Raw genomic sequence first — 44,376 nt, 5'->3', positions numbered from 1 at the left:
TCTCTTAATACTGTCAACAACTATTTTCTTCAAGCAACAGGTTTGAGAGGATTTAAAAGGCGCTGTTCTCGAGCGCTTTGTTATAATACCACTTCTTCCTTAACTATGTCAACACTTTTTTATTACTTTTTTCTTGAGGAAGTGAATTTTTCAAAACTGTTTTTTAAAAAACAGTGAAAACAATAGAATTCATAGTAATTATCCGGTTTTATCTTAAAAATCCTGACATAACTATGAATTCTGTAATTCAGCTATTTACTTGCGCTTAACTCAGTCAATTAAGACTATTCAACAATGACAAGGAAGATAAATCTATTCGACTTCTTGAATAATTGGCAGGATCATAGGTCTGCGACGGGTTTTTTCATAGAACTGCTTACTTAAGGCGTCCCTAATTTGACTTTTAAGAACAGCCCATTCCGTAATATGATTCTCACGGCAGCGTGCCATGGTTTGCTTAACCTTTAATTTGGCTTCATCCAGCATAGACTCTGATTCTCGAACATAAACGAAGCCACGAGTCACTACATCAGGTCCGGCAACAATCGCACCTGTTGAGCGACTAATCGTCATAACGACAATCAGAATACCATCCTGAGACAGTTGTTTGCGGTCTCTCAGAACAATATTGCCTACGTCGCCAATACCTAATCCATCTATCAAAACCTTGCCAGCTGTAACCTTGCCCCCTATAGCTGCTCCGTGACGTGTAAACTCAACAATTCCTCCATTTTCAGAAACGAAAATATCTTCGCGCGGAACACCCAGTTGTTCAGCTAATTGAGCATGCTTAATCAGCATCCGATATTCACCGTGAACTGGCATAAAGTATTTAGGGCGTACCATATTTAGCATCAATTTTTGTTCTTCCTGACTTGCATGACCAGAAACGTGCATTCCCTCCGCCGATTCATAGATAACGTTGGCACCGAGTTTAAATAACTGATCAACAGTTCTGGCGACAGATTTTTCATTGCCAGGTATCGGGCTTGCAGAGATTATGACGGTATCTCCAGGCTGGATAGCTACATGACGATGATCATGATTTGCCATCCTAGTCAGCGCGGACATGGGTTCTCCTTGGCTGCCTGTTGTTAGAATGCAAGCTTGATTACCAGGCAAGCCGATAATCTCATCGATATCAACCAACGTACCATCAGGTATATCTAAGTATCCTAATTCTGCAGAAATTCCAACAATATTAAGCATACTTCGACCTACAACAGCCACCTTACGATTGGTTTTGACCGCTGAAGTAATAGCCTGCTGTAAGCGGTAAACATTTGACGCAAAGCTTGCCAGAATAACCCGTTCCTTGGCATTACGAAATGCCTCGTCGATCATCTCGCCAACATTTCTTTCTGATGGGGTAAATCCTGGCCTTTCCACATTGGTACTATCGGAGAGAAGGCACAATACTCCTTTATCTCCCAACTCGGAAAATTTATGAATGTCTAATATTTCTCCTGATACAGGCGTATGGTCCAATTTAAAGTCGCCGGTATGAACAATAGTCCCCAAGGGAGTATGGATAGCCAATCCAACAGAATCCGGAATGCTGTGATTGACTCGAATAAACTCGATTCTAAATACTCCAAGCTTGATCGTATCCCGCGGTTGGACCACAGTAGCCTTGATATTATTTAAATTACTCTCTTTCATTTTAGATTGAATAATACCTAACGTGAGACGTGTCCCAAAAATAGGCACATCAATATCTCGCAAAAGATAAGGTAATGCGCCTATATGATCTTCATGTCCGTGAGTTATTAAGATACCAAGAAGCATCTCTTTGTTTTCAATTAAATACGAATAATCAGGTATAACAATATCAATTCCAAGCATTTCGTCTTCAGGAAATGCAAGGCCGGCATCAACAAGTACCATCTGGTTATCATAACGTATGACGGTCATGTTTTTGCCGATTTCCCCAAGTCCGCCCAAGGGGATAATTTGTAGTTTATGCTCTTTGGGCAATAAAATCTACCTCCAGTAAATTATTTTATCTCTTGATTGTGCCTTAAAAGCTAAGGAGATCCCCGTGGTTTCTTTTGACGCCAAAATTAGGGCAACAAAAAAAGCGAAATACTCTAAGCGAACACAATGACGTCCAGTGTTCGTCAGTATTTCGAAAGCATCTATGAAACTAGCCGCACAACAAATATAATTCATTATAGCGCGCAAATCCCTTGCTGGCAAGTTTCTTCAATGCTTTCGGGGTAATAGTAAAAAATCTTACAATTTATTTAGAAGATTTAATCCAGTTTTTTCTAAAGTCAAGCAATCCAATGTATGGTGCCAAATCTATATGTGAATGCCCTAATATGGAATAAAGTCATTTATTCTGGAGACTATAGTTTTAGATTCTGTTTGAGAAAGGTGGTTAAATTATCATGCCTAATACAAATGTAGTATGCTCTGCTACAGACTGCAGCCACAATGAAGAAGGGCATTGCCAACTGGAGACACTCAGCGTAACATCGAGTGTTGCAGATCGTGAAGCTGAATGTGCTTTCTATGAACCAAGCGAAACATAAATGTTGCTATTAATCAGAGGAATCATCCAGCTTAGTAGTATATTAGTCATTACTCCTTAGGGGTAATGACTATATTTTTTTCAAACAGAATACGAATTTAGAAATAGAATACTTCTCGGAAAACCAAAATATTCTTTTAAATTTTAATAGAGTTACTAAAATTTTTTCAATCAATCCTTCAATAACCAAAGACATGTATTTTGCGAAATCGCAGGCAAAAAAACAAACTCCGTACCATCATTCCGAAATGGGTACGGAGTAAGTCAACTTAAGTTAGGTAATTAATTCTATTAGATTTCTTTGCTCTTCATAGGGGACCACAAGAAGCAGATAAGCTGATATCAAATAAGCCTATTCTCAGACCATTTGGTCCATGGCTCTTCCGGAGGCTGCTTTAAGTTCCAATCTTTGCAAAAGCTCTATCCGTTTAACGTTATTCATAAGATCCTGCAAAAATTTAAGTTCCTCTGCTGTCGCCTTAACTAAGGGCAGACGTACCCCTCCAACCTTGTGACCATACATGTTCAGGAGAGCTTTGACAGGAACAGGGTTAGCGGTGATAAAAATTCCTTTGAAAACTGGAAACAGTTCAAGATGCCAATCAGTAGCTTTGGCTGTATCTCCGGCAAACCAAGCATCAACCATAGCTTTCATTTCGTCTCCGATCACATGGGCTGCCACGCTGATAATCCCGCTGCAGCCTAACGCTAACATTGGCAATGTCATAGAGTCATCTCCGCTATAAACAGCAAAGCTGGCTGGCAACATTCTTTTCAGTTCACTTACCTGATCAAGAGATCCCGCCGCTTCTTTTAAAGCAACAATGTTCGGTATTTCTGACAATCGTTTTACGGTTAAAGGCATGAGATTAGCTGACGTTCTTCCCGGAACATTGTATAACATCAAAGGTAAAGGCGTTGCTTCGGCAATTGCCTTAAAATGCTGAAACATCCCTTCTTGAGAAGGCTTATTATAATATGGCACAACTGCCATTAAACCGTCTACGCCCGTGGCTGCGGCTTTACGGGCCAGAGATATGCTTGCTTCTGTGGAATTTGTACCGATTCCTGCAATGACCGTACCCTTAGATCCCACGGCCTCTTTAACGACTTTAAAAAGTTCAATTTTTTCCGTCTCGGTCACGGTCGGAGATTCGCCTGTTGTTCCACAAACGACAATCCCATCAGAACCATGGGCAACCAAATACTCCGCCAAGTGTTTTGCTTCTTGATAGTCTACCTCCATCGTTTCGTTCATAGGAGTCACCATGGCCGTGAGTATTCTTCCAAAAGACATTTTACTCATCCTTTCTCAATAACATCCAGTTCTCTCCTCTTCCTAACAAACACCTAACCGAAACTTTTGATGTAAAGCCTGTACCGCAGTTGCCATGTCTTCCTTATGAACTAAAACCCAAATAGTAGTATGTGAATCTGCTGATTGCAAGATTGTTACACCAGCATCTGAAAGTGCTTCGACCATATCAGCCATCACACCGGGTACACCAGCAATTCCGGCTCCAACAATGGATACTTTTGCACAACTCGGAATAACACCCGGCTCAAAGCCCATATTTTGCAATATTTTAATGGCCTTCGAGGCTACTTCATCAGAAACAGTAAACTCTACAGCTTCCGTCTGAACACTAATAAAATCTACGCTTATATCGGCGAGCGCCAATGCTTTAAAAATCCGTTTGTCTGTAAGATGAAGATCCGGAGTATTCTCAGTTAACACTTTCAATTGAGTGACATTGGGAGTATGAGCAATCCCCGTAATAATACGATCATTAGTTATATCTGTACCTACCCCTCGATCCGGAAGCATATTTGTAACCAAGGTCCCTGGTGCATCGGAAAACGTGGATTTTATCCTCAGTGGGATGTTTCGCTGCATCGCAATTTCCACGGCTCTGGGGTGAATCACTTTAGCTCCTTGATAAGCTAATTGACATATTTCATTATAGGTTACTGTATCAATAATCCGTGCGTCTTCGACAATTCTTGGATCAGCTGTCATGATGCCATCAACATCGGTGTAGATATCTATCGTTTCAGCTTCCAGAGCAACTCCTAAGGCTGATGCAGTTGTGTCGCTTCCTCCCCGCCCAAGAGTCGTAATCTGACCATCTTCTGTTATGCCCTGAAAGCCTGTTACAACAACCACTTTCCCTTTCTCCAATTGTTCTAAAATAGCTCCCGGCTCTACTCGAACAATCCGTGCATCGCCAAAATCATCGTTTGTAATAATTCCGGCATGCGCTCCAGTGAAAAGCACGGCTTCAAAACCAATGCTATTAAGAGTGCTTACTAAGACTGTTCCGGAAATAACTTCCCCGCAGCTCATCAACAAATCTAATTCCCGTTTAGGCAAATCTGAATAAATTCCTTTTGCCAGATTGAGAAAAGTGTCCGTGGCATAAGGGTCCCCGGATCTGCCTATCGCCGAAACAACAACCACCGGAGAATATCCGCTATGCACAGCTTCCGAAACTTTAGATGCCACATGAGCCCTGCGTTCTGGTGTCGCTACAGAAGTTCCTCCAAACTTCTGAACCAATATCCGCAAAACAACCCCCTCTTTCGAGGTCCGATTCTCGAACCTTACCCTTTACATTAATCCTTTTTATAATTAAGATCTAAGTTCATAGCAACAAAAGTCATTGTATGTTAAGTAGTTGCAGATTAATTACAGTAAAAGTTCTGCGATCTGCACAGCATTTGTAGCTGCACCTTTACGAATTTGATCTCCTACCACCCACATATTGATTCCTTGAGCAATTGAAAAATCCTTCCGCAATCGTCCGACATAAACTTCATCGGTATCTGCACTAAACCATGGCATAGGATAACGATCACTGCTGGGATCATCATCAACGATAACACCGTTAGCCTTACTTAAAGATTCACGTATTTCGGCAATACTAACGGGTTTTTCAGTTTCGACATTGATCGATTCAGAATGACTGCGGAAAACCGGCACTCGAACAGTCGTTGCGGTAATTGCCATATTCGGTGCATGGAAAATTTTCTGCGTCTCTTTAACCATTTTCCACTCTTCTTTGGTATAGTCACCTTCTTGAAATACATCAATGCGCGGAATAAGGTTAAAGGCAATTTGATATGGAAAAACAGCTGGCGTTATTTTATCCCCTTTTGACCAGGCTTTAACCTCACCTTCCAATTCTTCGATCCCTTCACGCCCTGCTCCGGACACAGCTTGATAAGTCGATACCACAATACGCCGGATACCTGCCAAATCAAAAATCGGTTTTATAGCCACAGCCATAATAATGGTCGAACAATTAGGGTTGGCAATAATCCCTTTATGGTTTTTTACATCCTCGGGGTTAACCTCTGGGACAACCAGTGGAACTTCCGGATCGAGACGAAAAGCACTGCTGTTATCGATTACAACTGCACCGCTTTTTACGGCCGAAGGAGCAAATTCCGTACTTGCAGAACCACCGGCAAAAAGCGCTATGTCGATACCTTTGAAACTCTCGTGAGTTGTTTCTTGAACCTCAAGTTCTTGACCTTGCCATACTACTCTTTTCCCTGCAGATCGTTTCGTGGCCAATAGCCTTAACTCTTCAACAGGAAAGTGACGTTCGGCTAGGATCTTTAAAAATTCCTGCCCGACTGCACCCGTGGCGCCAACAATTGCTACATTTGACATTCCTATATTCCTCCTTAAGTTGGGTTGATCAGGTGGGTGCCTTGTTTTGAACAAGGCACCTTCTCACAATTTAATTAAACCAATCGATTTATCGATAATCCCAAAGAACAGGCTGAACCTGTTTCCCTTCAAGCGCCATGAGGATTGTTTCCGGAACTTTATCCATATGAGCGACCAATGAATTCGCTTTTGTTGCAGGATTATCTTGCCCAAATGGTACCAAATAGATATTCTTTGTTATAAGCAGCGTTCCAATATTACGAGCATTTAATCCTAATCCATCATTCGTTGATACAGCTAAGACCACAGGTCTTTGATTACGAAGATGGGATTTGGCGGCCATAAGAGCCGGAGTATCGGTTATCCCATTCGCTAACTTAGCGAGGGAATTTCCAGTACATGGAGCAATCACAACACAATCAAACATTTGTTTAGGACCTATCGGTTCCGCGCCAGGTATTGTGTGAATAATTTCCTGCTGAGTTATTTCCTTAAATTGACGTTTCCAATCATCAGCATTTCCGAATCGAGTGTCCATAGTATCTACAGAATACGAGATAATTGGTGTTACAGTCGCACCTTCATCTACCAAACGTTTCATTACTTTGACCACTTCATGTAACATACAGTGTGACCCAGTAAGAGCAAACCCGATTTTTAACCCGTCAAACTGCATCCCTTCGCACCTCCACATTTAAGACTGAACATTGGCAATCATGGTGGTCAAGTGACGAAGAATAAGTTGCGGATAAATTTGAGCAAGAATTCTGCCGGCAGATTTGGGAGCTACAATACCTGGGAGACCCGGAGCAAGGATAGCTTTGATGCCCAGCAATTGAGCAAACTCAAAATCCGTTCCTCCCGGGATAGAAGCCAAATCAACGATAACAGCATCCTTTGCCACCTTTTCCAACATTACGCGGTCTAAAATAAGATGAGGGACTGTGTTAAATATAATTTCCGCACGCTCAATCTCTTCTTCCAAATCCGCAAAATGTACCCCTTTGATTCCCATTTCAACTGCACGGGCTAAATCTGTTGGCTTACGGGCTACCCCTGTGACGTGGGCTCCAATTCCTTTCAGCATTCTCGCTAAGGACCAGCCGGTACGTCCCAAACCTAGGACGAAACTTTCACTCCCGTGAATAGTAATGTTCGTAGCTTCCATAGCCATTTGGATAGCTCCTTCAGCAGAAGGAATGGAATTTAAGATGGCAAGTTCATCAAGATAAATCGTTTCTACTAACTGGATTCCCATTTTTTCTGCTGCGGACTTCAAAGCCGGACGCGCAAATCCGATAATCAGCGGAACGCGTGTTGGAATAGCCTGAAGTACGTCTTTGTTAAGCATAAGTGGAGAAGCCGAGTACTTGGCTTTAACTGACCCACGTTCATCGGTACCGAACATCGGAAAAAGCAACACATCCACCTGATCAACCGCTTCGAGAAGGGATGATACAAATGCCACCCCCGGAATGGGCGAAGCTTTTTCAAATCCGACCCCGACTATGTAGGCCCCCAGTTTTTGAAGTTCGGGAATTAAATATAGTTCCCTTTCATCCCCCCCAATTACCGCTACACGAATTCCTTTCAGATCCGCACTCATCTTTATGCCCCCTTTGAGACAGTGTCCCATTGACTACTATCCATTATATGAGGGAGGAAGAGCAGCGGTTACGCATGACAATTACCTAATCGAGGAAATTCTCCAGGCCAACCACAAGATCGGTTAAGTCAGCAGCTTTACGTATGGCTAGCATTACCCCCGGCATATAAGTCTCTCTTGTATAGGCGTCATGCCGAATTGTTAAAGCTTGTCCTAATCCACCAAATAAAACTTCTTGATGAGCTATTAGTCCCGGCAGCCGAACTGAATGAATGTGAATCCCGCCTATATCTGCGCCGCGGGCTCCTGGAATTTTCTCATATTCATTCGGATGTCCTTGTACCATCGGGGGACGAACTTCAGAAATGAGTTCAGCAGTTTTTAAAGCAGTTCCAGAAGGAGCATCAAGTTTTTGGTCATGGTGCAACTCAAGAATATCTACATGAGGGAAATATTTGGCCGCTTCTCGCGCAAATCTCATCATTAATATTGCTCCAATAGAAAAATTTGGTGCAATAAATGCCCCTACCCCTTCCTTTACTGCCAGAGTTCGAATCTCTTCGAGTTCAGCGTCATCTAAACCCGTCGTACCAACTACCGGAACAACTCCGGCAATAATTGCGGTTTTAGCATTCTTTAAGACCGATTGAGGATTTGTAAAATCCACTAAAACATCGACATTGGAAGTACGCAAACATTCTACATCTAAAGGACCAGAAATATCTAAACCCATTCGCGGAAGGCCCACAACAAATCCAACATCCATTCCTTGATGACGTGTATCTGAAGCTCCTGCCAGAATTAGGTCATCCTCTTTAACGAGAGATCGTATCACTTCCTGTCCCATTTTCCCACTTGCCCCAGCTACAAAAACTCGGATTTTCTTCAAAGGAAACCCCTCCTGCGATAATAAGGCAAAACCCCGTTGCCAAACGCAATGCGGGGTTAAAGCTTTTCCCTTCATTTTATTGGGTATCCCGTTCTCTGTCAAATTGAATATTTTAGCGATTATTGTCAAACTTGTCGTGCAAATCAATAATAATTACCTCTGAACCCACTTTTTTTATGGTTTGCCAGGGAATTACCAGCTGGTCGCGGTCTCGATCCCCTCTTGAACTCCAAAACCCGGAAAATCCTCCTCGAGAGGCAAGAATGATCGCTTCAACAGTTCCATTTAATGAGATATCAAGATCTGCATCTCCGACAAGCCCCAGTTTCGCACCGTCATGTAAATTTATTATTTCCTTCCCGGCCAGATCACTTAATAACATTCGCTCTTTACCTCCCTATCTTCTTCAGCCTCAGCCAGACCTTAAAGCCAAAAGGTTGTAAGATAGCTAATATTAATGAAAAGACAGCCAGGGGTTCAACAAAAAAGCTTGAGTTATTCCACCAATCCTCGGGAATTTTTAAAAAAGAGAATAAAAGTTCAAGGGAAAGATATATGCCTCCGGCTGTACCTACTAACTGACTTAAGGCAATAGCTAACTGGTTATTTGATGAGGGCTTAGAGCGCCACATGATCATAAATTTTCGCTCACGTACTGAAATTATCACCCCGATAATTAATAACGTAACCCCAAGGGCCTGCATGTTCATTCCCCCTCATGGGGATTGTATGATTTAGCTTATCACCCTAGAACAAGAAAAAGAAGGATATAATAGTCCTTCTTTTCCTCTTCTTTGTATTTTTATGTTCAGCATTAGCTGAACGAGTTCACTAATTTCAAATCCCTGTGGAGCCAAAACCACCTGATCCCCGATTCGATTCTCCCAGCTCTGATACTTCTTGCCATTGAACCTGAAATATAGGCATAAATACCATTTGAGCGATACGATCTCCCGGATTTATAGTAACCGTCGTCGAGCCGAGATTCTGCAGCAATACTTGAATTTCTCCGCGATAATCGGAATCGATGACTCCAACTCCATTGGTTAAGCCAATCCCAGATCGATTTGCCAATCCGCTCCGAGCAAAAACTAAAGCAACAGCATCTTGACACGGGAGCTCAATTGCTATACCCGTCGGGATCTTTACATTGTCACCTGGATTAAGAAGGAGTTTTTCTTCAAGGCAAGCACATAAATCCACACCCGCTGAGGCTGAAGTTGCATAAGACGGAAGGGACACAGAAGGTAACAGTTTTTTGATCTTAACGTTAAGCGAATTTGTCATCTTAAACTCCCACCTTAATCATCCCAGCCTATCTTCTTCAACAAATCTGCTAATACAACTTCATGACCAGCCGGGCCTAAGGTCATAATACTGATTCTATCCTTCTGCCAAAGACGCCTAATTACCCGTATGACGTCCTCTTGGGTCACATTTTCAAGCTTTTCTACCACTTCTTCCGGAGAGAGTACCCGATTATAGGTTAATTCTGTTTTCCCTAAACGGCTCATACGACTGCTCACGGATTCCAGTCCTAGATACAAACCACCCTTAATCTGGGCTTTTGTCCGTTCTAGTTCCTCTGTAGTAATTCCCTTATTCCGAATGGTCTTAATTTCTTCAAGAATACACTCAATAACTTCCTGTGTATTGTTGGGACTAGTGCCCGCATAAACAGCAAACAAACCTGTGTCTACATAGGTTGAATGATAAGAGTAAACAGAGTAAGCAAGTCCGCGTTGTTCCCTAACCTCCTGGAACAAGCGAGAACTTAATCCTCCTCCTAAAACATTATTAACGATATGCATGGCATGAATATCCTCATCATCTTGACCCAAGCCAGGAACACCGATGAGAATATGCATCTGTTCCGTATCTTTTGTTTGGTAGCGTTCTACCTGCTGTCCGACCGGTGTTTCCTCAAGAATTCGGCGTCCCCCTCGTTTAAAGGTCCCAAAGTGAGCAGAAAGTTTAGCTACAATATCATCATGTTTAATCTTTCCTGCTACAGATATCACGACATTGTCCGGAGCGTAATGTTCGGAAAGATAAGTCAAGATTTTTTCCCGATTTAAAGCACGAATGCTCTCTTCTGTTCCTAAAATGGGTTTACCTAAAGGATGATCATTCCAGACCTGTTCAGAAAAAATATCATGAATCAACTCATCCGGAGAATCTTCATACATTTTGATTTCTTCGATGACTACGTTCTTTTCTTTTTCGATTTCTTTTTCTTCAAAGAGCGAGCCAAAGAACATATCACTCAAAACATCAATGGCCAAATCGAGATCTTCATCAAGTATCTTGGCATAGTAGCACGTGTATTCTTTCGTTGTAAAAGCATTCAGCTGGCCTCCAACGGCTTCAAGAGACTCAGCGAGAGCACGGGCATTTCTATGTTCAGTGCCTTTAAAAAACATGTGCTCAATAAAGTGTGAGATTCCCTCATATCCGGTCTTTTCATCTCTCGAGCCTGCTCCAACCCAGATTCCTATGGCAGCCGATCTCACATGCTCGATTTCTTCAGTTATAATTCTAACTCCATTCGGTAATACCATTTTTTGATACAATTAACTCACTCCCCTATTTCCCAAAGGAATAGAAACTTAACAACGAGTGATTCTTAGCAACGTCACGCTCACTTAATAACGGAACAGTGCCTAGTTTTTGTTTTCCTAGCCAAATTTCCCAGCGTCCTAGTCTCTCTCCGGCCTCTAGCGGCAGATCTCCATTCTTTTCCCATACAATATGAGTTTGAAGTTTCAAACGTTCTGTTTTAGGAATACTTACATCTACAGGAGCTTCTGTGAAAACTCGAACCGGATCCTTAGACTTAGTAAACTCTGTAATCGTCTGTCCGGCATTTGCCAAGTGTACAATCTCAGTATTGTTAAAACCCCACTCCAATAATTTCTTAGCATCTCCAAAACGATCGGGTGCATGAAGTACCACGACTAATAGTTGACGTCCGTCTTTAGTCGCCGAAGCAACAAGACATTTTCCCGCTGCTGTGGTCGTTCCGGTTTTAACCCCGTCTGCATAGGGATAGTTCCAAAGCAGTTTATTCGTATTGCGCAAATCCATCATCACATCGGGTTCCAGAAAATGAATCTCCGTTTCTTTTTGGCGAGTAATTGAGGCGAATTGAGGTATAGATAATCCATGCCGGGCCATAAGGGCAAGATCATAGGCTGTGGAATAATGATCCTTGAGAGGTAATCCGTTAGTATTTCCGAAATGCGTGTTTTGAGCGCCTAAAGCCAAAGCTTTCATATTCATTAACTGAACAAATCGCTCCTCGCTTCCGGCGATGTGCTCTGCAATCGCCACACAAGCATCGTTTCCAGATTTAACCAAGGCCCCGGTAATTAGTTCATAAAGATTAATTTTCTCTCCCGGGTCAAGATGTAAGGTTGCTTCACCAACATTGGCAGCCTTTTGACTAACAGTAACAACTTCATCCGAATTTCCAAGTTCAAAGCCTAAAATTGCCGTCATGATTTTAGTAGTACTGGCAGGAGGACGGCGTTTGTTTTCTTGTTTTCCAAAGAGAATGTCCCCTGTTTTAACGTCCATAAGCACTGCCGCATCTGCGCTAATTCTGCCTGGTCCCTGCTGGTCGGCAACTGATTTTTCAGGTGCAGCAGACTTCGTCGGGGTCGTGCTCTTTGCGGGTTGTTTTGGCCGAGCAGCTTTTGACGATTTTATTGATTTAACGGCTTGACTAGAAGAGGCATAGGCGGGTTCTACCCCACAGAAAGCGAGACATGTGATACAAAGAAAGACGCAGCAACAAGCACGCGTCCACGTTCGACTGATCATCAAACCACCTCAACTTTTAAGTTCATCGTGAGGTAGTATTTCCGATCTGATCAAATGTTATTAGTGCATCGAGAGTTTGGAAGGTAAATCCTTCGCGAGTCAACTGGCCTAAAATAATCGGTAAAGCCTTTACTGTATTTAATTTCGGATGCATTAAAACGATGGCACCATTTTTTTCAGGCTTGATGCCAAACCGTACAGCTGGATTAATAACTCTTTGAGCAATGATTCCTGGTGTGCTTCCCTCGCGCCAATCCACAGTATCTAAGGTCCACAAAATTGTCTGATACCCTAACAGATCCGCCGCCCGTAATCCTGGCGCTCCCTTTTCTCCATAGGGCGGCGCATAGAAATGAGTTCTTCTGCCGATAATCCCCTGGATAATACTCTCTGTTTTTTTTATCTCTTCCTGATTTGCTCCAACTGATAAATTATCAGGATGGGGATGGGAATAGCCATGATTTTCAATCTCATGACCGCGATTTGCTATCTCTTTTAACAATTCCGGGTTTTTTTTAGCCCAGCGGCCCGTTACAAAAAACGTAGCCTTCGCATGGTCATTATCTAAAGCTTCCAACATTGCCGGAATAAACTCTTCTCCCCAATCAACATTGATAGTAAGGGCCATGACTTTCTGATCCGTATTGATTTGTTCCACAGGCTTAGAAACATGGGAAGTGGAAAGCACCATCTTATGCTCAACGATAATTCCAAGCAACAAGAGAAAGAAAATCCCGCCTAACGAGAGAATTCGTCGCGAGATTTTTAAGTTAATAAACATTCGCGTCCCCCCTTCCATAAATTTATGCTCAGAGGGGAATTAACAGACTGATCATTAAAAAATATTAGCTACTTTGATGAACTAACAGCAGGGTCCTTTCGAGCACTTGCCATCGCTTCTTTACGAGAAAGATTCAATCGACCCTGTTTATCAATGGCCGTAGCCTTCACCGTAATTTCATCGCCAACTTTTACGACATCTTCAACCTTTTCGACTCGTTCCTGAGACAGTTGTGAAATATGCACTAATCCTTCTTTTCCGCTCAGTCCAAGGACTCCGGGAATAACCTCTACAAAAGCTCCAAAATCCATGACTCGGGTAACTTTTCCTTTATAGATTTTACCAACCTCGACGTCTTGAGTTAAAGCCTGAATAATTTTTAAAGCTTGCTCCCCGCCTTCTCCGGCAACAGAAGAGATAAAGACGCGGCCATCATCCTCAATATCAATTTTAACGCCCGTTTCTTCAATAATTTTCTTGATGGTTTTTCCACCTGGTCCAATAACATCGCGTATTTTATCTGGATGTATTGAGGCGGTAATAATGCGCGGCGCATAGATTGAAAGTTCTGGTCGAGGTTTATCAAGAACGGCCAGCATCTTATCGAGAATAAAGAGGCGACCGGCTTTAGCCTGAGTGAGTCCTTGGGCAAGAACTTCGCGGGAAACTCCTTTAATTTTTATATCCATTTGCAGAGCCGTTACCCCTTTGCTCGTGCCCGCGACTTTGAAATCCATATCTCCAAAGTGATCCTCTAGTCCCTGGATATCTGTAAGAATTGCGAAATTATCGCCTTCCTTAATTAGACCCATGGCCACGCCGGCAACTGGTGCCGTAATCGGAACACCGGCATCCATCAAGGAAAGAGTGCTTCCGCAAACGGAGGCCATAGAACTGGAGCCATTGGATTCCAATACTTCCGATACCAGACGTATCGTATAGGGAAATTCATTTTCATCCGGTAAAACTGGAACAAGCGCTCTTTCCGCCAAGGCACCATGTCCAATCTCCCTACGGCCCGGTCCACGCATGGGTCGTGTTTCTCCGACACTGTAGGGCGGAAAGTTATAATGATGTATGTAACGTTTTGAACGTTCTAATCCTAAACCATCTAGAATTTGTTCATCTCCAGCAGCCCCTAACGTAGCGACGGTTAATACTTGAGTTTGCCCCCTGGTAAAGAGACCTGAACCATGAGTTCGAGGTAAAATTCCTACCTCAATACTAATAGGACGCACTTCATCAACAGCCCGGCCATCAGGGCGAATATGTTCATCTGTAATTAATTTACGGACAATTAAATGGACCATGTCCTCTAAAACAGTTTCTACCGCCTTCATATCATCGGGGAACTCAGCCGCAAAGAATTTCAGAGCATCGACTTTTACTTCATCAATAGCACTTTCCCTGGCCTTTTTCTCCTCGACGCGAACAGCAGCATCTAACCTGGTATAGGCATAGGCTTTAACTGCCTCAACAATGGTTTCAGGAATTTTATCGAATTGGACTTCCATTTTTTCCTTTGCCAAGCCCAGCTGTAAAGCTTCTTCACGATACTCTGCAATGAACTTAGCAAGTTTTTTGATTTCAGAATGTCCAAACATAATAGCTTCGAGCATTAACTGTTCTTCGACTTCTTGAGCACCGGCTTCAACCATCATAACGGCTTCTTCTGTTCCAGCTACTGTTAGATGCATCTTACTCTTACCGCTTTGTTCAATCGTAGGATTAATTATAAATTCCCCATCCACAAGTCCAACTGTGACCGCCGCAACAGGTCCCTCGAAAGGAACATTTGAGACAGCAAGAGCGGCTGATGCGGCATTAATTGCCGTGATATCGGTCGCACAGTCCTGATCAACCGACATGACAGTCGCTACTACTTGGACATCGTTACGAAACCCTTCAGGAAATAACGGACGAATGGGACGATCTATTAAACGGGCAGATAAGGTCGCCTTTTCACTGGCTTTTCCTTCACGTTTAATGAATCCGCCTGGAATCTTACCAGCGGCATACATACGTTCTTCGAATTCAACTGTGAGAGGAAAGAAATCAATACCTTCCCTCGGTGCTGGACTACATGTTGCAAAAGCAGATACTACTGTATCCCCATAACGAAGAAAAATTGCGCCACCAGCCTGCTTGCCAATTTTTCCGGTTTGGAAAGTCATCGTTCGTCCGCCGACGGAGATTGACTTTTCAAATACTTCCTGTTTCACAATGGAACCTCCTTAAAACTTTCAATCCTTCTTTTTAACTTGTTTCCTCTTCGACATATTATTATTATTTCCTGCAATTTGTAAAAAAAACTCTTTACCTAAGAATATCTCTGAATTATACGTAAATATAAGGAAAAACTTTTAAAAACGTTAAAAGAAGTGGATCAAATGACCCACTTCTATAGTACTATCTTTATTATTTTCTCAAACCAAGGGCGGTAATAATATTACGATAACGTTCAAAATCAACTTTTTTCAGATAGTTTAATAACGAACGTCTGGAACCAACCATTTTTAAAAGCCCACGCCGCGAATGATGGTCTTTTTTGTGAGTTTTAAAATGTTCCGTTAAATAGGTAATACGTTCCGTAAGGAGAGCAATCTGGACTTCCGGGGAACCAGTATCTCCTTCGTGTTGAGCATATTTAACTATAATCTCTTGTTTCTTTTCAGGTGTCAGCATGTTAATTTCCTCCAATAATTAATATTCCCTACTACCCAGCACACCGTCGGAGCTTCGATAAGCCGAGTCAGCGGGTCCCATAGGTTCTATGATAGTATACATGGTTCTTTGGCTTTTGTAAAGTTCCGGGCCTTCTTTAAAACAATCCCTTGAGAAGACTCTGAGCTTTTATTTTATCGGTTTTCAATTGAAGGAGAAGTTCGTTAATGCCATCGAATTTCCTCTCGTCACGCAACCGTTCCTCAATATGAATTGTTAATTCCTGACCGTATAAGTCTCCGTTAAAATCGAAGAAATTCACTTCAACACTCGTCCCATACATATCATGAAACGTAGGCTTCATACCGATATTCATCATACCTGATACAAAGGCACCATTAATAGTTGACCAAACAGCATAGACACCTCGTTTGGGAATTAGTATGTCCTCATTTGGGCGAAGGTTTGCGGTTGGATAACCCAATAATCGTCCGCGTTCTTCCCCATGAATCACTGTTCCGCTTAAGCTGGGAGATCGGCCCAGGAGGGCACTCGCCAAAGCAATATCTCCTTGCAGTAAAGCTTTACGGATACTGCTCGAAGAAATAACCCTTCCTTCAAGCATCTGTGCTTGAAGAACGCTTACTCCAAATCCATATTGCTTACCTAATAGCTGGATTAGTTCTGGATTTCCCTTGCCATGAGCACCAAACGAATAGTTAAAACCCACAACAACGCGAACTACCCCTAAGGGCATAAGAATCCTGATGACAAAGTCTTCCGGTGAAGTATTGGCCATCTCACGAGTAAAAGGAATGAGAAATACTGTGTTTACCCCGATCTCCTCAAAATATTTCAAACGTTCTTGATTCGTCGTAAGTAACTGAATTCCTCGTTCAGGCTGGAGAACTTTCAAGGGATGGGGCTCAAAGAGCAAAACACTAAGACCTACTCCCAAACGTTCAGCTTGTCTCAATCCATGCTCAAGCAAACGACGATGTCCAAGGTGCACTCCATCAAAATTTCCTAATGCCAATACACAAGGCTCTTTATTAGTTGGCATATTTGTTTGAACTTGCACGGATTTTGACCTCCTAAATCATCCAATAACCTTATAGGGAAAGAGAGAATTTTCACGCCACACTCCAATTCCAATTAACAGTTCTCCCTCAAGAACTTGAACCTGAGAATTTGAAATAGGGTCTGAGGTCCTGACTAGTTCTCTCTTAGTTGATAACCCATTGCGAAAAGCATTAGCCCGGGCAGCTGATAAGTAGACCTTGGGAAGATCAATGCCGGCTGTTAAAGGCAAAAGGAAGGGAACCGGTGATGTTTGAACTGTCTCGTCGATCTCTTCGAGAGTCCAGCTGTCTTGAATTTCAAAGGGGCCGGACCGAACCCGAAGCAAGTAAGACATATAAGCCCCGCAGCCTAAGTCCTCACCTAAGTCATGACACAATGTTCGAATATAGGTCCCTTTGGAACACTCGATATATAAAATTGCCCTCGGAAATTCATCTTCATACCACTTCTTAAGCTCGATCTTATAAAGAGTTACCTCACGCGGCTCTCGTTCTATAGAAATTCCTTGCCGAGCAAATTCATATAAGCGCTTGCCGTCTTTGTGTACCGCTGAGAACATGGGAGGAATTTGAGAAATTTTGCCTGCAAATTTCCTTAACACTCTCTCAACTTCAGTTCGTTGAAGAAAAGGCTGTTTCTCGTAGACCGTTTTCCCAAAAGAGTCTTGGGTTTCGGTTTTAATTCCAAAGGTGACCTCGGCAAGATATGCCTTTCCCTGCTCAGTAATATATTCAGCAAGACGAGTTCCTTTTCCTATACAGATGGGCAAAACTCCAACAACTCCAGGATCCAAAGTGCCGGTGTGACCAATTTTCTTTGTCTTCAGTGTTCTGCGCATCCAAGCAACAACATCCGCAGAGGTCATTCCCGGCGGTTTGAGTACGTTAACGATGCCGTCCAAGGATCAACCCCTCCTCAATGGCACTAATGACCTGTTGCTTAGCCTCAGTTAGTGAAACCTTGAATGTACAGCCGGCAGCACGCTGATGTCCCCCGCCGCCAAATTGCGCTGCAGTCATATTGACATCAAACCATAAGTTGGAGCGAAAACCACTCTTAATCTCTTGTGCTCCCACTTCCTTGAGCAAGACGGCTACCTCAACCCCTTTAATGCTCCTAGCATGATTAACCAATCCCTCACTGAGTTCCTGGTCAGCTGCGCTTTGCCGGAAATCCTCAAGAGTTAAGGTCATGACTGCCAGCTGACCTTCAGCATAAAGCTCCAGACTATTTAAGGCTGCTTGCAAGAGCTTTATCTGCGCAAGCGGTTTCTGGTCAAATAAATGATAATGGATGGCTGCTAAATCCAATCCCGTCTCAATAAGTTCTGCGGTCAGGCGATGAGTGTGCGCTGTTGTATTGCTATATTGAAAACATCCTGAATCTGTCACAATGCCTGTATAGAGATTTGCCGCTATTTCTCGATTAATAGCTATTCCCAATTGTTTAAGCAACGTTAGACAAATTTCAGCACAAGCGCTCGCCTGATCATTAATCCAGTTTAAATGTCCGAACTTTTGATTTGAAATATGATGATCAATATTAATAACAATGCTATCATCTAAATAATCCGGAGTTAATGATACACGTTTTAGATCCGTACAATCCACAAAGACTAAAACTTGAGGCCTCGGGTCCGGCAAAGTTTGCCGAATACGATCAGAACCCGGCAAAAAAGCTAAAGCCATCGGTACGCGGTCCGGATTAAAGAACGTTACCTTTTTGCCCATTGTTTCGAGGGCAAGTCCAAGAGCCAACATAGACCCTAAGCAATCGCCATCCGGCGAGACATGGGAGAAAAGCGCCACCGATGGCGCTTTTCTCAGGACTTCCAGTATTTCTTCTGTTAATAGACGTTCACTCATGCGATTCATCCTTGTCTGCAGTATCCGCTGCACCAACATCGCGCAGCAACTTAGCAATATGGGCACCATGTTGGATTGATGGATCGTTGACGAAAACTATGGCTGGTGCATGTCGCAAACGAATTCGTTTCCCGATTTCACTTCTCATAAAACCAGCCGCTCTATTAAGGGTATCTAAAGATGTTTTAGTATCCTCTTCATTGCCCATAACACTAACATAGACTTTAGCATGAGCTAAATCATTAGCCACATCCACACTTGTTACTGTGACAAAGCCTATTCGAGGATCTTTGAGTTCAACTAAAATCATTTGAGATATTTCTTCTTTAAGGGTTTCAGCCAAACGGTTAGGTCGATGTTTTGACATAGGTATCCCTCCTGGGATTACTATAATGTTCGTTTTTCCTCTTCTAGAGCAAATGCTTCAAGGATATCTCCTTCTTTAATGTCATTATATTTTTCGATTCCAATTCCACATTCAAAGCTCTCTAAGACCTCTTTGACATCATCTTTGAAGCGTCGCAGAGATTCCATTTCTCCTTCATGAACCACAATGCCATCCCTGATAACGCGTACCTTTGCCGAACGAAGAATTTTTCCTTCTGTTACCATACAACCGGCAACAGTTCCTGCTTTGGGAACTTTGAAAACTTGGCGAACTTCAGCTTTACCAAGAACAACTTCTTTAAAAGTTGGATCCAAGAGACCAGTCATAGCTGCCTTAACATCTTCAATGGCATCATAGATGACTCTGTAAAATCGTAAATCAACGCCTTCAAGATCTGCTGTAGCTTTCATATTGGAATCTGCCCGAACATTAAAGCCAATGATAATCGCGTTGGAGGCAGAGGCTAACATTATGTCATTTTCATTAATTGCACCAACACCGCCATGAATAGGATTTACGCGGACTTCATCCGTTGAAAGCCTCAATAGGGATTGTCTAAGGGCTTCTACTGAACCTTGAACATCGGCCTTAATGATGATATTGAGCTCTTTAATTTCTCCTTCTTTGATCTTATCAAAGAGGTCCTCCAAACTGACTTTTACGACAGTACGCTTTGACTCTTCAACCTTTCTTACTGCAGTCCGTGCCGAGGTAATTTGACGCGCTAATTTTTCATCAGCTACCACAGCAAAAGGCTCTCCGGCTTCAGGCACTTCTGACAGACCCTGTATTTCAACGGGCATGGACGGGCCAGCCTTTTTAACACGTCGGCCCTTGTCATCGACCATAGCTCGAATTCGGCCAAAGGCACAGCCTGCAACAGCAACATCCCCAACATTGAGTGTTCCCTTAGAGACAAGTACCGTGGCTATAGGTCCCTTTCCTTTATCCAGCTCAGCTTCGATGACGGTCCCTGCTGCCAGTCGGTTAGGATTGGCCTTAAGGTCACGAACTTCTGCAACGAGGAGTATCATTTCCAAAAGCTGCTCGATATTAACCTTTGATTTTGCCGATACGGGAACAGCAATCGTGTCTCCGCCCCATTCTTCGACCACTAATCCGTATTCGGTTAATTCTTGCTTAACTCTTTCGGGGGTAGCATTTTCCTTATCGATTTTATTAATAGCCACAATAATCGGGACTTCTGCGGCCTTGGCATGATTAATAGCTTCGACTGTTTGAGGCATAACTCCGTCATCAGCTGCAACCACAAGTACCGCTATATCTGTTACTTGAGCACCGCGTGCCCGCATTGCCGTAAAGGCTTCGTGACCGGGCGTATCTAAAAAGGTTATCTTCTGGCCATTAATCTCGACCTGGTAGGCACCGATATGCTGGGTAATCCCTCCAGCTTCGGAAGAAGTAACATTCGTAGTACGAATTGCATCCAACAGAGAGGTTTTTCCATGGTCAACATGCCCCATTACTGTAACCACCGGCGGGCGGAAAGCAAGGTCCTTCGGATCATCTTCTATATCTTCGATAACGGCTAAGGACTTTTCGGCTTTTACTTCAACGGTAACACCCATTTCATTGGCAAGAATAGTTGCTGTTTCCGAATCCAGTTCTTGATTGATTGTTGCCATAACTCCTAAATTCATAAGATGTTTTATGAGTTCTCCGGCTTTGCGGCTCATTTTAATGGCTAAATCTTGAACAGAGATTGATTCCTGAATGACAATGTGTTTTGGAGTAGTATCTTTAACTTCTTTCTTCGGCTGTTTTTGAGCGCGTCTATGGGGTGTGCGGAGCACACTTTCGCGTTCTTTTTCCATTTCGCGTTTTCGTTCATAGGCTTTATCCTGCGCCTTTTTGCTGGCTGGTGTTTGTCGTTTCACTTGTTCCGTTATTACCGGAGCTGCTGGGATACCTGCCCCAGCTCGGGCAGATGAAGAACGCGGGCCTTGAGATTGTCCCTGGTAGCCTGGACGAGGCCCTTGGGATTGTCCTTGGTAACCTTGTCTCGGTCCTTGGGATTGTCCCTGATAGCCCGGTCTCGGTCCTTGGGATTGTCCCTGATAGCCTTGTCTCGGTCCTTGGGATTGTCCCTGATAGCCCGGTCTCGGCCCTTGGGATTGTCCCTGATAGCCCGGTCTCGGCCCTTGGGATTGTCCCTGATAGCCCGGTCTCGGCCCTTGGGATTGTCCCTGGTAGCCTGGACGAGGCCCTTGGGATTGTCCCTGGTAACCTTGTCTCGGCCCTTGAGATTGTCCCTGGTAACCTTGTCTTGGCCCTTGAGATTGTCCCTGGTAACCTTGTCTTGGCCCTTGAGATTGTCCCTGATAACCTTGTCTCGGCCCTTGAGATTGTCCCTGGTAACCTTGTCTCGGCCCTTGAGATTGTCCCTGGTAACCTTGTCTTGGCCCTTGGGGTTGTCCTTGGTAACTGGGGCGTGGTCCTGGTGGTTGCCCTTGATAGCCTTGTCTCGGGCCTTGGGATTGCCCTTGGCCATGATATCCTGGGCGTGGGCTTTGAGTACCCGTGCGGGGTCCTTGAGAAGGTCCTTGGGCATTAGGCCGCGGACCTTGGTTATGGACTTGATTTGAACGAGAACCTTGCGGTTGTCCTTGATAAGCGGGACGTGACATTGAAGGCCGCCCTTCCGCTGTCCGTTCTTCTTGACCGATTTCAGATGTTTTAGTTTTTATTTCCTCAGAATTTTTGCGTTCAGAATGATCCAAATTTATCTCCTTTCCCTTCAGTTGATCCCTTAAACGATCTGCATCTTTTTGATCGACAGTACTTAAATGATTTTTAACATCTGTTCCTAAAGCTAAGAGTCTTGTAATCACTTCTTTACTGCTAAAGTTTAATTCCTTTGCTAATTCATGAACACGAATACTCATTTAACCACCCCCACATATTCGGCTCCCCCATTACGCTCCAAGCATCAGCTCCTTGCTAGTAAAATAGCTTTTGCAAACCCCTGATCTAATATAAGAACTGCTGAACGCGGCGAAAGTCCTATTGAATGCCCTAACTCGTGCTTAGTTCCAGTGACAACCACTGGCAGTTTTAAATCTTTTGCCCACTGATCAAATTTTTTATAAGCCCCTGGTGCATCTTCGGCCAAGATAAGGCAATATCCCTTCTTTTTTTTTAATAAAGCCTCAACTTGTGCTTCCCCGGAGGCTATTTTGCCTGCTCGGCGTGCGAGTCCCATTAAGGCCTGGATTCGTGAATTCACGGAGAAATCTTCCCTTCCAAATCTGCAAAAACCTTAGGATCAATATCCACTTCAAAGGCTTTTCTGAACCGATGCTCACGAACTGCCGTTCTAAAGCAAGTCAAGTCAGAGCAAATGTATGCTCCACGTCCATTCCTTTTCCCCGTGGAATCGAGTTCAACAGTTCCTTCTGGAGTTCTAACGATTCTCAGAAGCCCTTTTTTAGGTTTCATTTGTTGACAACCCAAACACATCCGCATGGGAACTTTCCGTGTTTTCATACCTTCACCCTCCCAATTTCATTATTTCTTCTCAGAAGTAATGGTTTCGTTCAAATCGTCCTCAGACACCCAATCCAAGATATCATCCATGTCTTGATCGGATAGTTGTTTAATCGATTCCTCGTTATATTCGTCAGAGTTTTGAAATTCGTTAGTATCATCATTATCTAAAGCCGACTCATCTTCAACGTATTCCTGTTCGTCATCCTGACTTTGATCTATATCTGCAAATTCATCATATTCCATATACTCTTCATATTCGCCGTAGTCCTCAAAATTTTCGCCCCCATCCTCTGGGTTTTCCGAAACAAGGTTTAAAGCAACTGCTTGAGATTCGCTTTTAATATCGATCTTCCATCCTGTTAATTTAGCGGCTAAACGGGCATTTTGCCCTTCCTTGCCAATAGCAAGAGATAACTGATAGTCGGGAACAACAACGACAGCTACTTTCTCATTAGTTTTCGGATAAACTCCCACAACCTTAGCCGGTGAAAGGGCATTAGCGACAAATTCATGAGGGTCGGTGGAAAAATTAACGATGTCAATTTTTTCCCCTTTTAACTCCGTGACGATGGTCTGAACTCTCGTTCCTTTCGGCCCAACACAAGCTCCAACCGGATCGACATTAGAATCCCGCGAATAGACTGCAATTTTGGAGCGGGCGCCCGCCTCTCGGGAAACGCCTTTTATTTCAACAACCCCATCGTGAATCTCCGGTACTTCCAATTCAAATAAGCGCTTTATCAGACCCGGATGAGTCCGTGACAGCATAATTTGGGGACCTTTCGTGGTTTTTTTAACTTCCACAACATAGGTTTTTATTCTCTCAAAGGATTGGTAAACCTCACCGGGAATTTGTTCTTGTGCCGGTAATACCGCCTCGACTTTACCTAAGTCAACGATAACATTCTTCTGTTCATATCGCTGTACAACGCCAGTAACAATATCGCCTTCCCGATTAACATACTCATCATAAATCATACCTCGTTCAGCTTCTCTGATACGCTGAACGACAACCTGTTTGGCTGTTTGAGCTGCAATTCGTCCAAAATCACGCGGCGTTACTTCATACTCAACGATATCTTCAAGCTGATAGCTAGGATTAATTTTTTGAGCATCGTCCAAACTGACTTGAGTTCGCGAATCTTCAACATTTTCCACGATCGTTTTGCGAGCGAATACTTTAAACTCTCCCGTCATGCGGTCGATAAGAACTCGTACGTTTTGTAAAGACCCGAAATTCTTCTTGTAAGCGGAAATTAGTGCGGCTTCAATAGCCTCAAATAAAATCTCAGCAGAAATTCCCCGCCCTTTTTCCAATTCATGAAGAGCCTCGATGAAGTCCATATTCATTTTTCCTTGTTCCTCCTTATTCTATTGTCCCTAACTAATCTAAAAATCTAATGCTAGGTGAGTATTCTTCGCCAAGGCACGCGGAATCGAAATCCGATTATTTTCATGCTCTAAGACAATTTCGCCGTCTATAAGGCCTACCAGATTACCGGTGAATTCATTGTATCCTTGAACCAGCGACGTCGTATGTACTGTAACTAACCTTCCCTGGAAACGGATAAAATCTCCGTCTTTTTTAAGAGGCCGTTCCAGGCCGGGAGAAGAAACTTCTAACATATACGCCTGAGGAATTGGGTTTTTCTCGTCAAGCATATCACTCACGGCGTGACTCATCTCAGCACAATCGTCCATATCCACGCCCCCCTCTTTATCAATAAAGAGACGCAAATACCAATGTGCACCTTCTTTTATGTACTCAACATCGACTAATTCAAGCCCTTTTTCTTTAGCATATGGCTCAACTAGCAACGCGATTTGTTGTTCCAAGGAATCATTCATATTAAGCGCCCCTTTATCAATTTAGCTAAGGAGAAAAGAAGGTTCTCAGTATATTTTAACGAAAATGTTCTCGAGTTATTCTCAGTTAATACTTTCCGATAGGGAACAAACGAAGGAGCGGGCTACTACCCACTCCTTTCCAACAATCACTACAAATTCCTTATATTAATATAGCATATCCATCCAACATGTGCAACCTTAGAACCATGTCATTTTGCTCCCCCTAAAGAGACGATCAAAATGACATGCCTTTTTCAATAATAGCTTTGACCTGCCCAGCAGCATCATTTAGAGAAACTAAGCGTATATCGCCGCCTTTTCGTTCTTTAAGCTCAACTTGTCCATTGGCTAGTGCCTTACTTCCAATGGTGATACGTAAGGGATAGCCAACTAAATCTGCATCTTTGAACTTAACACCCGCTCGTTCATCCCGATCATCTAAAATAACTTCAACTCCCAAGCTTTGAAGTTCTTGATAGAGTTTTTCAGTAGCTTCAGCCACTTGAGTATCTTTCGTGCTTACCGGTACAAGAATACAATGATAAGGTGCGATCGGTATTGGCCAAATGATCCCCGATTCATCATAATTCTGCTCAATCGCAGACGCCATTGTACGACTCACACCAACGCCATAGCATCCCATGACGCAAGGCTTTTCCACACCGTTTTCATCTAAGAATGTTGCCCCCAAAGCTTTACTGTACTTGGTTCCAAGTTTAAAGACTTGACCAACTTCAATGCCCCGAGCCTCTTTGAGAGAAGCCCCGCAATTCGGGCATGCTTCTCCTGGAACAATAGTCCTTAAATCATGAATCTGATCAATCCGCAGTTCTGTTTTCGGATTGATACCGACAAGATGATAATCGTCCTTATTGGCGCCACAAACAGCATATTCCATTAATGGGACCTCTTGATCAGCAATAACCAATAAACTTGGCGGTACTTCAACAGGACCGACGGAACCTGGGGCACATCCCAATAGTTTCTTTACAGTCTCTGGCGAAGCGAGTTGGAGAGAAATAAACCCACCTAAGGCATTATTTATCTTGATCTCATTGAGCTCCCGATCTCCGCGAACGAGTACGAGGAAAAGTTTGTCATCTCCTTGATAAAGCAGGGACTTAATCAAGCTGGTTGCCGGGATTTTTAAGAAATCTGAGGCTTCGTCAATCGTTTTTACACCAGGCGTGTGCACCAATTGACGTTTTCCCTCTTCTGCTTTAGCTTGTACAGGCTGAGGCCGACACTCTGCTTTTTCAACATTTGCTGCATAGTTACAATCCGGACAATAAACAACAGAGTTCTCGCCCGAATCAGCCAACACCATAAATTCATGGGTACCGCCTGTACCGCCAATCGCTCCCGCATCGGCTTCAACGGGACGGTAGGCTAAACCACAGCGAGAAAAAATCCGGCAATAGGCATCGTACATTTTCTGATAACTAACATCAAGACCTGCTTCATCGCGGTCAAAGGAATATAAGTCTTTCATAATGAATTCCCGTCCGCGCATCAAACCAAAGCGAGGGCGACGTTCATCCCGATATTTATTTTGAATCTGGTAGAGAAGAATTGGCAGTTGTTTATAAGAGCGAATTTCTCCCCGAATTAGATCAGTAATAATTTCTTCATGAGTCGGTCCCAGGCAGAACTCTCTCTGATGACGGTCCTTTAAGCGAAACATTTCTTCGCCGTAAACGTCCCAGCGTCCGCTTTCTCGCCATAATTCCGCAGGCTGCATAATTGGCATCAATACTTCTTGCCCGCCTTTACTATCCATTTCTTGACGAACTATAGCTTCAATCTTTTTTAAGACTCGTAAACCAAGGGGCAAATAGGTATATACTCCCGCAGCAGATTTGCGTATTAAGCCCGCTCGAAGCATCAATTGATGACTAATAATTTCCGCTTCAGCAGGTACCTCACGCAGAGTTGGATTTAATAATTGACTAACGCGCATTTATAGCCATTCCTTTCCATTATGTAACAATAATAGGTATCTATCCCCAGCTAATGCCCCCACTTCTATGAAGTAAGGGGGATTCCGAGATCACTGCTTTTTGTGGGCTGACACGTAGCTTTCAATTTCTTTAAGTAAGGCCGGCAAGAGCTCCTCTTCACTAAGACTAGCGACAATTTCTCCCTTTCGGAATAAAAGTCCTTTTCCCTTGCCTCCGGCGATTCCTAAATCAGCATCGCGAGCTTCACCGGGGCCATTAACTGCACAGCCCATAACGGCAACTTTCAAAGGTTTATCTAAAGGAGGAAGCTGCGAAAGCCGTTCCTCCACTTTTTCGGCCAAGGCCGCCAGATCAACTTGAGTTCGTCCACAAGTAGGACAACTGATTAAATCAATGCTCCGTTGTCTTAACCCAAGAACATGCAATATTTCAAGCGCGACGGGAATCTCGTGCACAGGATCACCAGTTAAGGATACTCGAATGGTATCTCCGATTCCTTCAGCAAGTAACGTACCAATGCCAACCGCTGATCTTACCACACCAGAGCGAACTGTTCCCGCCTCAGTGACACCTAAATGTAAGGGGTAATCAACACATTCTGATATTTGGCGATAAGCTTGCAGCATTATGGGAACGGAAGAGGCTTTCAAGGAAACTTTTATCTTATCATAACCTTCGTCTTCCAGGAGCCGTATATGTCTAAGAGCACTTTCCACCATTCCGGCAGCCGTTGGTTCCCCATATTTTTCTAAAATCTCTTTTTCCAATGATCCCCCATTGACTCCAATACGAATAGGAACTTGCCGTTCTTTTGCCGCTTTCACAACTTCTTGAACCTTCCAGCGAGCACCAATATTTCCCGGATTGAGGCGCAAACCGTGGATTCCCTGCTCAAGTGCTCGAATGGCCAGGCGATAGTCAAAATGAATGTCGGCAATGGTCGGGAGAGGACTTGCAAGGACAATAGCATTCAAAGCCTCTGCTGCATCCATGTCCAAAACGGCAAGCCGCACAACTTCACACCCGGCTTGAGCCAAGTTATTAATCTGCAGCAGTGTCTTCTCCACGTCACGTGTATCCGTATTAGTCATAGATTGTACAACGACAGGAGCTCCACCGCCAATAACTACAGAGCCTATCTGCACCGGTTTCGTTTTCTTTCTTTGCAACATATTGCCTCCAGATTCTCTCTTCGTCTACCCGGCCTTAACAAAAAGGCGCACCACATCTTTGTAAGTAACAGCAATCATTAAGGCCATGAGCAAAACAAACCCCACCAGATGAATCATATTTTCTTTTTCTGGGTTTAAGGGTTTCCCTCGTAAACCTTCAAACAGCAAGAAAACAAGTCTGCTTCCATCCAACGCCGGAATCGGAAACAAGTTAATAAGACCTAATTGAATGCTTAAGACCCCAGTTAAACCAAGTAAATTGGACAGCCCTTCGTGAGCGCCTTCTCCGATTGCTTGGGCAATCATTACAGGGCCACCCACGTCAGCGGGAATTTTACCCGTAACCATTTGGGTTAATGTCACCACAATGAACTTTGTAAAGTCTAAGGTGCGCTGCAGTCCGAATCCCGTTGATTGAAGAATTGACGCGTGCATATAAACGACTTGCGGCGCAATTCCAATCATCCCATACCCTGTTTGGGCATCTTTCTCCGTCTTGATCGAAACAACATGAGTCTTATTTCCCTTGGCACCTTCGATGGTAAGGGCGAGTTGTTGATTCGGTTTGCCGTGAATAACTTCAGTCAGACGATTCCAATCGGGTGTAGGTTCTTGGTTTACTGCCAGAATTTTATCGCCAGGCTGTATCCCAGCGGATGCTGCAGGTTTTCCGCTGACAAGAGAACCAATAGCGTTGCTGTTGCTCTGAGTCGGCACTCCCAGATAGGCAAAAACACCGACAAACAAGACAATCGCTAAAACAAAATTCATGAGCGGGCCCGCAGCTATTACCGCCATGCGCTGCCAGACCGGCTTGTTCATAAAGCTTTGTTCATCATCAACAGGGGCTATGATTGTTCTCCCTTGTTCATCGATTTCCGCGTCCATACCGTGAAGTTTTACAAATCCCCCCAGAGGTATAAGCCTCCAGGCATAGAGAGTGTCCTTCCCTTGATACCCAATAATTTTAGGGCCAAAGCCAAAACTGAACTCTATAACTCTCACACCGATTAATTTAGCAACCATATAATGACCAAACTCATGAATCATGACCATACTTCCAAAAACGAAAATAATGGCGAGCGCTGTAGTCACATTTAACCCTCCTTTATCTCGACATCCAAAAACCTTCGGCCATCTATGATAAAACCCATAGATAGAAGTTTTTTGAGTTCACAGTCATGAAACGTTACAATGTTTTTGAAATACTCATTAACTAGGCCGAATAAAAACCAATACCAACCCTAAAGGAGTTCTAAGGTACGGCCTCGTGCCCATGTGTCTGCATCGAGTATACTTCCCAATTCCGGATGATCTAAAACATGATGCTCAGAACAGACCTTTTCCACAATCTTGTAAATTTTAAGATAGCTTAGTTTATTTTGCAGAAAAGCCGATACGGCAACCTCATTTGCTGCATTCATAACTGCAGGAAGCGTTCCGCCTCTTCGTCCTGCCTTATAGGCTAAAGTTAAAGCCGGAAAGCCTTCCAAATCGGGCTCGAAAAACGTAAGAGTTTTCCCCCTTAGATCGAGTCGCTCAAAGGGATTTTTCCAGCGCGTCGGATAACTCAAAGCATATTGTATTGGTAAGCGCATATCCGCTTTTCCTAATTGGGCTAGAACAGAGCCATCACGATATTGCACCATAGAATGAACAACACTTTGTGGATGGATAAGAACTTCAATGTGGTCATAATCGACAGCAAATAAATGATGAGCCTCTATGACTTCGAGTCCTTTATTCATCATAGTAGCAGAATCGATGGTGATCTTTGCTCCCATAGACCAGTTTGGATGACGTAATGCCTTTTCAAGGGTGACATTCGCCAACTCCTGCTTGGACCAGCCAAAAAAAGGGCCTCCTGAGGCGGTCAAAATTATAGTTTCGATGGTTTCAGGATTCTCTTCAAGGCACTGGAAAACAGCCGAGTGTTCGCTGTCGACAGGAATAATCGGGCAATTCATGGCTTTTGCTTTCGCCATAACCAACTCTCCGCCGGCTACCAAGGTTTCCTTATTAGCCAAAGCGATTGCCTTTCCGGCTTCAAGAGCCGAAAGAGTCGGTTCCAGCCCAATACGCCCGGAAAGCGCAGTAACGACGGTATCCACTTCTTGGGCAACTACCGAGTTTATCATACCGTCCATGCCCTGCATGACTCTTATCGATGTATCCGACAATCGTTCCCGAAGTTCGCGAGCCGCACCTTCATCCATCATAACTACAACAGCCGGATGAACAGAACGGGCCTGCTCTTCTATTAGTTTTACATTTTTATCAGCTGCCAAAGCATGAACCTTTAGCTGCCCCTCCGAATGGTGAACAACGTCCAAGGTTTGACGTCCGATTGAGCCTGTTGAGCCTAAGATGGTTAGCGTTTTCAACTCAAACATCATCTTCTTCCTGTTAATAACTGGTTTAAGTGACCCTCCTGAGCCTTTAATCCCTACGCCCAAAAATTCCGACTTTACGTAACGCCTCATAACTAATGACGATACCCGGACCGACCAAAATGCCAACGAATCCTAAAAGCTCAAGTCCGACATACATAGATATCAATGTAGGCAGAGGGTGCAGTCCAATTCCCTGAGACATGATTTTAGGCTCCAGAAACTGCCGAACCACAACCGTAACAACCCACATAATCAGGACCTTAAGAGCTGCACCGAAAGAGCCCAGAATTAACAAGCCGATAATCCAGGGGCCGAATAAGAGACCCGTTCCTACAATGGGAACGGCGTCTAATAATCCTGCTAAGACACCTAAGGTAACCGCATACCTGTTCCCAATAATCAGAAGGCCGATAATCGTTGAAAATGCCGTAACCGACATCAGAATTGCCAAAGCCCGAATATAGCCGACAACCGCAGCCCCTAAGTCCTGACTAACTGCCTGAGCGCTGACATGCCAGCGGCGCGGAAAAAGATTTGAGATAAACTGCCGGACATTAGGATAGCTGGAACTCATCATTAACGTTCCCACGAGTGAGACAACCATAACAATAAAGACACGAGGCAAAGCAGTAAGAAAGCCAAGCAAAAATAAGCTCCCGGATTTTGCCCATTCTTGAAGCATTCTTGCGAGGCTCTCAGTGGATGTGGTCAAAGTACTTTGGATCTGAGGATTAACAGTCACATACTTTTCGATGGTATCAATTTGATGAGTCACCAAACTTACTAAATAACCATAATTAGGAAGAGTAACCGCTAATTCAGATAGCTCGGTGTAGAGCCTGGCAACAATTAAGAAGACAAAAAGACTAAGAACAGCAATGGCTAGAATTAACGTAAGAATCGCAGCAAAGGGCCGTCGTATATGAATGACGTGCATAATTCTGACGACCAAGGGTTCGAGCAAAAAAGCAAGAATAAGCGCTATTATAAAAGGTAAAAACGCACCAAAGGCCTCCCCCAAAACCTCGCCAAAGACAGGCAAAAACACTTGAAAAAAATAGGTAAAAATCTTCAATAGGATTAGAATACTCGTTACCAGAGCAAGTCTATTAAGATTAGTCCACAAAGGATGCTTTTGGTCTATGCTCATAACTCTCACCTCACGACAGCAAAATCACACCATAATATACCAATGGAAGAGCAAAAATCAGGCTGTCAAACCGATCTAAGATCCCTCCGTGTCCCGGTATTATGCTTCCAGAATCTTTAACCCCCGCAGTTCGCTTTAAAGCTGATTCGAAAAGATCACCAATTTGAGCACTAATGCCAATCGTAATTCCTAAAACAAAATACGTAAGAAATGCTGCGTCATTCGCTAAGCGCCAAAACAAAAGAGCGACGAGAACACTTGACAACAATCCGCCAATGGAACCTTCGACAGTTTTCTTAGGGCTAACCTGAGGAGCTAACATATGTCTGCCAAATCCTCTTCCAATAAGGTATGCACCAGTATCCGTCGCCCATACCAAAAAAAATGTCAGAAGGGTCCACTCTAAACCATGAGGAAGTTGGCGCAGTAAGTATAAATGGGATAGCAAAACTGTTGAATACATGACAGCTAAAAAATTAAAACTAGCTTCAGTGAGGGGTGTCTCCGGGTAAGTCAGAGCAAGACGGCCAAAGGTAATAAGCAGCCAGAATATAATAGCTGTTGACATCCACTCAGAGCCGTACCTGAAAACAATGACGAGCCAGCCAACTGTCGCCAGGGCAGTCAGTATATTCCAAACCTTCATGCCCATATGTTTGCCTATGCGCAAGAACTCGCGCAAACCTAATAAGGCCAGCACTGCCACAAGAAAAGCTGTATAAGGGCCGCCCAAATACGTCAGTCCTAAAAGAAGCGGAGCACCAATCAAGGCACTAATGGTTCGTTTAAACATCACAATTTCCTCAATTTGTATGTATTCCGCCAAAACGGCGATCTCTTTTCTGGTATACTTTTATCGCCTCTATTAAGGAGTTTTCTCCAAAGTCTGGCCAGAACTCCTCAACAACCATAATCTCAGTATAAGCCAGCTGCCATAAGAGAAAATTACTTAATCTCATTTCACCCGAAGTTCTTATTAATAAATCAGGGTCAGGAAGTCCGCCCGTAAAAAGCTTATCGCTAAAGATTTTCTCATCAATATCGTCAATCTTTTGTTTTCCTTCTAAAACATCTTGGCTCATTTTCTTGACCGCATCAATAATCTCGGAGCGTCCACCGTAATTTAAGGCCAGATTAAGGACTAACCCTGAATTGTTTTTAGTGCGCTCTACGGCACGTTCTAATTCATGTTGTGCTTCCAGAGGAAGATCCTTAAGTATCCCAATGGCTCGAATGACAACATTATTTTGATGCAGTTCTTCGAGTTCCTTTCTGAGATATTCGGTTAACAACTTCATTAATATGCCAACTTCATCCTTAGGTCTGCTCCAGTTTTCCGTCGAAAATGCATAGACTGTCAGGACTTCAATTCCTAATTTAGAACAAGTCTTAACTATTTTGCGCAAGGCTTCAACACCTGCTCGATGTCCCATCGAACGAGGCAAGGCACGTTTCCGGGCCCAGCGCCCATTCCCATCCATGATAATAGCAATATGACGAGGGAGGCAGTCCATAGCGACCTGGTCTGGTAAACTATCTTTCGTTTGGTTCCAAGATTTGAACCACATTATTCCACCTCATAATATGATATTCGATTCCCAAACAGATCGGTCAGAATCACATAGAGAGGTCAAAGACCCCCTTAACAATTAGGGGGTCGATGCTCACAGCGTAAGTACTTCTCATGGGCCAAAATAACATCTACTCGATCTTCAGATTCCCGCAGGCGAACAACTCGTAAGCTGCCCCCCGTTTCCATTTTACCACGCGGATAAGTGATTTGGAAAGCATACGGTTTATCCAAAGCTTCAAGATCTCTTCTTACTTCATCCCAACTTAATCCATACCACGAAAATGTCATACTTCGGTGATTTCGCTTTCCTTAGTTTCCATGACATGTTCAATTTCTTTAATAATTCGGTCAGTAATTTTTTGAACCTCATCCTGTGCACGTTTAACTTCATCTTCTGAGGCTTCATGATCTTTTTCTAATTTTTTTAATTTATCATTAACATCCCGGCGGACATTTCTTACAGCAACTCGTGCATCCTCAGCTTCTTTTTTAACTTTCTTTACAATTTCTGCTCTGCGTTCAGCGGTTAGTTGTGGAATCAGCAGACGAATTACGCTGCCGTCACTTGAGGGATTAAGTCCAAGATCAGATTTCAAAATGGCCTTTTCGATGACAGGCAAAACTGATCTGTCCCAAGGTTGAATTACGAGCAGCCTTGGTTCCGGAGCAGAGACATTAGCTAGTTGATTAATTGGTGTAGGGGCACCATAATATTCAACCATAACCTTATCCAAGACGTTCGGATTAGCTCGACCGGCACGTATCGATCCATATTCTTTGCGCAGAGCGTCAACTCCTTTACGCATTCGCTCTTCCGCATCCTTAATTACCTCAGAGATCATTGACTATCCCTCCCAACATATGTTCCGATTGATTCACCGAGAACGACTCGCTTAATATTGCCTTCTTTTGTTAAATCAAAGACGATGACAGGAATATTATTATCCATACAGAGTGACGTCGCCGTAGAATCCATAACCCCTAAACCCCTGCTTAGAACTTCAAGATAACTGAGACGATCGAATTTCTTAGCCTGGGGATTCTTTACAGGATCAGAATCGTAAACGCCATCAACCTTCTTAGCCATCAGTATGACTTCTGCTTCAATCTCAGCTGCACGCAGTGCCGCTGTTGTATCAGTGGAAAAATAAGGATTCCCTGTTCCGGCGGCAAAAATTACAATACGACCTTTTTCCATATGGCGAATCGCTCGTCGGCGGATATAGGGTTCTGCCACTTGACGCATTTCAATGGCTGATAACACTCGGGTATCAGAGCCTGCTTTTTCTAAAGCATCTTGAAGGGCCAGAGCATTCATCACTGTCGCCAGCATTCCCATGTAATCAGCAGTAGCCCGATCCATTCCCTGAGCACTTCCGGCGATTCCACGCCAGAGATTACCGCCGCCGACAACCACGCAAACTTCTACTCCCATAGCTCTGATCTCCGCCACTTGCCTGGCGACGGTGACTAACATATTATGTTCAAGACCAAACCCTTGATTTCCTGCTAACGCTTCTCCACTTATTTTCAGGATGACTCGACCATATTGCGGTTTTTCCATGGATAACCTCCAAATAATCCTTTTTCAAGTAAGTACTGAGTCACTTTATATTCGAAAAAGAGAACACCAGGGTGTTCTCTAGATGAATTTTCTAACAATTATCGATTAATTTCTTTCATGACTTCTGAAGCAAAATCCTCTTGCCGTTTTTCAATACCTGCACCTAATTCATAGCGAGTAAAGCGACGAATAACAATTCGTTCCCCGATTTTAGCAGTTTTATCAAGTACTAAATCGCTAATGGTCTTATCAGGATCTTTGACAAAAGCTTGTTCCATTAAACATACTTCTTTATAATATTTCTCGATACGTCCTTCAACCATCTTTTCGATGATTTTTTCCGGCTTCCCTTCATTAAGAGCTTGAGCCTTCAAAATATCTCGCTCATGCTGCAGGACATCTGCAGGAACCTCTTCTTTGTTGAGATATTGAGGATTTGCAGCAGCGATATGCATAGCAACATCCTTAACCAGTAATTTAAATTCCTCTCCGCGAGCCACAAAGTCTGTTTCACAATTCACTTCCAGGAGTACTCCGATGCGTCCGCCTCCATGGATATAGGACTCAACAGTTCCTTCTGCGGCAACTCGTCCTGCTTTTTTCGCTGCAGCCGCTAATCCTTTTTCACGTAAAAAGTCACTAGCCTTATCCATATCACCATTACACTCAGTTAAAGCCTTTTTGCAATCCATCATTCCTGCGCCGGTACGTTCACGTAACTCTTTAACCAGCGCTGCCGTAATTTCAGCCATAATCAACCCTCCGAATTCAATACACAATGCTCAGGGCACGTGCCGATATTTGATTATTTGCAATAGTTTTTAGCGCAAAATTCGAGGCGCGAACTTCGAAATTTCGCGCCTCGAACTTCGAATTTCGAGTTTTATCCTTCAGCTGCTTCTCCGGTTTCCGCTGCTTCTTCAGCTTCATCCACACTGCCTTGTTGTCCTTCAATAATTGCATCAGCCATTTTAGCAGTCAGCAATTTAACGGCACGAATGGCATCATCGTTAGCCGGAATTACAACATCAATCTCATCAGGGTCACAGTTCGTATCAACAATGGCAACTATCGGAATATTTAAACGGCGTGCCTCTGCCACTGCAATGCGTTCTTTACGAGGATCAACGATGAATAACGCATCCGGAAGTTTCTTCATATTCTTAATACCGCCTAAGAAACGCTCCAATTTCTCCATCTCATGGCGAAGTGCAGACACTTCTTTCTTAGTGAGTACTTCGAAAACTCCCTCAGTTTCCATTCTTTCCAGTTCGCGCAAACGGTCAACCCTTTTTTGAATTGTTTGGAAGTTCGTCAGCATTCCTCCGAGCCAACGTTCATTAACGAAAAACATGCCACAACGTTCAGCTTCTTCTTTAACAGACTCCTGAGCCTGTTTTTTAGTGCCGACAAAGAGCATAGTTCCTCCATCGGTGGCCAGGTTACGGACGAAATTATAAGCTTCGTCAACCTTTTTTACAGTTTTTTGCAAATCGATGATATAGATTCCATTACGTTCTGTAAAAATATAACGGGCCATCTTAGGATTCCAGCGACGTGTTTGGTGTCCAAAATGAACACCGGCTTCCAGCAATTGCTTCATAGAGATAACTGCCATTTTTTCATACCTACTTTCTTTTGTTTTTTCCTCCGCAGGTTCATCCCCGAACGCCCTTTGTCCTTACAAAGAACAGCGCTCCAATCCCACTGCGTGTGTCAATAAACCACACTGAGAATAGATTAGCATAATACTAACCTTAATGCAATGAAAAACAAACCTAATTCATAAGATCCGACAGTGCAAAAACCTAACGTAAAGGCAACATTAGCAACCGATGATAAAGATCATTCATTTAATCCTAGATAGTTCTGTAAATTCGATCGCAGTTTATGCTCCCGAATAAAATTCTCCAAGTCGCTCATGAGTTCCGGGAAAGGAAAGTAAAATTCACTTAAGTAGAAAAAGACATCTCCTGTGCGAATTTGCGCAACTTCTTGTCCCTTTCCGTCAAAATAAAAAGCAACTCGACGGATGTCTTTCGGTTCAAGAACGTGTTTTCCTAATAAGGAGCTGAAGATAATCTGCTCTTCTTTGATGAGAACACGTTTACTCTTACCGATAACCCATAAGGAGAGAATGCCAAGAACACTAAGACAATATATCCCTATGAGTACGTTTAGTTCCATACTCGGAAACTTGTGAAATAAAAAGATACACCCCAAAAGTATAGGGTAAAGGACGAGAAAGAAGAGGCCAGGGATGACAAGCGGTCTCAATTGGTAAATATATTCATGCTCATCCACGAAAACCACCTCCGGCACATCAGTTTACTTTGCATGTTTGATGTGTTTATCCAATTCGTCGAGAAGATAATCATTCAAAACTCGAATATAAGTTCCCTTCATTCCCAAGGACTTAGACTCAATAACTCCGGCCGATTCAAACTTACGGAGAGCATTAACAATAACCGAACGAGTAATCCCAACTCGATCAGCAATCTTGCTGGCTACCAATAGTCCCTCTCCTCCGCCTAATTCAGCAAAGATATGTTCAACAGCTTCAAGTTCGGAGTAAGATAAAGTACCAACAGCAATTTGTACTGCCGCTTTTTTGCGGGCTTCCTCTTCAGCGCGTTCAGCTTTAACCCTTAAAATTTCCATTCCCACGACTGTTGCACCATATTCGGCAAGAACAAGATCTTCTTCCTTAAATTCTTCATCATATTTAGCCAAAACAAGAGTCCCAACTCTTTCGCCTCCGCCTAAAATTGGAACGACGGTTGTTACTTTATTGTTGAAATGGCATGGCGTATTGCAGTCAAAGATGCACCCGTTAGCAACTTGAGTGGTGTTCGTCTTTGTCTCGCTGATTTTCATAAGTCCGTCATTGTAGCTTTCAGGGAAGCGCTCGGAATGCATAACGATTTCATCCATCGTCCCACAAACGAAGTGGTTCATAAAGCTATAGCCTAAGATTTTCCCCCGACGTCCGACAATATAACAATTAGCAATAATGGCTTGGCGAAGCACCTTAGCCATTTCTTCAAAATCAACGGGATTTCCAGCAGCACGCTGAATTAATTTATTGATAGCTCTTGTTTTTTCTAATAATTGTTCCATAAGTTTTTTGTCCTCCTTAACTTGCTTCGGATTTTAGATTATAAAATATAACGCGCCAAATCTTGGTTTTGAATTACATTACCCAAACGATGCTGAACGTATTCTCGATTGATCGTTACGGTGTAATCTTCAGGAAGTTCAGACGCTTCAAAGGACAGCTCCTCCAAAACTTTTTCAATAATTGTATGGAGGCGTCGCGCGCCAATATTTTCAGTGGTAGAATTTACTTTATAGGCAACTTCAGCTAATTCATCAATAGCATTCTCTGTAAATTCCACTCTTATCCCTTCTGTCCCTAACAAAGCACTATATTGCTTAATTAACGACGATTGAGGTTCAGTTAGGATACGTTTGAAATCTGCAACACTTAAAGATTCTAATTCAACCCTGATGGGGAATCTTCCTTGCAGTTCCGGAATAAGATCTGAAGGTTTGCTGAGATGAAATGCCCCGGCAGCGATGAAAAGAATATGATCAGTTTTGACTGGACCATATTTGGTAACTACAGTTGAACCTTCGACGATGGGAAGAATATCTCGCTGTACTCCGCCCCTCGATACATCGGGACCTCCGGAACCTTCGCGCCCGGCAATCTTATCAATTTCATCCAAGAAGACAATACCCTCATGTTCAGTCCTGTGAATGGCTTCGTTAACAGCCTCATCTTGATCAATTAAATTTTGAGTTTCTTCGTTGATTAAAATTTTGCGTGCTTCTTTGACACTTACTTTTCTCTTTTTATGCCGTTTAGGCAGTATCCCGGACACCATATCCTGAATATTCAGGCCCATCTCCATCATATTATTCCCTAACATATCCGATAGGGGTGTCGTCTCTTCAACGGAAATCTCAATAATTTTCTCTTCCAGTTCTCCACTTCGCAGACGTTCCGCTGCCAGCGCCCGCTCTTTATCAAGCTCTGGAGTGATATTATCGTCCTTCTCCGTCTCCGAAGATTGTCCAAACAGCATCTGGAAGGGATTCGCTGAGGATTTTTCAGAATGTTTTCCGGGAACCAGGAGTTCAAGTAAACGTTTCTCAGCGTTGATTGCGGCCTGTGTCTGAACCATTTCTGCACGTTCAGACTTGACCATCCGTAAGGCAATTTCTACTAAGTCCCGGATAATAGCCTCTACATCACGGCCCACATATCCCACTTCGGTAAATTTTGTTGCCTCGATTTTAATAAAAGGAGCTCGAACAAGTTTCGCTAAGCGTCTGGCAATCTCTGTTTTGCCGACACCAGTAGGACCGATCATTAAGATGTTTTTGGGAATGATATCATCCTGCAACTTTTCAGGCAGCAAAGAACGCCGATAGCGATTGCGCAAAGCAACTGCAACAGCCCGTTTACCGGCATCTTGTCCAACAATATAGGAGTCCAATTCACGGACAATTTCTCGAGGAGTTAAGCTTTCCATGGTATCAATATCACCCCCTATAACTCTTCAACCATAATTTGTTCATTGGTATAAACACAAATCCCGGCAGCTACAAGCATTGATTCTCTAACAATTTCCGCCGGTGTAAGGTTTGTATGCTTAACTAAGGCGCGAGCAGCAGCTAAAGCATAGTTTCCTCCCGAACCAATAGCGGCAATACCATCATCGGGTTCAATGACTTCCCCAGATCCGGAAACAATTAAGAGATTTTGGCTATCTGCGACTAAGAGCAAGGCCTCAAGATTCCTAAGCATTTTATCCATACGCCATTCCTTAGCCAGCTCAACAGCTGCTCGTTGCAGGTTCCCATGATATTCTTCGAGTTTTTGCTCGAATTTATCAAAAAGTGTAAAAGCATCCGCTACTGAGCCTGCAAATCCGGTAATTACCTTACCGTGAAATAAGCGGCGCACTTTCCGGGCTTTATGTTTCATCACAGTGGCCTGCCCGAAGGTTACTTGCCCATCTCCCGCGATGGCAACATGCTCCCCTCTTTTCACTGCGACAATCGTCGTTGCATGAAACATGATAACTCCTCCTTTATGCAGTTTACTAGGGCATTTTCCGCGTGTCAAGTCAATTGTAGACAATTTGCAACTTTTTGTGAAAATTTATTTTTCTAATGGGTCAATAGTTGTTTTTGCTCGAGGATGTGCCTTTCCGTAAACCTCTTTTAAACGTTCACGGGTCAGGTGAGTATAAATCTGAGTTGATGTTAGTTTTTGATGTCCAAGCAATTCTTGAACACTCCTCAAATCTGCTCCGCCGTCTAAGAGATGAGTAGCAAAAGAGTGCCTGAGCATATGCGGATTCACATGCTGTTCTAAAGACACTCTCGTTACTAGCTTATCCAAAATCCGGCGCACAGAACGATCTGTCAAACGTGTCCCTTGATAATTTAAGAGGAGAGCTTCATGGTTGTCACCGCGCATATTCAGATAGTGATTAACCGCTTCGCGCGCATAATTTGTAATGGGCACAACCCTTTCCTTATTTCCCTTGCCCAAAACCCTAATCAATCCGCCGTCTAAATCCAGACTCTCACGATTTAAACTAACAAGTTCGCTAACTCTAAGCCCTGAGCCGTATAGAAGTTCCATAATCACTTGATCTCGTGCACCGAGAAGCTGTGTACAATCAGACGCATGAAGCAAACCCTCAACTTGATCAAGATAGAGAAAATGCGGGAGTTTTCTTCCCACCTTGGGACTTGCGATTCGCTGTATCGGATTCATCTGCAGTATCCCTTCACGACATAAAAACTTAAACAACGATCTTAAAGCAGCAAGTTTACGAGCCATACTTTTGCGTGACAGTCCTTGGTCTGTTAGTATCCCCAAAAAACTACGAGCAATATAAACGTCGATCTGATCAACCCTTAGGTTTTCAGGTTCTTGCCCCAACTCCAAAGCCGCAAAACGAAAAAATTGCCCCAGATCGTTTTGGTATGCTATAACCGTATGTTCGGACCGGTTTTGAGAATGCTGATAGCCCGCAAACAAACTTAGGGCCTCATCGGCTAACACCTGCCAGCCTCCTCTAAGTTTTCTCGAGAACAGAACTCACGCAAAGAGTCCAGAGCTCGCTGAGAAATTCTGCTATTTTTTTCTCGCTTATTTCGTATCCGTTCACTCAAAGGTGGCAACAAACCAAAATTAATATTCATTGGCTGAAAGCTCTGACTGGGTGAACCCTCAAGATGCCTTGCCAATCCCCCCAACGTTGTTTCCGGCGGAAACACTAAGGTTTCCATCTGCTGTAAACGCCTCCAGGCATTAAGACCTGCCAAAAGACCGCTGGACGCGGATTCCACATACCCTTCCACACCGGTAATTTGCCCTGCAAAGAAAAGTGATGGTTTGCCCTTGAGGCTAAAGTCTGCTCTGAGGACTTTGGGAGCATTTAAAAAAGTATTGCGGTGCATCACGCCAAAGCGTGCAAACTCGGCTTTTTCCAGACCAGGTATCAAAGAAAATACTCGTTTCTGTTCACCCCATTTAAGATGGGTTTGAAAGCCTACCAAATTCAAAAGGGTTCCCGTCTGATTCTCCTTGCGCAGCTGAACAACCGCAAAAGGTTTTTTATCTGTTCGAGGATCTTGAAGGCCAACAGGCTTGAGCGGTCCAAAGGTTAAGGTTTGAATGCCGCGCTTAGCCATGACTTCGACAGGCAGGCAGCCTTCGAATACCTCTCCCTGCTCAAAGCCTTGAACTTCAGCTGTTTCCGCACTGGTCAGTTCTTGATGAAACAATTCATAGTCTTCCTTGGACATAGGACAATTAAGATAATCTGCTTCACCTTTGTTATATCTCGAAGCCCAAAAGGCCTTGCTCATATCGATAGATTCATAGGTTACAATGGGGGCAGCTGCATCATAAAAGGAAAGGGCTTCCTCGCCGGTTAAACGGGAAATATCCCTCGCTAAATCATCTGAAGTCAGCGGGCCACTGGCTGCGATCACAATTCCTTCCTCTGGCAGAGAACGAACTTCCTCCCTGTGAATAGTAACATTAGGATGTTCCATTAATCGCTGCGTAATCTCCTTGGAAAACAAACTCCGGTCAACTGCCAGAGCACCCCCGGCAGGCACCATGGTGTGATCGGCAGCGCTCATAATTAACGAATCTAAGCGCCGCATCTCTTCTTTTAATAAACCAACGGCATTCTCCAATCCTGCTGCACGCAGCGAATTGCTGCAAACTAATTCTGCAAACCATTCAGTATGGTGAGCAGGGGTAAATTTAACAGGTCTCATTTCAAATAAGTCTACCTTCACCCCGCGTTTGGCAAGCTGCCAAGCAGCTTCTGAGCCTGCCAGCCCTCCACCGATAACAGTAACATTTTGCATATTAAAACTCCCCTATCCCTGCAGATGACTTACTCTTCTTCGATGATCCTCGTAAATCGGCATTCCGGATTTGTACATACATACTTCTTTTGCCGCTTGGACGTCTTGATTACCATCATTTGCTGACATTCCGGACAAGGTTCAGGAGCCGGCATTTCCCACGAAACAAAATCGCACTCAGGGTAAGAGCTGCAGCCAAAAAACTTACGGCCTTTCTTTGAACGCCGCAGAACAAGGGGTTTGTCACATTTAGGACAATTTGCACCAACTTGTTCTAAAAATGGCTTTGTATTTCGGCACTCCGGAAATCCGGGACAAGCTAAGAATTTACCATATCGCCCCATCTTAATAACCATATTGCGTCCGCAATTCTCACAAATCTCCTCTGATACCTGATCCTCAATTTTTACTTTTCCAATGCGTTCCTCGGCCAGAGCAAGAGTCTCGGAGAAAGGCAGGTAATATTCTTGTACAACAGACTTCCAGGGAACCCTTCCTTCTTCGATAAGATCGAGTTTTTCTTCCAAATTCGCCGTAAATTCTAGGTTTACGATGTCAGGGAAATGCTCTTTAAGAAGAGAAATAACGATGTCTCCCAGTTCCGTTGGAATCAATTGCTTTTCTTCTTTGACAACATAACCTCTGGTTTGGATAGTTTCAATTGTGGGCGCATAGGTACTCGGCCTTCCAATGCCTTCCTCTTCTAACTTCCGCACCAAGGAAGCCTCGGTATAGCGCGGCGGCGGCTCTGTAAAATGTTGTTTTTCTTGCAATTGAATAAGTTTAAGAGGTTCGCCTGGTAAAACAGAAAAAGTCAGTGAACTTTGTTCATCATCCAGGACGTCTTCCTCATCTTTTCCTTCCTCATAAACCGCTAAAAAGCCCGGGAAACGGATCGTTGAGGTGTTGGCCCGGAAGAGGGCATCGCCTACAAGGATATCGACGGTCAAAGTATCCATAATAGCTGCGCTCATTTGACTGGCAATAAACCGCTCCCAGATCAAACGGTACAAACGTAATTGATCACGTGACAAAATCCCTTTCACCGATTCAGGAGAACGCAGCGGAAGGGTAGGCCGAATCGCTTCATGGGCCTCTTGAGAACGACCCTTATTAGTAAACTGACGAGGTTCCGAGGGATAATAATCATTTCCATAATGAGCTAAGATCCACTCTTTCGCTTCGCTTTGGGCAACTTCAGCCACTTTAACTGAGTCAGTACGCATGTAAGTAATAAGTCCGACAGTACCTTCCTTACCTAAGTCAAGACCTTCATAAAGCTGTTGTGCTAACATCATTGTACGTTTCGGTGAAAAGCTTAGTTTTCGATGAGCTTCTTGCTGTAAGCTGCTCGTCGTGAAAGGCGGTGCGGGCTGCTTTTTCTTTTCTTTGGCTCGAACGTCTGAAACGTTATACTCTTTCCCCTTAATGTCCTCCAGAATCATTTCCATTTCAGCTTTGGAGGAAATAGATATTTTTTTATCCGCCTTTTTTAATAGTTTTGCCCCAAATCTACCACCCTTAGACTCAAGATTCGCAGTTAAACTCCAGTATTCTTCTGACACAAAAGAGCGAATTTGTTCCTCCCGATCCTCGACGAGGCGAACAGCTACAGATTGGACTCGACCGGCACTTAAGCCCTTTTTAATTTTTCTCCAGAGCAAAGGACTTAATTGGTAACCCACTAATCTATCTAAAACCCGACGAGCCTGTTGGGCATCCACCCGATCCGCATCAAGTTCACGAGGGTGTTTTATGGCTGCCTGGATTGCAGACTTCGTAATTTCATGAAATTCAATACGGTTCTTTTCTCCTTGCTTAAGGCCTAACAGGAAAGAAAGATGCCAGGCGATTGCTTCCCCTTCACGGTCCGGGTCAGAAGCAAGAAAAATTTTTTCAGCGCCTTTAGCAGCTGAACGTAAATCTTTAATTAAATCTCCACGACCACGAATAGCAATATATTTCGGCTCATAATCATGATCTAAATCAACTCCTAACTGACTTTTAGGTAAGTCCCGCAAATGTCCCATTGAAGCTTTTACGGTATAACGATTTCCCAGAAATTTGCTGATTGATTTAGCTTTGGCTGGAGATTCTACTATTACAAGCGTTTTCGACATAATTTCACCTCAAATAAACTTAAGAGCCTTGTTGATTTGTTTTCCAAACGATCAACTTGCTATAGTTTCCCATTGATTTACTGGTTTTGCAAATTTATTAAATAATTATTAATACAGAAATTTCTAAATAAAATGCCTAAAAAATGACTAACATCAAGATATAATTTGCGCCGGTAAAACTAATGCCTATCTTAACGCCTTTTTAGTCGGATGTCTAGCACTCACGAACTAATACATAATTTTGTCCCGGTAATTGCTTAATTTTTCCTTGTAATTGCAATTCCAACAAAGCCAGTGACAGGGAAGCTACCGATAACGACGAGTGTAATGCCAGTTGGTCAATATGGAGGGGAACGTCA

General features: G+C 43.5%; 45 protein-coding genes (1 of these 45 cut by a window edge). 1 reads left to right on the top strand and 44 read right to left on the bottom strand.

Annotated elements, in window-relative coordinates:
- Nucleotides 1-312 precede the first annotated feature (312 nt).
- Nucleotides 313-1,977 (bottom strand): ribonuclease J, encoded by a 1,665-nt coding sequence (locus B5Y67_RS01520; RefSeq protein ID WP_088224822.1) that lies wholly within the window; start codon nt 1,975-1,977, stop codon nt 313-315.
- A gap of 416 nt (nt 1,978-2,393) precedes the next feature.
- On the opposite strand from B5Y67_RS01520, the gene B5Y67_RS01515 reads away from it, so the two are divergent.
- Nucleotides 2,394-2,537, top strand: coding sequence for a DUF1540 domain-containing protein (locus B5Y67_RS01515; RefSeq protein WP_088187445.1), 144 nt, complete (start codon nt 2,394-2,396; stop codon nt 2,535-2,537).
- A 357-nt stretch (nt 2,538-2,894) separates the two neighbouring features.
- Here B5Y67_RS01515 and dapA read toward each other — a convergent pair whose 3' ends face one another.
- The 43 genes from dapA to dprA form a co-directional block, all read right to left on the bottom strand.
- The gene (gene dapA, locus B5Y67_RS01510; RefSeq protein ID WP_088224821.1) at nt 2,895-3,833 is read right to left on the bottom strand and encodes a 4-hydroxy-tetrahydrodipicolinate synthase; all 939 of its coding nucleotides are present in this window, start codon (nt 3,831-3,833) and stop codon (nt 2,895-2,897) included.
- Nucleotides 3,834-3,875: 42 nt separating this feature from the next.
- Nucleotides 3,876-5,105: an aspartate kinase gene (gene dapG / locus B5Y67_RS01505; protein ID WP_088224820.1), complete on the bottom strand. Its 1,230-nt coding sequence runs from the start codon at nt 5,103-5,105 to the stop codon at nt 3,876-3,878.
- A 120-nt stretch (nt 5,106-5,225) separates the two neighbouring features.
- Nucleotides 5,226-6,215 carry an aspartate-semialdehyde dehydrogenase gene (locus B5Y67_RS01500; RefSeq protein ID WP_088224819.1) on the bottom strand — a complete coding sequence of 330 codons (990 nt, stop codon included), beginning with the start codon at nt 6,213-6,215 and terminating at the stop codon, nt 5,226-5,228.
- Between the two features lie 88 nt (nt 6,216-6,303).
- Nucleotides 6,304-6,891 (bottom strand): dipicolinate synthase subunit B, encoded by a 588-nt coding sequence (locus B5Y67_RS01495; protein WP_088224818.1) that lies wholly within the window; start codon nt 6,889-6,891, stop codon nt 6,304-6,306.
- 18 nt (nt 6,892-6,909) lie between these two features.
- Complete coding sequence (dpsA, locus tag B5Y67_RS01490) at nt 6,910-7,821, bottom strand: dipicolinate synthase subunit DpsA (RefSeq protein ID WP_088224817.1); 912 nt, start codon at nt 7,819-7,821, stop codon at nt 6,910-6,912.
- A gap of 85 nt (nt 7,822-7,906) precedes the next feature.
- Nucleotides 7,907-8,710, bottom strand: a complete 804-nt coding sequence (dapB, locus tag B5Y67_RS01485; RefSeq protein ID WP_088224816.1) for a 4-hydroxy-tetrahydrodipicolinate reductase — start codon at nt 8,708-8,710, stop codon at nt 7,907-7,909.
- A 112-nt stretch (nt 8,711-8,822) separates the two neighbouring features.
- Nucleotides 8,823-9,092, bottom strand: coding sequence for a YlmC/YmxH family sporulation protein (locus B5Y67_RS01480; protein WP_088224815.1), 270 nt, complete (start codon nt 9,090-9,092; stop codon nt 8,823-8,825).
- A gap of 7 nt (nt 9,093-9,099) precedes the next feature.
- Nucleotides 9,100-9,414: a hypothetical protein gene (locus tag B5Y67_RS01475; RefSeq protein WP_088224814.1), complete on the bottom strand. Its 315-nt coding sequence runs from the start codon at nt 9,412-9,414 to the stop codon at nt 9,100-9,102.
- 133 nt (nt 9,415-9,547) lie between these two features.
- A complete protein-coding gene (gene dut, locus B5Y67_RS01470) occupies nt 9,548-9,997 on the bottom strand; it encodes a dUTP diphosphatase (protein ID WP_088224813.1) in 450 nt (149 codons plus the stop codon).
- A 14-nt stretch (nt 9,998-10,011) separates the two neighbouring features.
- A complete protein-coding gene (locus tag B5Y67_RS01465) occupies nt 10,012-11,283 on the bottom strand; it encodes a pitrilysin family protein (RefSeq protein WP_088224812.1) in 1,272 nt (423 codons plus the stop codon).
- A 13-nt stretch (nt 11,284-11,296) separates the two neighbouring features.
- Nucleotides 11,297-12,535 carry a D-alanyl-D-alanine carboxypeptidase family protein gene (locus tag B5Y67_RS01460; RefSeq protein ID WP_088224811.1) on the bottom strand — a complete coding sequence of 413 codons (1,239 nt, stop codon included), beginning with the start codon at nt 12,533-12,535 and terminating at the stop codon, nt 11,297-11,299.
- Nucleotides 12,536-12,557: 22 nt separating this feature from the next.
- Nucleotides 12,558-13,316 carry a polysaccharide deacetylase family protein gene (locus tag B5Y67_RS01455; protein ID WP_088224810.1) on the bottom strand — a complete coding sequence of 253 codons (759 nt, stop codon included), beginning with the start codon at nt 13,314-13,316 and terminating at the stop codon, nt 12,558-12,560.
- Nucleotides 13,317-13,384: 68 nt separating this feature from the next.
- Nucleotides 13,385-15,538, bottom strand: a complete 2,154-nt coding sequence (locus tag B5Y67_RS01450; RefSeq protein WP_088224809.1) for a polyribonucleotide nucleotidyltransferase — start codon at nt 15,536-15,538, stop codon at nt 13,385-13,387.
- A gap of 196 nt (nt 15,539-15,734) precedes the next feature.
- A complete protein-coding gene (gene rpsO / locus B5Y67_RS01445) occupies nt 15,735-16,001 on the bottom strand; it encodes a 30S ribosomal protein S15 (protein WP_088224808.1) in 267 nt (88 codons plus the stop codon).
- A 136-nt stretch (nt 16,002-16,137) separates the two neighbouring features.
- Entirely contained in the window at nt 16,138-17,061 is a 924-nt protein-coding gene (locus B5Y67_RS01440) for a bifunctional riboflavin kinase/FAD synthetase (RefSeq protein WP_088224807.1), read from the bottom strand.
- Between the two features lie 18 nt (nt 17,062-17,079).
- Entirely contained in the window at nt 17,080-17,964 is an 885-nt protein-coding gene (gene truB / locus B5Y67_RS01435) for a tRNA pseudouridine(55) synthase TruB (RefSeq protein ID WP_088224806.1), read from the bottom strand.
- Nucleotides 17,948-18,928 (bottom strand): bifunctional oligoribonuclease/PAP phosphatase NrnA, encoded by a 981-nt coding sequence (locus tag B5Y67_RS01430; RefSeq protein ID WP_088224805.1) that lies wholly within the window; start codon nt 18,926-18,928, stop codon nt 17,948-17,950. The genes truB and B5Y67_RS01430 overlap by 17 nt, the downstream gene beginning before the upstream one ends.
- Nucleotides 18,921-19,295 carry a 30S ribosome-binding factor RbfA gene (gene rbfA / locus B5Y67_RS01425; protein ID WP_088224804.1) on the bottom strand — a complete coding sequence of 125 codons (375 nt, stop codon included), beginning with the start codon at nt 19,293-19,295 and terminating at the stop codon, nt 18,921-18,923. The genes B5Y67_RS01430 and rbfA overlap by 8 nt, the downstream gene beginning before the upstream one ends.
- Nucleotides 19,296-19,315: 20 nt before the next feature.
- Complete coding sequence (gene infB / locus B5Y67_RS01420; RefSeq protein WP_088224803.1) at nt 19,316-22,222, bottom strand: translation initiation factor IF-2; 2,907 nt, start codon at nt 22,220-22,222, stop codon at nt 19,316-19,318.
- A gap of 44 nt (nt 22,223-22,266) precedes the next feature.
- A complete protein-coding gene (locus B5Y67_RS01415; protein ID WP_088187461.1) occupies nt 22,267-22,563 on the bottom strand; it encodes a ribosomal L7Ae/L30e/S12e/Gadd45 family protein in 297 nt (98 codons plus the stop codon).
- Nucleotides 22,560-22,823 carry a YlxR family protein gene (locus B5Y67_RS01410; RefSeq protein WP_088224802.1) on the bottom strand — a complete coding sequence of 88 codons (264 nt, stop codon included), beginning with the start codon at nt 22,821-22,823 and terminating at the stop codon, nt 22,560-22,562. The genes B5Y67_RS01415 and B5Y67_RS01410 overlap by 4 nt, the downstream gene beginning before the upstream one ends.
- A gap of 21 nt (nt 22,824-22,844) precedes the next feature.
- On the bottom strand, nt 22,845-24,176 hold the full coding sequence (gene nusA / locus B5Y67_RS01405; RefSeq protein ID WP_088224801.1) for a transcription termination factor NusA: 1,332 nt from the start codon (nt 24,174-24,176) through the stop codon (nt 22,845-22,847).
- 39 nt (nt 24,177-24,215) lie between these two features.
- Nucleotides 24,216-24,674: a ribosome maturation factor RimP gene (rimP, locus tag B5Y67_RS01400; protein ID WP_088224800.1), complete on the bottom strand. Its 459-nt coding sequence runs from the start codon at nt 24,672-24,674 to the stop codon at nt 24,216-24,218.
- Nucleotides 24,675-24,909: 235 nt separating this feature from the next.
- Nucleotides 24,910-26,634 carry a proline--tRNA ligase gene (locus B5Y67_RS01395; protein ID WP_088224799.1) on the bottom strand — a complete coding sequence of 575 codons (1,725 nt, stop codon included), beginning with the start codon at nt 26,632-26,634 and terminating at the stop codon, nt 24,910-24,912.
- A 90-nt stretch (nt 26,635-26,724) separates the two neighbouring features.
- Complete coding sequence (ispG, locus tag B5Y67_RS01390) at nt 26,725-27,804, bottom strand: flavodoxin-dependent (E)-4-hydroxy-3-methylbut-2-enyl-diphosphate synthase (RefSeq protein ID WP_088224829.1); 1,080 nt, start codon at nt 27,802-27,804, stop codon at nt 26,725-26,727.
- A 27-nt stretch (nt 27,805-27,831) separates the two neighbouring features.
- A complete protein-coding gene (gene rseP / locus B5Y67_RS01385) occupies nt 27,832-28,902 on the bottom strand; it encodes an RIP metalloprotease RseP (RefSeq protein WP_088224798.1) in 1,071 nt (356 codons plus the stop codon).
- A gap of 149 nt (nt 28,903-29,051) precedes the next feature.
- Complete coding sequence (locus tag B5Y67_RS01380; RefSeq protein WP_088224828.1) at nt 29,052-30,191, bottom strand: 1-deoxy-D-xylulose-5-phosphate reductoisomerase; 1,140 nt, start codon at nt 30,189-30,191, stop codon at nt 29,052-29,054.
- A 55-nt stretch (nt 30,192-30,246) separates the two neighbouring features.
- Nucleotides 30,247-31,350, bottom strand: a complete 1,104-nt coding sequence (ytvI, locus tag B5Y67_RS01375; protein WP_088224797.1) for a sporulation integral membrane protein YtvI — start codon at nt 31,348-31,350, stop codon at nt 30,247-30,249.
- A gap of 10 nt (nt 31,351-31,360) precedes the next feature.
- The gene (locus tag B5Y67_RS01370; protein ID WP_088224827.1) at nt 31,361-32,143 is read right to left on the bottom strand and encodes a phosphatidate cytidylyltransferase; all 783 of its coding nucleotides are present in this window, start codon (nt 32,141-32,143) and stop codon (nt 31,361-31,363) included.
- Nucleotides 32,144-32,153: 10 nt separating this feature from the next.
- Complete coding sequence (locus B5Y67_RS01365; protein ID WP_088224796.1) at nt 32,154-32,918, bottom strand: isoprenyl transferase; 765 nt, start codon at nt 32,916-32,918, stop codon at nt 32,154-32,156.
- 74 nt (nt 32,919-32,992) lie between these two features.
- Nucleotides 32,993-33,154, bottom strand: a complete 162-nt coding sequence (locus B5Y67_RS01360; RefSeq protein ID WP_242975770.1) for a hypothetical protein — start codon at nt 33,152-33,154, stop codon at nt 32,993-32,995.
- Nucleotides 33,155-33,207: 53 nt separating this feature from the next.
- The gene (gene frr / locus B5Y67_RS01355; protein WP_088224794.1) at nt 33,208-33,765 is read right to left on the bottom strand and encodes a ribosome recycling factor; all 558 of its coding nucleotides are present in this window, start codon (nt 33,763-33,765) and stop codon (nt 33,208-33,210) included.
- Entirely contained in the window at nt 33,762-34,487 is a 726-nt protein-coding gene (gene pyrH / locus B5Y67_RS01350; protein WP_088224793.1) for a UMP kinase, read from the bottom strand. The genes frr and pyrH overlap by 4 nt, the downstream gene beginning before the upstream one ends.
- 98 nt (nt 34,488-34,585) lie before the next feature.
- Nucleotides 34,586-35,239: a translation elongation factor Ts gene (gene tsf, locus B5Y67_RS01345; protein ID WP_088224792.1), complete on the bottom strand. Its 654-nt coding sequence runs from the start codon at nt 35,237-35,239 to the stop codon at nt 34,586-34,588.
- Between the two features lie 131 nt (nt 35,240-35,370).
- Nucleotides 35,371-36,105, bottom strand: a complete 735-nt coding sequence (gene rpsB, locus B5Y67_RS01340) for a 30S ribosomal protein S2 (protein WP_088224791.1) — start codon at nt 36,103-36,105, stop codon at nt 35,371-35,373.
- A gap of 227 nt (nt 36,106-36,332) precedes the next feature.
- Entirely contained in the window at nt 36,333-36,791 is a 459-nt protein-coding gene (locus B5Y67_RS01335; RefSeq protein WP_088224790.1) for a hypothetical protein, read from the bottom strand.
- Between the two features lie 24 nt (nt 36,792-36,815).
- A complete protein-coding gene (gene codY, locus B5Y67_RS01330; RefSeq protein WP_047811196.1) occupies nt 36,816-37,607 on the bottom strand; it encodes a GTP-sensing pleiotropic transcriptional regulator CodY in 792 nt (263 codons plus the stop codon).
- Between the two features lie 38 nt (nt 37,608-37,645).
- Complete coding sequence (gene hslU, locus B5Y67_RS01325) at nt 37,646-39,028, bottom strand: ATP-dependent protease ATPase subunit HslU (RefSeq protein WP_088224789.1); 1,383 nt, start codon at nt 39,026-39,028, stop codon at nt 37,646-37,648.
- 17 nt (nt 39,029-39,045) lie between these two features.
- The gene (gene hslV, locus B5Y67_RS01320; RefSeq protein WP_088224788.1) at nt 39,046-39,576 is read right to left on the bottom strand and encodes an ATP-dependent protease subunit HslV; all 531 of its coding nucleotides are present in this window, start codon (nt 39,574-39,576) and stop codon (nt 39,046-39,048) included.
- 84 nt (nt 39,577-39,660) lie between these two features.
- On the bottom strand, nt 39,661-40,575 hold the full coding sequence (xerA, locus tag B5Y67_RS01315) for a site-specific tyrosine recombinase/integron integrase (protein ID WP_088224787.1): 915 nt from the start codon (nt 40,573-40,575) through the stop codon (nt 39,661-39,663).
- On the bottom strand, nt 40,569-41,897 hold the full coding sequence (gene trmFO / locus B5Y67_RS01310; protein WP_088224786.1) for a methylenetetrahydrofolate--tRNA-(uracil(54)-C(5))-methyltransferase (FADH(2)-oxidizing) TrmFO: 1,329 nt from the start codon (nt 41,895-41,897) through the stop codon (nt 40,569-40,571). The genes xerA and trmFO overlap by 7 nt, the downstream gene beginning before the upstream one ends.
- Before the next feature lie 29 nt (nt 41,898-41,926).
- A complete protein-coding gene (gene topA / locus B5Y67_RS01305; RefSeq protein ID WP_088224785.1) occupies nt 41,927-44,017 on the bottom strand; it encodes a type I DNA topoisomerase in 2,091 nt (696 codons plus the stop codon).
- Nucleotides 44,018-44,231: 214 nt separating this feature from the next.
- Nucleotides 44,232-44,376, bottom strand: the end of a protein-coding gene (gene dprA / locus B5Y67_RS01300) for a DNA-processing protein DprA (protein ID WP_088224784.1). It continues 977 nt past the right edge of the window; the window shows 145 of its 1,122 coding nt (coding positions 978-1,122); its start codon lies off the right edge, out of view — the gene reads right to left on this strand; the stop codon is at nt 44,232-44,234.

The sequence above is a fragment of the Desulfosporosinus sp. FKB genome, assembly GCF_002196705.1.
GTDB lineage: Bacteria > Bacillota > Desulfitobacteriia > Desulfitobacteriales > Desulfitobacteriaceae > Desulfosporosinus.
Note: the sequence above shows the minus strand (reverse complement) of the source record. Positions and strands in the feature narration are given on the sequence as shown.

Bases quoted from the DNA above. Each gene is read 5' to 3' on its own strand.
- dpsA (WP_088224817.1), bottom strand. From the start codon at position 7,821: ATGAGTGCGGATCTGAAAGGAATTCGTGTAGCGGTAATTGGGGGGGAT.
- pyrH (WP_088224793.1), bottom strand. From the start codon at position 34,487: ATGGAAAAACCGCAATATGGTCGAGTCATCCTGAAAATAAGTGGAGAA.
- topA (WP_088224785.1), bottom strand. From the start codon at position 44,017: ATGTCGAAAACGCTTGTAATAGTAGAATCTCCAGCCAAAGCTAAATCA.
- B5Y67_RS01455 (WP_088224810.1), bottom strand. From the start codon at position 13,316: ATGTTTATTAACTTAAAAATCTCGCGACGAATTCTCTCGTTAGGCGGG.
- B5Y67_RS01480 (WP_088224815.1), bottom strand. From the start codon at position 9,092: ATGTTATTAAGTGATCTGGCCGGGAAGGAAATAATAAATTTACATGAC.
- codY (WP_047811196.1), bottom strand. From the start codon at position 37,607: ATGGAACAATTATTAGAAAAAACAAGAGCTATCAATAAATTAATTCAG.
- nusA (WP_088224801.1), bottom strand. From the start codon at position 24,176: ATGAATATGGACTTCATCGAGGCTCTTCATGAATTGGAAAAAGGGCGG.
- B5Y67_RS01475 (WP_088224814.1), bottom strand. From the start codon at position 9,414: ATGCAGGCCCTTGGGGTTACGTTATTAATTATCGGGGTGATAATTTCA.
- dapA (WP_088224821.1), bottom strand. From the start codon at position 3,833: ATGTCTTTTGGAAGAATACTCACGGCCATGGTGACTCCTATGAACGAA.
- B5Y67_RS01495 (WP_088224818.1), bottom strand. From the start codon at position 6,891: ATGCAGTTTGACGGGTTAAAAATCGGGTTTGCTCTTACTGGGTCACAC.
- B5Y67_RS01365 (WP_088224796.1), bottom strand. From the start codon at position 32,918: ATGTGGTTCAAATCTTGGAACCAAACGAAAGATAGTTTACCAGACCAG.
- rimP (WP_088224800.1), bottom strand. From the start codon at position 24,674: ATGAATGATTCCTTGGAACAACAAATCGCGTTGCTAGTTGAGCCATAT.
- B5Y67_RS01370 (WP_088224827.1), bottom strand. From the start codon at position 32,143: ATGTTTAAACGAACCATTAGTGCCTTGATTGGTGCTCCGCTTCTTTTA.
- rbfA (WP_088224804.1), bottom strand. From the start codon at position 19,295: ATGTCAAAACATCGACCTAACCGTTTGGCTGAAACCCTTAAAGAAGAA.
- B5Y67_RS01460 (WP_088224811.1), bottom strand. From the start codon at position 12,535: ATGATCAGTCGAACGTGGACGCGTGCTTGTTGCTGCGTCTTTCTTTGT.
- B5Y67_RS01515 (WP_088187445.1), top strand. From the start codon at position 2,394: ATGCCTAATACAAATGTAGTATGCTCTGCTACAGACTGCAGCCACAAT.
- dut (WP_088224813.1), bottom strand. From the start codon at position 9,997: ATGACAAATTCGCTTAACGTTAAGATCAAAAAACTGTTACCTTCTGTG.
- B5Y67_RS01500 (WP_088224819.1), bottom strand. From the start codon at position 6,215: ATGTCAAATGTAGCAATTGTTGGCGCCACGGGTGCAGTCGGGCAGGAA.
- frr (WP_088224794.1), bottom strand. From the start codon at position 33,765: ATGATCTCTGAGGTAATTAAGGATGCGGAAGAGCGAATGCGTAAAGGA.
- hslU (WP_088224789.1), bottom strand. From the start codon at position 39,028: ATGGAAAGCTTAACTCCTCGAGAAATTGTCCGTGAATTGGACTCCTAT.
- trmFO (WP_088224786.1), bottom strand. From the start codon at position 41,897: ATGCAAAATGTTACTGTTATCGGTGGAGGGCTGGCAGGCTCAGAAGCT.
- B5Y67_RS01410 (WP_088224802.1), bottom strand. From the start codon at position 22,823: ATGAAAACACGGAAAGTTCCCATGCGGATGTGTTTGGGTTGTCAACAA.
- hslV (WP_088224788.1), bottom strand. From the start codon at position 39,576: ATGTTTCATGCAACGACGATTGTCGCAGTGAAAAGAGGGGAGCATGTT.
- rpsB (WP_088224791.1), bottom strand. From the start codon at position 36,105: ATGGCAGTTATCTCTATGAAGCAATTGCTGGAAGCCGGTGTTCATTTT.
- ytvI (WP_088224797.1), bottom strand. From the start codon at position 31,350: ATGAGCATAGACCAAAAGCATCCTTTGTGGACTAATCTTAATAGACTT.
- rpsO (WP_088224808.1), bottom strand. From the start codon at position 16,001: ATGCTGACACCTGAAAAGAAACAAGAGATTATAGTTAAATATGCTCAA.
- B5Y67_RS01395 (WP_088224799.1), bottom strand. From the start codon at position 26,634: ATGCGCGTTAGTCAATTATTAAATCCAACTCTGCGTGAGGTACCTGCT.
- B5Y67_RS01430 (WP_088224805.1), bottom strand. From the start codon at position 18,928: ATGAGTGAACGTCTATTAACAGAAGAAATACTGGAAGTCCTGAGAAAA.
- tsf (WP_088224792.1), bottom strand. From the start codon at position 35,239: ATGGCTGAAATTACGGCAGCGCTGGTTAAAGAGTTACGTGAACGTACC.
- infB (WP_088224803.1), bottom strand. From the start codon at position 22,222: ATGAGTATTCGTGTTCATGAATTAGCAAAGGAATTAAACTTTAGCAGT.